Annotated in this window: 56 protein-coding genes and 1 pseudogene (1 of these 57 only partly in view); 43 read left to right on the top strand and 14 right to left on the bottom strand. The window is 70.0% G+C overall.

What is annotated here, in order from left to right:
• The 6 genes from QM595_RS06450 to QM595_RS06425 form a co-directional block, all read left to right on the top strand.
• Nucleotides 1-451, top strand: the 3' end of a protein-coding gene (locus QM595_RS06450) for an ammonium transporter (protein ID WP_415170707.1). 803 nt of this gene lie to the left of the window's left edge; only the last 451 of its 1254 coding nucleotides appear in the window; its start codon lies off the left edge, out of view; it ends in the stop codon at nucleotides 449-451.
• Nucleotides 448-786, top strand: a complete 339-nt coding sequence (locus QM595_RS06445) for a P-II family nitrogen regulator (protein ID WP_415170706.1) — start codon at nucleotides 448-450, stop codon at nucleotides 784-786. Before QM595_RS06450 ends, QM595_RS06445 begins: the two co-directional genes overlap by 4 nt.
• Nucleotides 787-797: 11 nt before the next feature.
• Nucleotides 798-1136, top strand: a complete 339-nt coding sequence (locus tag QM595_RS06440) for a P-II family nitrogen regulator (RefSeq protein WP_415170705.1) — start codon at nucleotides 798-800, stop codon at nucleotides 1134-1136.
• A gap of 16 nt (nucleotides 1137-1152) precedes the next feature.
• Nucleotides 1153-3378: a [protein-PII] uridylyltransferase gene (locus tag QM595_RS06435; protein WP_415170704.1), complete on the top strand. Its 2226-nt coding sequence runs from the start codon at nucleotides 1153-1155 to the stop codon at nucleotides 3376-3378.
• 9 nt (nucleotides 3379-3387) lie between these two features.
• On the top strand, nucleotides 3388-4956 hold the full coding sequence (ffh, locus tag QM595_RS06430) for a signal recognition particle protein (RefSeq protein ID WP_415170703.1): 1569 nt from the start codon (nucleotides 3388-3390) through the stop codon (nucleotides 4954-4956).
• A gap of 71 nt (nucleotides 4957-5027) precedes the next feature.
• On the top strand, nucleotides 5028-5411 hold the full coding sequence (locus QM595_RS06425) for a hypothetical protein (RefSeq protein ID WP_415170702.1): 384 nt from the start codon (nucleotides 5028-5030) through the stop codon (nucleotides 5409-5411).
• Between the two features lie 42 nt (nucleotides 5412-5453).
• Here QM595_RS06425 and QM595_RS06420 read toward each other — a convergent pair whose 3' ends face one another.
• The gene (locus QM595_RS06420) at nucleotides 5454-6446 is read right to left on the bottom strand and encodes an LLM class F420-dependent oxidoreductase (protein WP_415170701.1); all 993 of its coding nucleotides are present in this window, start codon (nucleotides 6444-6446) and stop codon (nucleotides 5454-5456) included.
• A gap of 211 nt (nucleotides 6447-6657) precedes the next feature.
• Between QM595_RS06420 and QM595_RS06415 the strand changes: the two genes are divergently transcribed.
• From QM595_RS06415 to QM595_RS06385, 7 genes and pseudogenes are all read left to right on the top strand, one after another.
• Nucleotides 6658-7728, top strand: coding sequence for an amidohydrolase family protein (locus tag QM595_RS06415; protein WP_415170700.1), 1071 nt, complete (start codon nucleotides 6658-6660; stop codon nucleotides 7726-7728).
• A gap of 236 nt (nucleotides 7729-7964) precedes the next feature.
• Nucleotides 7965-8441, top strand: coding sequence for a 30S ribosomal protein S16 (gene rpsP / locus QM595_RS06410; protein ID WP_415170699.1), 477 nt, complete (start codon nucleotides 7965-7967; stop codon nucleotides 8439-8441).
• A 2-nt stretch (nucleotides 8442-8443) separates the two neighbouring features.
• Entirely contained in the window at nucleotides 8444-8695 is a 252-nt protein-coding gene (locus QM595_RS06405) for an RNA-binding protein (protein WP_415170718.1), read from the top strand.
• 154 nt (nucleotides 8696-8849) lie between these two features.
• The gene (rimM, locus tag QM595_RS06400; RefSeq protein WP_415170698.1) at nucleotides 8850-9386 is read left to right on the top strand and encodes a ribosome maturation factor RimM; all 537 of its coding nucleotides are present in this window, start codon (nucleotides 8850-8852) and stop codon (nucleotides 9384-9386) included.
• Nucleotides 9383-10054 (top strand): annotated as a pseudogene (gene trmD / locus QM595_RS06395) (tRNA (guanosine(37)-N1)-methyltransferase TrmD); the annotation flags it as partial. The gene rimM and the pseudogene trmD, both read left to right, overlap by 4 nt.
• A 69-nt stretch (nucleotides 10055-10123) precedes the next feature.
• Nucleotides 10124-10564, top strand: a complete 441-nt coding sequence (locus QM595_RS06390; RefSeq protein WP_415170717.1) for a GNAT family N-acetyltransferase — start codon at nucleotides 10124-10126, stop codon at nucleotides 10562-10564.
• Between the two features lie 133 nt (nucleotides 10565-10697).
• Nucleotides 10698-11954, top strand: coding sequence for an ammonium transporter (locus tag QM595_RS06385; protein WP_415170697.1), 1257 nt, complete (start codon nucleotides 10698-10700; stop codon nucleotides 11952-11954).
• An 85-nt stretch (nucleotides 11955-12039) separates the two neighbouring features.
• Here QM595_RS06385 and QM595_RS06380 read toward each other — a convergent pair whose 3' ends face one another.
• Nucleotides 12040-13245, bottom strand: coding sequence for a Fic family protein (locus QM595_RS06380; RefSeq protein WP_415170696.1), 1206 nt, complete (start codon nucleotides 13243-13245; stop codon nucleotides 12040-12042).
• Nucleotides 13246-13483: 238 nt separating this feature from the next.
• Between QM595_RS06380 and rplS the strand changes: the two genes are divergently transcribed.
• The 4 genes from rplS to QM595_RS06360 are packed head-to-tail and all read left to right on the top strand — an operon-like array spanning nucleotide 13484 to nucleotide 15723.
• The gene (gene rplS / locus QM595_RS06375; protein WP_415170695.1) at nucleotides 13484-13834 is read left to right on the top strand and encodes a 50S ribosomal protein L19; all 351 of its coding nucleotides are present in this window, start codon (nucleotides 13484-13486) and stop codon (nucleotides 13832-13834) included.
• 43 nt (nucleotides 13835-13877) lie between these two features.
• Entirely contained in the window at nucleotides 13878-14678 is an 801-nt protein-coding gene (lepB, locus tag QM595_RS06370; RefSeq protein ID WP_415170694.1) for a signal peptidase I, read from the top strand.
• Nucleotides 14675-15421, top strand: coding sequence for a ribonuclease HII (locus tag QM595_RS06365; protein ID WP_415170693.1), 747 nt, complete (start codon nucleotides 14675-14677; stop codon nucleotides 15419-15421). Before lepB ends, QM595_RS06365 begins: the two co-directional genes overlap by 4 nt.
• Complete coding sequence (locus QM595_RS06360; protein ID WP_415170692.1) at nucleotides 15418-15723, top strand: DUF2469 domain-containing protein; 306 nt, start codon at nucleotides 15418-15420, stop codon at nucleotides 15721-15723. Before QM595_RS06365 ends, QM595_RS06360 begins: the two co-directional genes overlap by 4 nt.
• Before the next feature lie 17 nt (nucleotides 15724-15740).
• On the opposite strand, the gene QM595_RS06355 is transcribed toward QM595_RS06360, so the two are convergent.
• Genes QM595_RS06355 through QM595_RS06345 form a run of 3 tightly spaced genes read right to left on the bottom strand, consistent with a single transcriptional unit; the run spans nucleotide 15741 to nucleotide 18852 of the window.
• Nucleotides 15741-17564 carry a hypothetical protein gene (locus QM595_RS06355; protein WP_415170691.1) on the bottom strand — a complete coding sequence of 608 codons (1824 nt, stop codon included), beginning with the start codon at nucleotides 17562-17564 and terminating at the stop codon, nucleotides 15741-15743.
• The gene (locus tag QM595_RS06350) at nucleotides 17561-18169 is read right to left on the bottom strand and encodes a TadE/TadG family type IV pilus assembly protein (protein ID WP_415170690.1); all 609 of its coding nucleotides are present in this window, start codon (nucleotides 18167-18169) and stop codon (nucleotides 17561-17563) included. Before QM595_RS06350 ends, QM595_RS06355 begins: the two co-directional genes overlap by 4 nt.
• A 41-nt stretch (nucleotides 18170-18210) precedes the next feature.
• Entirely contained in the window at nucleotides 18211-18852 is a 642-nt protein-coding gene (locus QM595_RS06345) for a TadE family protein (protein WP_415170689.1), read from the bottom strand.
• Nucleotides 18853-19109: 257 nt separating this feature from the next.
• Between QM595_RS06345 and QM595_RS06340 the strand changes: the two genes are divergently transcribed.
• From QM595_RS06340 to QM595_RS06325, 4 genes are all read left to right on the top strand, one after another.
• Nucleotides 19110-19478 carry a YraN family protein gene (locus QM595_RS06340; RefSeq protein WP_415170688.1) on the top strand — a complete coding sequence of 123 codons (369 nt, stop codon included), beginning with the start codon at nucleotides 19110-19112 and terminating at the stop codon, nucleotides 19476-19478.
• On the top strand, nucleotides 19478-21061 hold the full coding sequence (locus QM595_RS06335) for a YifB family Mg chelatase-like AAA ATPase (RefSeq protein ID WP_415170687.1): 1584 nt from the start codon (nucleotides 19478-19480) through the stop codon (nucleotides 21059-21061). The genes QM595_RS06340 and QM595_RS06335 overlap by 1 nt, the downstream gene beginning before the upstream one ends.
• A 61-nt stretch (nucleotides 21062-21122) precedes the next feature.
• The gene (dprA, locus tag QM595_RS06330; RefSeq protein WP_415170686.1) at nucleotides 21123-22256 is read left to right on the top strand and encodes a DNA-processing protein DprA; all 1134 of its coding nucleotides are present in this window, start codon (nucleotides 21123-21125) and stop codon (nucleotides 22254-22256) included.
• Nucleotides 22257-22316: 60 nt separating this feature from the next.
• Entirely contained in the window at nucleotides 22317-23228 is a 912-nt protein-coding gene (locus tag QM595_RS06325) for a tyrosine recombinase XerC (protein ID WP_415170716.1), read from the top strand.
• Between the two features lie 124 nt (nucleotides 23229-23352).
• Here the strand turns inward: QM595_RS06325 and QM595_RS06320 are convergent, their stop codons facing one another.
• Complete coding sequence (locus tag QM595_RS06320) at nucleotides 23353-24018, bottom strand: M23 family metallopeptidase (protein WP_415170685.1); 666 nt, start codon at nucleotides 24016-24018, stop codon at nucleotides 23353-23355.
• A 364-nt stretch (nucleotides 24019-24382) separates the two neighbouring features.
• Here QM595_RS06320 and rpsB point away from each other — a divergent pair, with 364 nt between their 5' ends.
• The 6 genes from rpsB to QM595_RS06290 all read left to right on the top strand — a co-directional run bounded on the left by rpsB (nucleotide 24383) and on the right by QM595_RS06290 (nucleotide 29025).
• Nucleotides 24383-25354, top strand: a complete 972-nt coding sequence (gene rpsB / locus QM595_RS06315; protein ID WP_415170684.1) for a 30S ribosomal protein S2 — start codon at nucleotides 24383-24385, stop codon at nucleotides 25352-25354.
• A gap of 33 nt (nucleotides 25355-25387) precedes the next feature.
• Nucleotides 25388-26197 carry a translation elongation factor Ts gene (gene tsf / locus QM595_RS06310; RefSeq protein ID WP_415170683.1) on the top strand — a complete coding sequence of 270 codons (810 nt, stop codon included), beginning with the start codon at nucleotides 25388-25390 and terminating at the stop codon, nucleotides 26195-26197.
• Nucleotides 26198-26393: 196 nt separating this feature from the next.
• Entirely contained in the window at nucleotides 26394-27107 is a 714-nt protein-coding gene (pyrH, locus tag QM595_RS06305; RefSeq protein WP_415170682.1) for a UMP kinase, read from the top strand.
• Between the two features lie 32 nt (nucleotides 27108-27139).
• Complete coding sequence (gene frr, locus QM595_RS06300) at nucleotides 27140-27694, top strand: ribosome recycling factor (protein WP_415170715.1); 555 nt, start codon at nucleotides 27140-27142, stop codon at nucleotides 27692-27694.
• A gap of 14 nt (nucleotides 27695-27708) precedes the next feature.
• A complete protein-coding gene (locus tag QM595_RS06295; protein WP_415170681.1) occupies nucleotides 27709-28581 on the top strand; it encodes a phosphatidate cytidylyltransferase in 873 nt (290 codons plus the stop codon).
• Nucleotides 28582-28668: 87 nt separating this feature from the next.
• Complete coding sequence (locus QM595_RS06290) at nucleotides 28669-29025, top strand: hypothetical protein (protein ID WP_415170680.1); 357 nt, start codon at nucleotides 28669-28671, stop codon at nucleotides 29023-29025.
• A gap of 158 nt (nucleotides 29026-29183) precedes the next feature.
• On the opposite strand, the gene QM595_RS06285 is transcribed toward QM595_RS06290, so the two are convergent.
• Nucleotides 29184-29879 (bottom strand): hypothetical protein, encoded by a 696-nt coding sequence (locus QM595_RS06285; protein WP_415170679.1) that lies wholly within the window; start codon nucleotides 29877-29879, stop codon nucleotides 29184-29186.
• Between the two features lie 218 nt (nucleotides 29880-30097).
• On the opposite strand from QM595_RS06285, the gene QM595_RS06280 reads away from it, so the two are divergent.
• From QM595_RS06280 to QM595_RS06260, 5 genes are all read left to right on the top strand, one after another.
• Complete coding sequence (locus QM595_RS06280) at nucleotides 30098-31267, top strand: HupE/UreJ family protein (RefSeq protein WP_415170678.1); 1170 nt, start codon at nucleotides 30098-30100, stop codon at nucleotides 31265-31267.
• A gap of 117 nt (nucleotides 31268-31384) precedes the next feature.
• The gene (locus QM595_RS06275; protein ID WP_415170677.1) at nucleotides 31385-33232 is read left to right on the top strand and encodes a fibronectin type III domain-containing protein; all 1848 of its coding nucleotides are present in this window, start codon (nucleotides 31385-31387) and stop codon (nucleotides 33230-33232) included.
• 88 nt (nucleotides 33233-33320) lie between these two features.
• A complete protein-coding gene (gene rlmN / locus QM595_RS06270; RefSeq protein WP_415170676.1) occupies nucleotides 33321-34466 on the top strand; it encodes a 23S rRNA (adenine(2503)-C(2))-methyltransferase RlmN in 1146 nt (381 codons plus the stop codon).
• Between the two features lie 68 nt (nucleotides 34467-34534).
• Nucleotides 34535-34990, top strand: coding sequence for a hypothetical protein (locus QM595_RS06265; RefSeq protein WP_415170675.1), 456 nt, complete (start codon nucleotides 34535-34537; stop codon nucleotides 34988-34990).
• Nucleotides 34991-35081: 91 nt separating this feature from the next.
• On the top strand, nucleotides 35082-35621 hold the full coding sequence (locus QM595_RS06260; RefSeq protein WP_415170674.1) for a hypothetical protein: 540 nt from the start codon (nucleotides 35082-35084) through the stop codon (nucleotides 35619-35621).
• Nucleotides 35622-35719: 98 nt separating this feature from the next.
• Here QM595_RS06260 and QM595_RS06255 read toward each other — a convergent pair whose 3' ends face one another.
• From QM595_RS06255 to QM595_RS06240, 4 genes are all read right to left on the bottom strand, one after another.
• Nucleotides 35720-36802 (bottom strand): hypothetical protein, encoded by a 1083-nt coding sequence (locus QM595_RS06255; RefSeq protein ID WP_415170673.1) that lies wholly within the window; start codon nucleotides 36800-36802, stop codon nucleotides 35720-35722.
• A gap of 112 nt (nucleotides 36803-36914) precedes the next feature.
• The gene (locus tag QM595_RS06250; protein ID WP_415170672.1) at nucleotides 36915-37994 is read right to left on the bottom strand and encodes an LOG family protein; all 1080 of its coding nucleotides are present in this window, start codon (nucleotides 37992-37994) and stop codon (nucleotides 36915-36917) included.
• A 33-nt stretch (nucleotides 37995-38027) separates the two neighbouring features.
• On the bottom strand, nucleotides 38028-39350 hold the full coding sequence (locus QM595_RS06245) for an NAD(P)/FAD-dependent oxidoreductase (RefSeq protein WP_415170671.1): 1323 nt from the start codon (nucleotides 39348-39350) through the stop codon (nucleotides 38028-38030).
• Between the two features lie 44 nt (nucleotides 39351-39394).
• A complete protein-coding gene (locus QM595_RS06240) occupies nucleotides 39395-39868 on the bottom strand; it encodes an Lrp/AsnC family transcriptional regulator (protein WP_415170670.1) in 474 nt (157 codons plus the stop codon).
• Nucleotides 39869-40064: 196 nt separating this feature from the next.
• Between QM595_RS06240 and QM595_RS06235 the strand changes: the two genes are divergently transcribed.
• The 6 genes from QM595_RS06235 (at nucleotide 40065) to QM595_RS06210 (ending at nucleotide 46167) form a co-directional block, all read left to right on the top strand.
• Nucleotides 40065-41255 carry a spermidine/putrescine ABC transporter substrate-binding protein gene (locus tag QM595_RS06235; protein ID WP_415170669.1) on the top strand — a complete coding sequence of 397 codons (1191 nt, stop codon included), beginning with the start codon at nucleotides 40065-40067 and terminating at the stop codon, nucleotides 41253-41255.
• Nucleotides 41239-42390 (top strand): ABC transporter ATP-binding protein, encoded by a 1152-nt coding sequence (locus QM595_RS06230; RefSeq protein ID WP_415170668.1) that lies wholly within the window; start codon nucleotides 41239-41241, stop codon nucleotides 42388-42390. Before QM595_RS06235 ends, QM595_RS06230 begins: the two co-directional genes overlap by 17 nt.
• Complete coding sequence (locus tag QM595_RS06225) at nucleotides 42390-43244, top strand: ABC transporter permease (RefSeq protein WP_415170667.1); 855 nt, start codon at nucleotides 42390-42392, stop codon at nucleotides 43242-43244. The genes QM595_RS06230 and QM595_RS06225 overlap by 1 nt, the downstream gene beginning before the upstream one ends.
• Nucleotides 43244-44050 carry an ABC transporter permease gene (locus tag QM595_RS06220; RefSeq protein WP_415170666.1) on the top strand — a complete coding sequence of 269 codons (807 nt, stop codon included), beginning with the start codon at nucleotides 43244-43246 and terminating at the stop codon, nucleotides 44048-44050. Before QM595_RS06225 ends, QM595_RS06220 begins: the two co-directional genes overlap by 1 nt.
• Nucleotides 44050-45471, top strand: coding sequence for an NAD(P)/FAD-dependent oxidoreductase (locus QM595_RS06215; RefSeq protein ID WP_415170665.1), 1422 nt, complete (start codon nucleotides 44050-44052; stop codon nucleotides 45469-45471). The genes QM595_RS06220 and QM595_RS06215 overlap by 1 nt, the downstream gene beginning before the upstream one ends.
• Before the next feature lie 132 nt (nucleotides 45472-45603).
• Complete coding sequence (locus QM595_RS06210) at nucleotides 45604-46167, top strand: GNAT family N-acetyltransferase (protein WP_415170664.1); 564 nt, start codon at nucleotides 45604-45606, stop codon at nucleotides 46165-46167.
• On the opposite strand, the gene QM595_RS06205 is transcribed toward QM595_RS06210, so the two are convergent.
• Together QM595_RS06205 and QM595_RS06200 are read right to left on the bottom strand one after the other, a co-directional pair.
• Entirely contained in the window at nucleotides 46160-47128 is a 969-nt protein-coding gene (locus QM595_RS06205; protein ID WP_415170663.1) for a hypothetical protein, read from the bottom strand. The genes QM595_RS06210 and QM595_RS06205 overlap by 8 nt on opposite strands.
• A 161-nt stretch (nucleotides 47129-47289) precedes the next feature.
• Nucleotides 47290-48687: an aspartate aminotransferase family protein gene (locus QM595_RS06200; protein WP_415170662.1), complete on the bottom strand. Its 1398-nt coding sequence runs from the start codon at nucleotides 48685-48687 to the stop codon at nucleotides 47290-47292.
• A gap of 155 nt (nucleotides 48688-48842) precedes the next feature.
• Here QM595_RS06200 and QM595_RS06195 point away from each other — a divergent pair, with 155 nt between their 5' ends.
• The gene (locus QM595_RS06195; RefSeq protein WP_415170661.1) at nucleotides 48843-50288 is read left to right on the top strand and encodes a gamma-aminobutyraldehyde dehydrogenase; all 1446 of its coding nucleotides are present in this window, start codon (nucleotides 48843-48845) and stop codon (nucleotides 50286-50288) included.
• A gap of 125 nt (nucleotides 50289-50413) precedes the next feature.
• Here QM595_RS06195 and gabT read toward each other — a convergent pair whose 3' ends face one another.
• A complete protein-coding gene (gene gabT, locus QM595_RS06190; protein WP_415170660.1) occupies nucleotides 50414-51745 on the bottom strand; it encodes a 4-aminobutyrate--2-oxoglutarate transaminase in 1332 nt (443 codons plus the stop codon).
• Nucleotides 51746-51841: 96 nt separating this feature from the next.
• Between gabT and QM595_RS06185 the strand changes: the two genes are divergently transcribed.
• From QM595_RS06185 to ispG, 4 genes are all read left to right on the top strand, one after another.
• A complete protein-coding gene (locus QM595_RS06185; RefSeq protein WP_415170659.1) occupies nucleotides 51842-52618 on the top strand; it encodes a hypothetical protein in 777 nt (258 codons plus the stop codon).
• A 90-nt stretch (nucleotides 52619-52708) separates the two neighbouring features.
• Complete coding sequence (gene dxr / locus QM595_RS06180; protein WP_415170658.1) at nucleotides 52709-53806, top strand: 1-deoxy-D-xylulose-5-phosphate reductoisomerase; 1098 nt, start codon at nucleotides 52709-52711, stop codon at nucleotides 53804-53806.
• Nucleotides 53803-55149 (top strand): M50 family metallopeptidase, encoded by a 1347-nt coding sequence (locus QM595_RS06175; protein WP_415170657.1) that lies wholly within the window; start codon nucleotides 53803-53805, stop codon nucleotides 55147-55149. The genes dxr and QM595_RS06175 overlap by 4 nt, the downstream gene beginning before the upstream one ends.
• 132 nt (nucleotides 55150-55281) lie before the next feature.
• Nucleotides 55282-56433 (top strand): flavodoxin-dependent (E)-4-hydroxy-3-methylbut-2-enyl-diphosphate synthase, encoded by a 1152-nt coding sequence (gene ispG / locus QM595_RS06170; protein ID WP_415170656.1) that lies wholly within the window; start codon nucleotides 55282-55284, stop codon nucleotides 56431-56433.
• Nucleotides 56434-56607: the final 174 nt, after the last annotated feature.

Here is a 56607-nt window from a genome sequence, read left to right as displayed (position 1 = left end):
CGTGGCCGGTCTGGTCGCCATCACGCCCTCCTGCGGCGCGGTGACCCTGGTCGGCGCGATCGTGATCGGTGCCGTCGCCGGAGCGCTGTGCGCACTGGCCGTGGGCCTGAAGTTCAAGTTCGCGTACGACGACTCGCTCGACGTCGTCGGGGTGCACCTGGTCGGCGGCATCACCGGCAGCCTGCTGATCGGGCTGGTGTCCAGTGCCTCCGCGCCCGGTGGCATCGACGGGCTGTTCTACGGCGGCGGGCTGGCCTCGCTCGGCAACCAGGTCATGGGTGTCCTGGTCACGGTCGTGTGGACCGGCGTCATCACCGTGATCCTCGGCCTGGCCATCAAGTACACCATCGGCTGGCGCATCGCCGACGAGGCCGAGTCCGACGGCATCGACGCCGACCAGCACGGTGAGACCGCCTACGACATCGCCGCCGGAACGGGGGTCCTCGCGTGAAGCTCGTGACCGCGGTCATCAAGCCGCACAAGTGGGAGGACGTGCGCGAGGCGCTGGAGACCTTCGGCGTCACCGGCATGACCGTCAGCGAGGTCAGCGGCTACGGCCGGCAGAAGGGCCATACCGAGGTCTATCGCGGTGCCGAGTACGACATCGCGCTGGTGCCCAAGATCCGCATCGAGATCGTCGTCGAGGACGGCGACGCCACCGATGTGGTCGGCCTGATCGTCAGCACCGCCCAGACCGGTCGGATCGGTGACGGCAAGGTGTGGCTCAGCCCGATCGAGACCGTGGTACGCGTCCGCACCGGCGACCGCGACGCGGCCGCCCTCTAAGGTTGGTGACTGTGAAGCTCGTCACGGCGGTCATCAAGCCGCACAAGTGGGAGGACGTCCGGGTCGCCCTCGAGGCGGTCGGGGTCACCGGCATGACCGTCAGTGAGGTCAGCGGCTACGGCCGGCAGAAGGGCCATACCGAGGTCTATCGCGGTGCTGAGTACGACATCGCGCTGGTGCCCAAGATCCGCATCGAGATCGTCGTCGAGGACGGCGACGTCGAGGCGATCGTCGAGGCGGTCGTCGGCAGCGCCCAGACCGGTCGGATCGGCGACGGCAAGGTCTGGGTGAGCGCCATCGAGACCGTCGTACGCGTCCGCACCGGCGACCGCGACGAAGCCGCGATCTGACCGATCCCGGGAATACGTGACCGCCGAGGAGCGCGCCGCGCGCACCGCCGCGGCGGACATGCTCTGCATCGGGTCTTATCAGGCGGCGTCCGGCCCGGCGGCCGGAGTAGCGCTGGTCGCGGTGGGGGGCTACGGCCGTGGCGAGCTTGCCGTCCACTCCGATCTCGACGTCGTCCTGGTCCACGACCCCGAGATCGAGGTCGGCGACCTTGCCGAGCGGCTGTGGTACCCGCTCTGGGACACCGGAGTCGCTCTGGACCACTCGGTGCGCTCGCTGCCCGAGATGGCGAGCGCCGCCGAGGCCGACGTCCGCGTCGCGCTCGGCCTGCTCGATGCGCGCCATCTCGCCGGCGACCACGGACTCACCCTCCAGCTCCGCAGCCAGACCCTCGCCCAGTGGCGCCAACAGGCGCGGCAGCGGCTGCCGGAGCTGCGCCGCCTGGTCGAGCAACGCCACCGCCTGCTCGGCGAGCTGGCCCACGCCAGCGTCCCCGACCTGAAGGAGGCTGCCGGCGGCCTCCGCGACGCCACCACCCTGCGGGCGCTGAGCGCTACCTGGCTGGTGGACGTGCCGCACGCAGACCTGGAGTCGGCCCGGCGAGGTTTGCTCGACTGTCGCGACGTGGTGCACGACCTCGCCGGCCGGGCCACCGACCGGGTCGGTCCAGAGATGTGGGCGCCGCTGGCGCAGCAGCTCGGCCTGCCCGACCAGGGCGCCGCCCAGGCGCTGGTACGCCGGCTGGGACGGCGCATCGCCCACCTCAGCCGGCTCACCTGGCGCCGCGTCGACGGCGTGCTGGCCCGGCCGCGCAGCTCCGGGCCCCGTCGTCCTGAGCTGACGCCGCTGGCTCCGGGTATCGCGCTCGCCGCCGGCGAGGTGGTGCTCGCCCGCGGCGCCCAGCCGGCGACGGATCCGCTGCTGCTGCTCCGCGCCGCCGCGGAGGCGGCCGAGCACGACGTACTGCTGGCGCCGCCCACGGCTGCCCGGCTGGCCGCCGAGGGAGCGGCGCTGCCGACACCCTGGCCGGCCGAGGCCAGACGGCTGTTCGTCAGGCTGCTGGCCTCCGGCGCCGGCCTGCTCGCGGTCTGGGAGACCCTCGACGAGACCGGGGCTGTGGACCGGATCCTGCCCGAGTGGCAGCGGATCCGGCTGCTGCCGCACGCCTCGCAGATCCACCGCTTCACCGTCGACCGCCACGTGATCGAGACCTGCATGGCCGCCGCCTCGCTGATCCGGACCGTCGCCCGGCCCGACGTGCTCATGGTCGCGGCGCTGCTCCACGACATCGGCAAGGGCGGACTCGTCGAGCACAGCGTGGCCGGAGCCCCGGTGGCGCGGGCGGCGGCCGAACGGATGGGCTTCGACGCCGCCGGCGTCGAGCTGATCGAGACCCTGGTCCGCTGGCACCTGCTGCTCTCGACCACCGCGACGACCCGTGATCCCGACGACCCCGCCACGGTCGAGGCCGTCACCGCCCGGATCACCAGCGCGGAGGCGCTGGCGCTGCTCACCGCGCTGACCGAGGCCGATGCCCGCGCCACCAGCCCGAAGGCGTGGTCGAGGTGGCGCTCCTCGCTGATCCTCGACCTCGCCCGTCGTGCCGGCGCGGTTCTGGCCGACGGCACCGCGCCGCAGCTGCTCACCGAGGACGTGCCCATCCCCGACGAGGTCCGCCACGGCGGCGTCCGGATCGAGGTCACCTCCGGCCCCGACGGCTCTCGGATCACCGTGGTCGCTCCCGATCGGGTGGGCCTGCTCGCCGATGTCGCCGGCACGCTTGCGATGCAGCGGATCCGGGTTCGGGCCGCACGGGTGTGGTCGCAGGAGGAGAACGACATCGTCGTGGGCGTCTCGGTATGGGAGGTCGACGACGACCAGCCCGACGCCCGGCTGTTGCGCGAGCGGTACGCCGCGGTCAGCGAGCGCCGGATCGACCCCGCCGAGCGGATCCGGCAGCGCGGCCCGTGGCTGCCCCCCAGCGTCGTCGTACGTCCCGAGGCATCCAGCCAGGCCACGGTCATCGAGGTGCGCACCCAAGACCACCCCGGCGTCGTCTACACCGTCTGCACGGCCCTCGCCCGGCTCGACGTCACCGTCCGCTCCGCCCACGTCGACACCCTCGGCCCGCAGGCGGTCGACGTCTTCTACGTCCAGGAAGCGCATGCCGGTGCGCTGCCCGACCGACGCGCGGCCGAGGCCGCCCACGCCGTCCGTGCGGCACTCTCGGGGGAGTCCACCTAGGATTGCAGGGTGTTCGCCACCCTCTCCGATCGCCTTGCCGACACCTTCAAGTCCCTGCGGGGGAAGGGCCGGCTCTCCGAGGCCGACATCGACGCCACCGCACGCGAGATCCGCATCGCGCTGCTGGAGGCCGACGTCGCGCTGCCGGTCGTCAAGGACTTCGTGGCCGCGATCAAGGAGCGCGCTCGCGGCGAGGAGGTCTCCCAAGCCCTCAACCCCGCGCAGCAGGTCGTCAAGATCGTCAACGAGGAGCTCGTCGCCATCCTCGGCGGCGAGACCCGCCGGCTGCAGTTCGCCAAGAGCGGCCCGACCATCATCATGCTGGCCGGCCTGCAGGGCGCCGGCAAGACGACGCTGGCCGCCAAACTGGCGCTCTGGCTCAAGGGCCAGGGCATGTCGCCGCTGCTGGTGGCGTGCGACCTGCAGCGGCCCAACGCCGTCAACCAGCTCCAGGTCAACGGCGGGCGGGTCGGCGTGCCGGTCTTCGCGCCACAGCCCGGCAACGGCGTCGGAAACCCGGTCGCGGTGGCGCGGGAGTCGGTGGAGGAGGCCAAGCGCAAGCTCCACGACGTGATCATCGTCGACACCGCCGGCCGGCTCGGCATCGACGCCGAGCTGATGAAGCAGGCCGCCGACATCCGCGACGCGATCTCGCCCGACGAGGTGCTGTTCGTGGTCGACGCGATGATCGGCCAGGACGCCGTCACCACGGCCAAGGCGTTCCTCGACGGCGTCGGCTACGACGGCGTCGTGCTGACCAAGCTCGACGGCGACGCCCGTGGCGGCGCGGCGCTGTCGATCGTGTCGCTGACCGGGAAGCCGATCATGTTCGCCTCCAACGGCGAGAAGATGACCGACTTCGACCTGTTCCACCCCGACCGGATGGCCGGCCGGATCCTCGACATGGGTGACATGCTCACGCTGATCGAGCAGGCCGAGAAGGCGTTCGACGCCGAGGAGGCCGCCGCGGCCGCGGCGAAGGTCGCCACCGGCGAGTTCACCCTCGACGACTTCCTGGCGCAGATGCAGCAGCTGCGCAAGCTCGGCTCGATGTCGAAGCTGATGGGGATGCTGCCCGGCATGGGCCAGTTCCGGCAGCAGCTGGACAACTTCGATGAGCGCGAGATCGACCGGATCCAGGCGATCATCCAGTCGATGACACCAGGGGAGCGGGCCAACCCCAAGCTCATCGACGGCTCCCGCCGGCTCCGGATCGCGAAGGGCGCCGGCCGCCAGGTCTCCGACGTCAACCAGCTCGTCGACCGCTTCTTCGAGGCGAAGAAGGTCATGCAGCAGATGATGAGCGGCGGCGGCGTCCCCGGGATGCCCGGCGCCCCCGGCCAGGGCTTCGGCAAGCGGGCGGGGGCTCGCCAGCAGGCCAAGCAGAAGAAGGGCAAGGGCGCCCGCAGGTCCGGCAACCCGGCAAAGGCCGCGGCGCAGGCCCAGGCCGCCGCGCAGCGGGCGGCGGAGAAGCCGGCCGCCAACCCGTTCGCCGTCCCCACCGGGGAGGAGGTCGACTACGAGTCGGCCGCCGCCCAGCTCAACCTCCCCAAGGACTTCTCCAAGTTCCTGAAGTGACCCCTCGGTGACCGGTCGCAAACTGACACGGGAACCCCGGTGACCGGTCGCAAAATGACACGAGAACCCCGGTGAGCAGTCGCAAAGTCACCCGCACCGTGCTCGTCGTCGACGCTGCCAACGTCGTCGGCGCCCGCCCGGACGGCTGGTGGAAGGACCGCGCCGGCGCCGCCCGCCGGCTGCACGAGCAGCTGCTCGTCGCCGACCTGCCGTACGACGTGATCGTGCTGGTGCTGGAGGGCGGCGCGAAGGCCGGTGTGAGACCCGGCAAGGACGCTCACGTGCGCACCGTCCACGCCCCCAAGGACGGCGACTCCAAGATCGCCGCCGAGGCGCGGGCGGCCGCCGAACAGGGCCATCGGGTCACCGTGATCACCGCCGACCGGGCGCTGGCCGCCAACGTCTCCGGGGTGGCGATGACGCTCAGCCCGAGCTGGCTGCTCGACCGACTCTGAGAACGTGCTGGGAAGCCCTGACCTGCTGCGCGACGCCCCGGGTCAGGCGAGGGCGGGGATGACCTCGCGCGCGAACAGCTCGATGCCGGAACGGTCGTAGGCGGCCTCGGGGAAGTAGGTGATCGCATAGGCCATCCCCGCCGCGCCCAGCTGCCCCAGCCGCTCCACGATCTGCTCGGGGGTGCCGGTCAAGCCGGCCTTGACCCGGCGGGCGTACTCGGCCGCGGCGCCCTCACCGAGTGTCTTGGCGATCTGCGCCTCATACCACCCCAGCCGCTCCCGCACCTCGGCCTCGGTCGACCCCACGATGATGTTGTAGTTGGCCGAGCGGGTGATCTCCTCGACGTCGCGGCCCAGGTCCTCACAGTGCCCGCGCAGCAGCTCCGACTTGTGAGTGAAGCCCTCCAGGGTGCCGTCGAAGTTGGTGTAGTCGGCGTGCTCGGCCGCGATCCGCAGCGTCACCTTCTCGCCGCCGCCGGCGATCCACAGCGGGATGCCCGACCGCGCGGTCTGCAGCGGCAGCGGCCGGACGATGGCGCCGTCGACCTGGTAGTAGCGGCCGTCGAGCGTCGCGGTGCCGGTGGTCCACGCCTGCCGGAAGATCCGCACCCCCTCGCGGAGCATCCCGAGCCGGTCGCGCGCCTCCGGGAAGCCGTAGCCGTAGGCGCGCCACTCGTGCTCGTACCACCCGGCGCCGATGCCCATCTCGACCCGCCCGCCCGAGACGTGGTCGACGGTCGCGGCCACCTTCGCGAGATAGACCGGGTTGCGATAGCTCATACAGGTGCACATCTGACCCAGCCGCACCCGGGACGTCACGGCGCCGAACGCGCTCATCAGCGTCCACGCCTCGTGGGTCGCCTCCTCCGACGGCTGCGGCGTGGTGTGGAAGTGGTCGTAGACCCAGACGCTCTCCCAGCCGGGCTCGCCGTCGGCGTACCTCACCAGGTCGCTCATGACGTCCCAATGCCGGGCGGGGTCGATGCCGACCAGATCGAAGCGCCAGCCCTGCGGGACGAAGAGACCGAACCTCATGCTCGGAGCCTAGATGATTGATGCACGGATCTCGCACGCTGCGCGACCCTCGGCATCCACGCTCGCGGCGTTGCCGACGCTCGACAGGCACCCGGCCTGCCTTCGCGCCGAGGTCTGAACGAAGTGGCCTTGGCGAGCGCGGCGCCGAGCGCCGCTCGCCGCACGATCCCCATGCATCAATCATCCAGCGAGGACCGATAGCGTCAGCGCCATGACGGTGCTCAAGTTCCACGGTCCGGTGCTGCCCTCCGGCGAGATCAAGGACCTGTACGTCGTCGACGGCCGGATCACCTACGAGGCCCAGTCGGGCGCGGAGAGCGTCGCCAGCGGCTGGATCGTGCCCGGGCTGGTCGACGCCCACTGTCACGTCGGCCTCGGCCCGACCGGCGCCGTCGACGACGCGACCGCCGAGGCCCAGGCGATCGCGGACCGCGACGGCGGGGCGCTGCTGCTGCGCGACGCCGGCTCTGCCGCCGACACCCGGTGGATGGACGAGCGCGCCGACCTGCCCCGGCTGATCCGGGCGGGGCGCCATGTCGGCCGCACCGCCCGCTACATGCGCGGCTACGCCGACGAGGTGGAGCCCGAGGGCCTGGCCGAGACCGTCGCCCGGCAGGCGCAGCGCGGCGACGGCTGGGTCAAGCTGGTCGGCGACTGGATCGACCGGGCCGCCGGCGACCTGATGCCGTCCTTCGCTCCCGAGGACTTCGCCGCCGCCGTCAAGGCCGCCCACGACCAGGGCGCCAAGGTCACCGCGCACTGCTTCGGCCATGCGGTGCTGCCGGGCCTGATCGAGGCCGGCATCGACTGCATCGAGCACGGCACCGGCCTCACTCCCGATCTCGTCGACGCGATGGTGGCGCAGGGGACCGCGCTGGTGCCCACCGTGGCCCAGCTGGAGATCTTCCCGGACCTGGCCGCCCAGGCGGGCGCCAAGTTCCCGACGTACGCCGCCACCATGACCGATCTGTTCGAGCACCGTCGCGAGACGATCATGAGCGCCTACGAGGCCGGCGTCCCGCTCTACGCCGGCTCCGACGGCGCCGGCGGCCAGCACCACGGGGTCCTCCATGTCGAGCTCAAGGCGATGCACGACCTCGGCCTGCCGGCGGAGACCGTGCTCGGCGCCGGCTCCTGGCGGGCCCGGGAGTGGCTGGGCTTCACTCCCGACCTGGCCGAGGGCAGCGAGGCCGACTTCGTCGTCTACGACGCGGATCCGCTGGCCGACATCTCGGTAGTGGCGACGCCGTCGGTGGTCGTGCTGCGCGGCGCGGTGGTCTGATACATCACCCGGGCCCGGCTGCGCACACCTCTGCGCACACCTCTTCGACGCGGCCGCCGGCCCCGCGGTTGCGCCGGATTTCGTCAGCGTCGGCGGCTCTGGCAAGATGCTCTGTCGAGTCCTGCGCGGACGGCCCCTCTCACCATCCGTCGCAGCGTCCGCCGAGGAGCCAGCGCCGGTGTTCCCCACCTGGTCGCGAAGCCTCTCACCCATTTAGGAAAAGGAACACCACAGACGTGGCCGTCAAGATCCGTTTGAAGCGCCTGGGCAAGATCCGGGTGCCGCAGTACCGCATCGTCGTCGTCGACTCGCGCAAGAAGCGCGACGGTCGGGTGCTCGAGGAGATCGGCAAGTACCACCCCAAGGAGGACCCGTCCTATATCGACGTCGTCTCCGACCGGGCGCAGTACTGGCTCGGTGTCGGCGCGCAGCCGACCGAGGCCGTCGAGGCGATCTTGAAGATCACCGGCGACTGGCAGAAGTTCAAGGGCCTCCCGGGCGCCGAGGGCACGCTGAAGACCGCCGCGCCCAAGCCCGACAAGGTCGAGATCTTCAACAAGGCGCTGGCCGAGGCCCACTCCGAGCCCCGGGCCGAGGCCGTCACCAAGAAGGCCGCCGCCAAGAAGGCGGAGCCGAAGGTCGAGGAGAAGGCCGACGAGCCCGCTGCCGAGGCCACCGCTGAGCCTGCCGACGAGGCTGAGGCGCCGGCGTGAACATGCTCGCCGAGGCACTGGAGCACCTGGTGCGCGGGGTGGTCGACCACCCCGACGACGTCACGGTCAAGGACGCCAAGGTCCGTGGCCTGCCGGTCCTCCAGGTCCGGGTTCACCCCGACGACCTCGGCAAGGTGATCGGGCGCAACGGTCGTACCGCGACGGCGTTCCGCACGGTCATCGCGGCACTGGGCGGCAAGAAGGGTCCGAAGGTCGACTTCGTCGACACCGACCGGGCCGAGCGCCGCCGCTGACGCCAAGCAGAACGACGGCCGCCACCTCGAATCAGGTGGCGGCCGTCGGCGATTCCGGGTGGTGGTCGAGCGCCGGGGCCCGTTGGTCTCCCCGGCCGACCGGGGTAACCGCGTAGGGTCGTCGGCCCTCGGCATGGCAAGGGAGAATGTCCTGGTGGAGTCCATCGAGGTTCTCATCGGCCGCATCGGCAAGCCGCACGGCGTCCGCGGCCATGTCACCGTCGACGTGCGCACCGACGAGCCGGAGCGGCGCTTCGCCGACGGCGCGGTGCTGCGCGCCGAGCCGCCCCGTGGCTCGGCCTTCCCGCACCGGCAGCTGACCGTCACGAGCAGTCGCTGGCACCAGGGCGTCCTCCACCTGCTGCTCGAGGAGCTGACCGGCCGCGACGCCGCCGAGTCGGCCCGCGGCGTGCTGCTCTACGCCGAGCTGGCCGCCGACGCGACCCCCGAGGACCCCGACGAGTTCTACGACCACCAGCTGGTCGGGCTGGCCGCCTACGACACCGACGGCGCCCGGCTCGGCGAGGTGACCGCGATCCTGCACGGCTCCGCCCAGGACCTGCTGAGCATCCGCACCACCGACGGCCGTGACGCGCTGGTGCCCTTCGTCAAGGCGCTGGTCCCCGACGTCGACCTGGCCGAGGGGAAGGTCGTCATCGCCGACCGGCCGGGACTGGTGCGACCGGCATGAGGTTGGACTACCTGACGATCTTCCCCGACTATCTCGCCCCGCTCGGTCTGAGCCTGCCCGGCAAGGCCGCCCAGGACGGCCTGATCGAGGTCCACGTCCACGACCTGCGGACCTGGACCCACGACCGCCACCGCACCGTCGACGACACGCCGTACGGCGGCGGGGCCGGGATGGTCATGAAGCCGGAGCCGTTCGGGGAGGCGTTCGACGCGCTCGCCGTCGCCGAGGACACCGTGGTCGTCTTCACCACCCCCTCCGGCGCGCCGTTCACCCGGCAGGTGGCCCACGAGCTGGCCGGCAACAGCCGGATCGTGTTCGCCTGCGGTCGCTACGAGGGCATCGACCAGCGGGTGATCGAGCACGCCCGGGAGCGGGCCGAGGTCCGCGAGCTGAGCCTGGGCGACTACGTCCTCAACGGCGGCGAGGTGGCCGCGCTGGCGATCACCGAGGCCGTGGTCCGGCTGCTGCCCGGCTTCATGGGCAACGCCGAGTCGCTCGTCGAGGAGTCGCATGAGGATGGCCTGCTGGAATACCCCGTCTACACCAAGCCGGCGACCTGGCGCGGGTACGACGTCCCAGCGGTGCTGCTCTCCGGCGACCACGGCAGGATCGCTGGCTGGCGCCACCAGCAGCGACTGACCCGCACCGCCGAGCGGCGCCCCGACCTGCTGCCCGCCGCGGCCGCCGCCACCGACTGGACCATCACCACCGCCACCCCCGGCGACACCGGCGAGCTGATGACGCTGATGCGGGCCTGCTGGGTGCAGGAGGCGATCACCAACGAGGCGCTGGACATCCCCGCGCTCCACGAGACCTACGACGAGGTACGACGGGCGATCGGGGAGTGGGACACCTACCTGGTGCGCGAGGCCGGCCGGCTGGTCGGCGCGGTGCGTGGCCGGGCCGGCACAGCGCCGGACGGCTCGACGGGCACCTGGTGGGAGATCGGCCGGCTCTGCGTCGCTCCCGACCTGCAGAGCCGCGGCCTGGGCCGGGTGCTGCTCGACCACATCCAGGCCGTCGCCCCGGCCGGCGTGACGACGTACTGGCTCTTCACCGGCGCCCGCTCGGAGCGCAACCAGCGCTTCTACCGGAAGGCCGGCTTCCGGCGCCGCGGCGACATCGCCTCCCCAACCGGCACCGTGACGCTCGCCAAGCCGGCTCGGAGCGGGATGTAACAGGCCCTGGGCATCCTGTTACAACGACGAAACATCTCCTGCTCACAACCGAAATGCCACGCCGGAAGTCTGCGGGCAATGCGGTGATCTCGGACGCCGCGCGGCCCAATCCCGAGACTCAGTGAGGAACTGAATGTCTGTCGAACTGTCGTGGCAACTTCTGTGTGCCGCCCTGGTGCTGTTCATGACGCCAGGGCTCGCCTTCTTCTACGGCGGCCTGGTCAAGTCCAAGTCCGTCGTCTCGATGATGATGCTGAGCTTCGGCTCGATCGCGGTCGTCGCCATCCTCTACGTCCTCTACGGCGGCACCGGCATCGCCGGCAACGGCACCAGCGGGGGCAGCAAGCTCTTCGGCAACCCGTTCGAGGACTTCGCGATGACCGACCTGGTCAAGAGCGCCGGCAGCGGTGACGCGAGCAACCTCTTCGGCGCTCACGCCTTCCTCGTCGCCTTCTGCATCATCACCGTGGCGCTGGTCTCCGGCGCCGTCGCCGACCGCGCCCGCTTCTGGCCCTGGATGCTCTTCGCGGCGCTGTTCGCGACCTTCGTCGTCTTCCCGACCTTCCGCTGGATCTGGGGCATCGACGCCGACGGCAACTTCTACGGCTGGCTCGCCAACGACGTCTGGGGTCTGGGGCAGGGCGCCCTCGACTGGGCCGGCGGAACCGTGATCCACCAGTCGGCAGGTGCCGCCGCCCTGGCTCTCGCGCTCGTTCTGGGCAAGCGCAAGGTCGGCTTCTCCAAGGAGGAGTCGGCTGCCCACAATGTGCCGCTGGTGCTCATCGGTGCCGCGATCCTGTGGTTCGGCTGGTACGGCTTCAACACCGGCGTCTTCGGCGCCGACGAGGGCCAGACCTCGCTGATCTTCCTCAACACGCTCGTCGCCCCGGCTGCCGCGCTGCTCGGCTGGATCGTCGTGGAGAAGTTCAAGGAAGGCAAGTCCACCGCGGTCGGCGCTGCCTCCGGCGTCGTCACCGGCCTGGTCGCGATCACCCCGGCCTGTGCCTTCGTGACCCCGCTCTGGGCGCTCATCCTGGGCCTGGTCTCCGGCGCCATCTGCGCCTTCTCCATCGAGCTCAAGTTCAAGCTCGGCTTCGACGACTCGCTCGACGTCGTCGGCATCCACCTGGTCGCCGGCTTCGTCGGCTGCGTGTGGATCGGGCTGTTCGGCTCCGAGACGCTGACCGGCGGCAGCCTCTTCTTCGGTGGTGCCGGCAAGCTTCTCGCCGCGCAGATCCTGTCCTCGCTGACGGTCATCGTGTTCTCGTTCGTGGTCAGCTACATCTTCGCCACCGTGATCGAGAAGACGATCGGCTTCCGCGCCAAGGAGGAGGACGAGATCGCCGGCATCGACCTGGTGTTGCACGAGCCGGGCTACGACACCGTCTGATCCGACGGATCGCTCTCACAGGGCCCGCCCCGGTTCGCCGGGGCGGGCCCTTCCGTATGGTCTAGATGATCCGGGCATCGATCATCTAGGCCATCCGCCGGCTGGCCGCTTGGATGCGGCTGCTGAGGTCCTCGATCTCGGCGAGCAGCGCCGGCGCCAGCCAGACCGGCGCCCGCCGCGACCTCGGCGCCGGTCTCATCACCCGGGCAGCCACCAAGACGTCGATCGCCGACGCCGCGGCGGCGGACTCGACGCCGACCCGCTCGGCCACCAGCTCGACGTTGACGATCGGCTCCTCGGCGAGCAGGTCCAGCAGCCGGTAGACCGGCGTACCCGGCAGGGGGCCACCGGCGGCTTTCTGCCAGCCGGCGCGGATCGCGACGATGTGCTCCGCGGTACGCCACGACTCGGCGGTGGCGATGCTGGTCGAGGTCGCCAGCATGGCCACGATCGTCCGCGCCCGGCCGCGGCGGTAGTCGCTCAGCGCGGCGAAGTAGCGGTCGCGGTCGGAGATCAGCGCCGAGGCGATCGGCACCGTCAGATGGCGGGCGGCGCGCCGGCGCCGCAGCACGGCATGGATCAGCGCCCGGCCGATCCGGCCATTGCCGTCGACGAAGGGGTGGATCGACTCGAACTGCGCGTGCACGATCGCCGCCTGCGGCAGGATCGGGAGGTCGTCGCGGTTGGCGAAGGCGAACAGGTCGTCCAGGTAGCCCGGCACCGTCTCCGGCGGTGGGGGCACGTGCAGTGCGCCGATGGGGGAGTAGTCGCTGCCGCCCACCCAGTTCTGCACGGTGCGGAACCGGCCCGCCCGGTGCGCCTCGTCGGGGTTGCGACGGAACAGCTCCCGGTGGGCCGCCAGGACGGCCTCGGGCCGGATCCGGCGGGTGGCCTCGGCATCGCCGATCATCCGGGCCAGCGCGGTGGTGGCCGAGGCCATCGAGACCGCCGAGGCGTTGGCGCCGACGCCGAGCAGCGCGCGGCCGTAGTCGGCCAGGCTGGCCTCGACGTTCTCGATCTTCGAGGAGTCCACCGACTCGGTGCGCAACTGCAGGTGATTGAGCGCGGCCATGGTCCGGCCGTGCACCAGATCGAGATGGCGCAGGTCGCCGGCGCTGGCGGCCGTCATCGCGGCGAGCGGCCGCTCCATCGGGTAGTCGAGATCGGCGAGGTACGGCGGCAGCGAGACGGTGACCTCGCGCAGCAGCCGGTCCGCCCGCGGCCCACGGGGGATGCGCTGCCGGTAGGGTCGCGCCTCGTAGCGGTGAGGCACCCAGTCGGTCTCGGTCACGACGAGATCCTCTCAGGCGGGCGCTCGGATTTCCGGCGTACTCCTCGACTGTGGCAGACTCATCCCTTGGTCCAGTCGGCCGAAGGCACGCCCCGAAGATCACACCCGGAGGTGCCGCGTCGGGCTCCTGCCACAGGGGGAACCGTACGCCGCCGGCCAGATGCCTGGATCACAACAGCTGAACAGACTGCATCCCCTTGAGAGCACGGCTGACCTGTGGCAACCGTGAGGAGAGATCATGAGCAACCTGCTGGCCGAGATCGGCAACGGCATCAAGCGCGACGACGTCCCTGACTTCCGCGCCGGCGACACCGTCAAGGTCCACGTCAAGGTCGTCGAGGGCAACCGCTCCCGCGTCCAGGTCTTCCAGGGCGTCGTCATCCGGGTCCACGGCTCCGGCATCGGCCGCACCTTCACCGTCCGCAAGGTCTCCTTCGGCGTCGGCGTCGAGCGCACCTTCCCGCTGCACTCCCCGATCTTCGAGCAGATCGAGGTCGTCAGCCGCGGTGACGTCCGCCGCGCCAAGCTCTACTACCTGCGCAACCTGCGCGGCAAGGCTGCCAAGATCAAGGAGCGCCGCGAGGCGTGAGAGCGGCGCGGGACGCACTCGCTCTTCCCTCTAGACTCACCGCGTGACTTCTCAAGACCGCGACCTCCCCCTTGTCGACAGCGAAGGGGAGGGGTCGCGGTCTTCGTCTTCCTCGAAGAAGAAGGGCAAGAAGCAGCTGCCGGTCTGGCAGGAGACCGTCCTGCTGCTGGCCGGGGCCCTGGTGCTCGCGATCGTCATCAAGGCGTTCCTGCTGCAGGCGTTCTACATCCCGTCGGAGTCGATGGAGCCGGGCCTGGTCAAGAACGACCGGATCCTGGTCCAGAAGCCGTCGTACTGGTTCGGGGAGCCGCAACGCGGCGACGTCGTGGTGTTCAAGGACCCGGGCGGCTGGCTGTCGGCGGCGGAGTCGGCCGAGCCGTCCAACCCGATCACCCAGGCGATGACCAAGATCGGCCTGTACCCCTCCGGTGGGCACCTGGTCAAGCGCGTCATCGGCGTTCCGGGAGACGTCATCGAGTGTTGCGACGCGCAGGGCCGGATCCTGGTCAACGGCGTCGCCGTCGACGAGACCGACTACGCCCGTCCGGCCGCCACCGGCTGCGGACCGGGCGCCTCGGGCAGCTGCTTCGGGCCGATGCCCGGTGTCGCCCACTGGACCGCCGGCCCGGTGCCCGACGGGATGCTCTTCGTGATGGGCGACAACCGCGCCCACTCCGCCGACTCCTCCTTCCACATGTGCACCGAGGCCGAGACCGACTGCTCCGAGGTGCCCTGGGTGCCCGAGGACCTGGTCGTCGGCAAGGTCATGGCGCTGGTGTGGCCGTTCGGCAAGGCGCGCTTCGAGGATCGCCCGGACGCCTGGGAGGCGGTTCCGAACTCGTGACCGCGGCGCCGACGCTCCGCTTCGAGCGCGCCTTGCTGCGCGGGGGAGCGACCCGGCTCGCCGCGGTCGACGAGGTGGGTCGCGGCGCGCTGTCCGGTCCCGTCACGATCGGCATGGTGGTGGTCACCGCCGAGACCCGTACGGCGCCCCAGGGGGTCCGCGACAGCAAGCTGCTCACCCCGCAGGCGCGGGAGCGGCTGGTGCCCCGGATCAGGCGCTGGGCGGTGTGCTGGTCGGTCGGTCACGCCTCGCCCACCGAGATCGACGCCTTCGGCATCATCCCGGCGCTGCGGCTGGCCGGCCACCGGGCGCTGGCCGGACTCTCGGCGCCACCCGATCTGGTCCTGCTGGACGGCAACCACGACTACCTCACGCCTCCCGAGCAGGACGGCCCCCCGGCTGAGCGACACAGCGGCGATCCTGACCTGCTGGCCGACGTACCTCCCGTGCTGACCCGGGTCAAGGCCGACCTGACCTGCGCCGCCGTCGCCGCCGCGAGCATCCTGGCCAAGACCACCCGCGACGCGCTGATGACGAGTCTCCACGACCAGCATCCCGAGTACGGCTGGGCCGAGAACAAGGGCTACTCCGCGCCGGCTCACATCGAGGCGCTCGCCAGGTACGGCGCCACGGCCCACCACCGGCGCTCCTGGAGCCTGCCGGGCCTGTCCGGGCTGTCCGGCGTGCCCGATGATGTCGCTGGCGCCGGCGGGTGGCCCGAGACCGTAGAGTCTGCGTCATGAGTGCGGAGGATCTCGAGAAGTACGAAACCGAGATGGAGCTGACGCTCTACCGGGAGTACCGCGACGTCGTCGGCATCTTCAAGTACGTCGTCGAGACCGACCGCCGCTTCTATCTCTGCAACCAGGTCGACGTGAAGGCCCGCACCGAGGGCGGCGACGTCTTCTTCGAGGTCTCCATGAGCGACTGCTGGGTCTGGGACATGTACCGCCCGGCCCGGTTCGCCAAGAACGTGAAGGTGCTGACCTTCAAGGACGTCAACGTCGAGGAGCTCAGCCCCGCCGAGATCGAGCCGCCCAAGTAGGTCGCGACGGACCCGGCCTACTCGATCAGGCGCACCGGGTCGCCGCTGATGCTGGCGGTCCAGGTGGTGGTGTCGTTGGGAACCGAGCCGGAGAAGTCGAGCTCGACCCGCCACCAGCAGCCGCCGGGCTCGGTTGAGGTGCAGGTGTAGGTCGGCGGGATCGGTATCCTGATCTCGACGTAGGACCCGTCCCAGCCGCTGGTGTTCTTGACATTCGTGATCGAGCAGGTCGAGGCGCTCGTGGGCGACGCGGAGGGCACCCCGACGAACGTGCAGTCCGATGCCGTGCTCAGCCCGCTGTCGAGCGGCGGCAGGATCTGGATGGTGCCCGCGGAGCTCGCGTCGCCGAGGTCGTAGAACCCGACCACCAGCGACTTGGTGGCCGCTGCGGGGATCACCCGGGCGAGGTTGAAGATGGCGCCGCCGGTGCCGTTGTAGTTGACGTAGAGTGACATCCGCTGCCGCCCGGCGATGGAGATCGTGCCGGCGGCGGTGCTCTTGAGGCGGATGGCGAACCGGTTGTTGCCGCTTCCCTGGACGCTGGTGTCGTCGGTGGTCTGCTGCCAGACCGCGTCGTTGCCGGAGTAGATGCCGGTGGCGGTGTCCACGGACCCGCCCAGGGCCACGTTGGTGCGGATCTGCAGGTAGTAGTCGCCCGCCGTGGTCGGGCGGAAGGTGCACAGGTCCACCCATTGCCGGAACGAACTGGCGAGCTTGGCGTCGTAGCTGGAGGCACCCTCCTTGAGAGGCCCCGTTGCGACCTGGGCGTCCTTCTTCCAGCTCGGGAACTGCTTGACGCAGTGGGCGCCGGAGGTGTCGCTGGCGACGCTCGACTGCTTGGGGTCGTAGCTCGCCGTGGGCAGCCGCAGCGCGAAGGAGGTGATGATGTCCTGTGCGGCGATGTCGGAGTTCTCGTTGTCGCCGGTGCAGAAGCTGCTGGTGCTGCCCGAGGCGTAGCGGGTGAGCCCGTCGGCGCGGACGAAGGGGTTCATGTTGTCGGCCAGCGCGACTCCGGTGGTGGTCGCAGGTCCGGTGCACTTGTCCCCGACGTGGGCGAATACCGGGTCGAAGAGCTGAATGGTGATGTCGGTGCCCACGGCGTCGGCGGTCACCGGGATGACGTAGAAGTAGCCCTGGGGGTCGAAGTCGGCGTTGGCGCTGGTGCCGGAGGTGGTGCATGCGCCGGTGACCGCCGCGTAGCCACCTTGGCAGCGGGTCATCACCTGGTCGCCGTTGCTCTTGTTCGTGTTCGGCCCAGCGATCGCCGCCCAGAACTGCGGTGTCCGAGAGCAGGAGGCGCCGCCGGCCGGTGCCACGATGACCGAGGAGTCGTCCACCAGCCCGGTGCTGGTCGTGCCGGCGGGCTCGTTGCCGAAGGCATTGCAGGGACTGCCCATCGGCGTGACCCCGGTGAAGTCCGAGGTGGCGGAGCGGGTGATCGCGGCGTGGCTCACGCCGAACGAGCTGCCGAAGGTGTTCCCGATCTTGCTCGTCAAGGTGACCTTGAGCTGGCTGGTCAGCGTGCCCGGCTCGATCGTGGCCGAAAGGTCTGTGCCCGTTGCCGTGCACTCGTTGCTGGCACAGGTGGGAGCGTCGAGATCGTAGCCGTTCATGTTGAGCACCGTGACGGCTGCTGCGGCGGCATCTGTCAGGTGATCGGGCATGAACGGCACCCCGGCAAGAGCTGCCGCGTCGACCGCCTTCTGCACGCGCTCGCCCTCGACCGACCATTGCGCGGTGTCGACGGAGATGGCGCACAAGGCCATCAGTGAGGCGGAGATGAAGACCGCCACCATAATCGTGACGTACCCGCGCTCGTCGCGCCGTGACTTGAGATTCATGGATGCTGTCCCGCTGCTGTCCCGCCGGTGCCGCAGATCGACTCGGCCAGCGGCTCGAAGGTGAAGACCGCATGGTCGCTGATCGGGACTTTGGAGCCCACCAGGCCCGTGAAGAACTGGTGGTCGGCCTCCATATAGACGCCAACGCGGTCCGGGTCCCCGGCGCAGGCGTAGATGGAGGTCGAGGCCCAACTTCCCTTCACATAGCCGAAGACTTCTGCGGTGTCCGACCACATGTACTCGACACAGTTGCTGCTACAACTCCAGTCGGTGTTTCCGTCATCGCCGGGGTAGCCCAAGTCGTTGGCCTTGTAGATCCACAGCTTGGTGATCGATTCCTTCGGCAACGCCGCGCCGGCACGTTGAATGGCGGCGGCCGCGGTGACGGCCAGCATTGGCGCGCTTTCCGGGGTGCAGGGGCTGGCACAAAGCCCGCTCGCGTCGGCGCCCGCCGGTCCGAGACCGGCATTCGCCGACGCCATCCGACCGCCGGCGCGCACGAGCGAGGTGAGGGCGACGTCGTCCTTCAGCAGGAAGGCCATCTCGATGATGCCGAAGATCGCCAGCAGCACGACCGGGGTCACCAAGGCGGCCTCGATGGCCACGGCTCCGCGTGAGGATCTGCCGGACCTACGTGCCCGTCGGCTCATCGAAGACCTCCTTGGCCGCAGAGGGCATCACCGGCATCGCCGAACGAGAGCACGGCGTTGTTCCGGATGCCGGTAGGCCGCAGCAGCGGGGTGGCGAAGAAGCTGTGCTCGGCGCGCAGGTAGACGCCCACCTCGTCGCCCGCCGCGGGACAGTCGGTCGAGGGCCAGTCGGTCGAGGGCCAGGAGCCGGAGACGAGGTCGAAGCGGTGTGTCGAGCTGTTCCAATCGAACCGCAAGCAGTCGGCCGCGCACGTCCAGGACCGGTTGTCGTCACCCTCTCGGGGGGCACAGCCGGCGTCGTCCTCGGCCGCAGTGCAGGGATAGCCGCCCTGGTTGGGGCGATAGACCCACAGTTCGGCGATGGTGCCCTTCGGGATGGCGCTCTTGGCCTCGGCGACTGCGTCGGCGGCGTACCGCGCGAAGCCTGGAGCCTCGTCGTCGGCGGCGTAGGCGTCGGCATGGGCCGCGGCGGCCCTGACGCCCTGCTCGGCCAGCGACTCGAGGGCGGCGTTGTCGCGCATCAGCGAGGCCATCTCGATGATGCCGAAGACGATGAGCAGGAGCAGGGGCGTGACCAAGGCGGCCTCGGTCGCGACGGCGCCCCGCGAGTGCTTGCGCGGCTCGCTCCGCGAGCTCAAGCGCGGCCGCTGTCGCATGGCCTGTGCTCCCTCCCCGGGAAGATGCGTAGGGGCCGAAAGTAGGGGACCGAGCCGCGGGTTGTCAGACCTATCTCTCAGGTCTGTCCTGTCGGGGGGTGCCATATAGGCCATTTGGACTACACAGCTCCGGGACATCCGCGAGATATCCACAGGGACTTCGGGCCGGGGTCCCGAATGTCGGCGGGCCGGCCCATGCTGCCTGAGAAGCCCATCGGCACGATAGGAGAGATCTCACGATGACAACCACAGCGGCTGCGCGGACGGCACTCGGGCGTTACGGCGAGGAGATCGCGGCCCGGCATCTGACGGGCCGGGGAATGGTGATCCTCGACCGCAACTGGCGCTGCGACGAGGGCGAGCTGGACCTCGTCCTGCGCGACGGCGACACCTTGGTGGTGTGCGAGGTGAAGACGCGCAGCAGCCCCGTTGGGGGTACGCCGCACGAAGCGATCAGCCCCGCGAAGCTGGACCGGCTCCGACGACTCGCCGAGCGATGGCGGGCCGAGCGCGGGCTCGGAGTCGCCGGCGTACGGGTCGATCTCGTCGCGGTGCTGCGGCTCGTGAAGGGACCGGCTCTGGTCGACCACGTCAAGGGGCTGGTCTGATGGCGTTCGCGCAGACCCACTCAGTGGCCCTGCAGGGCGCGGTCGGCCATCTGATCGACGTGCAGGCCGACGTCTCCCAGGGCGTCGTCGGCACTACCCTGGTGGGACGCGCCGACGCCAGTCTCAACGAGGGCCGGGACCGGGTCCGGATGGCGATCACCAACAGCGGGCTGGAGTGGCCGGCGACCAGGCGCATCACCGTGCTGCTCGCGCCGGCGGACCTGCCGAAGGCCGGCACCCACTACGACCTCGCGATCGCGGTGGCGGTGCTCGCGGCCGCCGACGCCGTCCCCGCCCGGGCGCTGGCTCGCACCGCCCTGATCGGCGAGCTCAGCCTCGACGGTGGGCTGCGCCCGGTCCTCGGGGTGCTGCCGATGGTGCTCGCCGCCTCCCGCCGCGGCGTCGACCGGGTCGTCGTGCCGGAGCCCCACGTGGCGGAGGCGTCGCTGGTCCCAGGGATCGAGGTGATCGGTCCGAGGTCGCTGGCGCAGACCGTCGCGATGCTGCGCGGCGACCTTCCGCCGGAGGCACCGCCGGTGCCCGAGCTGTCGCGTGGCTCCTATCTCCGCTGGCGCGGCGCGGCTCGTCTCGACGAGGTCGACATGGCCGACCTGGTCGGCCTCGACGAGGCGAAGTTCGCTGTCGAGGTGGCTGCCGCGGGTGGGCACCATCTTCTGCTCACCGGCGCCAAGGGGTGTGGCAAGACCAGCCTCGCCGAGCGGATCCCCGGCATCCTGCCCGACCTGGACACCGACGAGGCCATCGAGCTGACGACGCTGCACTCGCTGGCAGGCAGCCTCGACCCGACCGGGGGCCTGATCCGCCGACCGCCGTACTCCGCACCGCACCACGACGCCAGCAAGGCCAGCCTGGTCGGCGGAGGCAGCGGCCGGGTCCGTCCCGGCCAGGTGTCGATGGCACACGGCGGCGTGCTCTTCCTCGACGAGTTCGCGCTGTTCCGCACCGATGTCATCGATGCGCTGCGCGAGCCTCTGGAGAACGGCGACATCACCATCGCCCGTGGAGAGGAAGTGGTGACGCTGCCGGCGCGGGCGATGGTGGTGTTGGCCTCCAACCCGTGCCCGTGCGGCAACGCCGGCGCCAGGGTCGGCCGACCGTGTGAGTGCCGGCCCATGGAGATCAGGGAGTACAACCGTCGGGTTCGGGGCCCGATCTCGGACCGCATCGACATCACCCGGGTGCTGCAGCCACCCTCGCCACAGCACTACGACGACTTCACCGGACGTGACGCCACCGCACGGATCCGCGCCAAGGTGACTGCCGCCCGGGCCGTCCAGGCGGAGAGGTACGCCGGACGCGATTGGCGTCTCAACGGCCAGGCGCCCGGCGCCGAGCTGCGCGACCGCTGGCCGCTCACGCTCGACGGCGCGCACCAGGTCAACCTCGCGGTCCTGGCCGGTCAGCTGAGTCGGCGCGGCGCCGTCCGGGTGCATCGGCTGGCTTGGACTGTCGCCGATCTGCTCGGCGTCGAGCGTCCCGGCGTGCCCGAGGTGATGACCGCTCTCGACCTCAGACTGGGGCGCTCTCTCCCGGAGTCGCTGATGCGACGGTGGGCGGCATGAGTGAGCTTGCGAGCGAATCGTGGGCGTCGTGCCGGCCCCGAGCGCAGCGAGGGGGCAGTGCATGAGTGACGACGCCGAGCGGCTGGCCCGCCTCACCCTCAACCTGGTCTTCGAGCCGGGCGACCCGCGCGCATGGACGCTGGTCGACGAGCTGGGAGCCGAGGAGCTGCTGGCCCGGCTGCGCGCTGACCGAGAGGCCGCCGAGGTGGTCACCGCCGCGGGCCCGCGGCTGGCCACGGTCCGACCTGAGCGAGTGCTGGCAGGAGCGGCCAAGCTCGGCATCCGATTCGTCGTCCCGGGGGATGGTGAGTGGCCGGCCGGGCTGGACGACCTGCGCGGTGCCGGCTCCCTGGCCGAGCGCAGCGGCCCGCCGTTCGGCCTCTGGGTCCGGGGCGCGCCTCTCGACCGGTTGGATCGCGTGGTGGCGGTGGTGGGCAGCCGGGCCGCGACGCAGTACGGCGTCGACACCGCCGCCGGTATCGCTGCCGAGGTCGCCCGGGTCGGCTGGGTGGTCGTCTCCGGAGGCGCCTACGGGATCGACCAGGCGGCCCATCGCGGTGCGCTCGCGGTCCGCGGGCTGACGATCGCGGTGCTCGCCAATGGGCTCGACCGCTGCTACCCACCCGGCAGCAACGCGCTGATGGACGCCATCGCCGAGGACGGCGCCGTCGTCTCCGAGCTGGCTCCCGGGTGTGCCCCTTCCCGGATCCGCTTCCTGGCCCGCAACCGTCTCATCGCGGCGCTCGCCCGCGGGACGGTGGTCGTCGAGGCGGCGTCGCGGTCCGGCGCACTCAACACCGCCAACTGGACCGGTCGGCTGCACCGGCCCGTGCTCGGTGTGCCTGGCCCGGTGACCAGCGCCCGCTCCGAGGGCGTCCACGAACTGGTCCGCAGCGGCGCGGCGGGCCTGGTCACCTCCGGGGAGGAGGTGCTGGAGGCGGTCGCCCGGCCGGGGGAGCACCTGATCACCCCGAAGCGGGCGCCGCAACGACGCCGCGACCGGCTCACCATCCGTCAACAACAGGTCCTCGATGCGGTCCCGATCGGGGTCCCGGCGCCGACCGGCGATATCGCTCGCACCGCGGGGCTCGGCATCGTCGAGACCCGGCGTGGTCTGGACCAGCTGGAGCAGGCGGGGCTGGTGGTCTACCTCGACACCGGCTGGCGGCTGACGCCCCTCGCCCGCGCCGGATGACGCCCCCGGCCGGTAGACCGCTCTACACTCAAGCCTGTGACAGATGTGACTCCTGAGGCGATGCCGGAGTCCTTCGCGCGGCTGCTCGGCGACTACGAGCGCCATCTGCGCTCCGAGCGCGACCTCACCGATCACAGCGTGCGCGCCTACCTCGGCGACATTGCCGGGCTGCTCGACCATGCCGGCCGGCTCGGCCTCACCGAGATCACCGACCTCGACCTGCGGACGCTGCGCAGTTGGCTCGCCAAGCAGCAGACCATGGGGCGCGCACGCACCACCCTCGCCCGGCGTGCCACGGCGGCGCGGGTCTTCACCGCCTGGCTTGCTCGCACCGGCCGCACCGCGACCGACATGGGCGCGGGCCTCGGCTCACCCAGGGCGCACCGCACCCTCCCGCCGGTGCTACGGGTCGACGAGGCCGACACCCTCATCCAGGCGGCCGCCGAGCTCGCCGACGACGGGTCGCCGATCGGCCTGCGCGATGTCGCGATGCTGGAGCTGCTGTACGCGACGGGCATCCGGGTCGGCGAGTTGGTCGGTCTCGACATCGACGACGTCGATCGTGACCGTCGCGTCGTCAGGGTGCTCGGCAAGGGCCGCAAGGAGCGAACCGTGCCCTACGGCGGACCGGCGGAGCGGGCGCTCGACGCCTGGCTGGTCCGCGGCCGGCCAGGACTGACCGGGGCAGCGAGCGGGCCGGCGCTCTTCCTCGGCGCCCGTGGCGGCCGCATCGACCAGCGTGCGGTCCGCACCCTGGTGCACCGGCGCATCGCCGACGTGCCCGGCGCTCCGGACATCGGCCCGCACGGCCTGCGCCACACCGCCGCCACCCATCTCCTCGAGGGCGGCGCCGACCTCCGCTCTGTCCAGGAGCTGCTCGGCCACGCCTCGCTGGCGACGACCCAGCTCTACACGCACGTCAGCAGCGACCGACTTCGACGCGCCTACCGTCAGGCCCACCCCCGCGCCTGACGACTCTCGGGAATGCCGGGGCCACGACTGAGGGCTCCCGTGCCCCGACACGCCGTAGTCGCGGCGTGTCGCCCGGAATGACCCTCGGGGAATGGCCCTCGAAGCGAGGCCTCCGCGAGACGTCTCACCGCTCGAGGATGAGGCGCAGCTTCTGCAACGGCGCCAGCCAGCGGGCGTACGACGGGCGGAGAGGGGCCCGAGTGTCGGCGGGCACGCCGGAGAGCCCACCGGTGCTCGGCGCTGCCGGCTCGTCGCGCCACAGCGGCAGCAGCCGGACCGGCCGGGGCCCGAAGAGAGTGAGCGGGTCCAGATAGACGTCATCGGCGTTGCGGATGAGCCCGAGATGCAGGCAGGCGGCCGGCAGACAGTGAGATCCGGCGAGATCGAGGCTGCCGAGCCGCTGGCCGGCGGCGACGGGATCGCCGACCGCCACCGTCGCCGACACCGGCTCGTAGGTGGTCCGAGTGGCGCCGTGGTCGACGACGACCACGCCACGTCCGGCCAGCGGGCCGGCGAAGCTCACCGTGCCCGGCAGCGCCGCCAGCACCGGCTGGCCGACCCGGCCGAGCAGGTCCACGCCGCGATGCCCCGCCAGCCACGGCCGATCGGGCGGGTCGAACCCCCGGACCACGCTCGGCGTGGGGGAGAGCGGCCACACGCCCTCCTGAGCCGGCTCCCCGGCAGCCCCGGACACCGGGCCGGGAGCCAGCACGAGCCCGGTGAGCAGGATGACGAGCAGACGGCCGGGGAGCCGGCTCAGGAGGGCGGTGACGAGAGTTATGAGACCCATGACCAATCACCTCCCCCGTGCAGGGGCGCGCCAACCTGACGACGTACCGCCTGTGGAGAAGTCGCGCGCGAGGTGCGCCTGTGGACAGAATTCGGCCCGGCGACCCGCACTTCTGCCGACTACGCGCTCTGAGACCTGCACTTCTGCCGACTCGGCGATTGGTGTGGGGAGGTGTGGATGACTACGCTGGGGGAAGCAACCCGACCCCGGGTTGACTACGCGCGCCCACCGACCGCGACGTCTCTCCTCCGGAGAGCCGACCGCCCGCGGGCGCAGCCCCCAGTCCCACAGCGTTGGGTCGGGCTGCGTGTGAGCGCCAGGGCACGAACAGTGCAGGCAACTGGAAAAACAGGAGAACAACATCATGGCAGTCGTGACCATGCGCCAGCTCCTCGAGAGCGGCGTCCACTTCGGGCACCAGACCCGTCGCTGGAACCCGAAGATGAAGCGCTTCATCCTCACCGAGCGCAACGGCACCTACGTCATCGACCTGCAGCAGTCGCTGCAGTACATCGACCGTAGCTACGCCTTCATCAAGGAGACCGTCGCCAAGGGCGGCGTCATCCTCTTCGTCGGCACCAAGAAGCAGGCCCAGGAGGCCATCGCCGAGCAGGCGACCCGCGTCGGTATGCCCTACGTCAACCAGCGCTGGCTGGGCGGAATGCTTACCAACTTCTCCACCGTGCACCAGCGGATCAACCGCCTCAAGGAGCTCGAGGAGATCAACTTCGACGACGTCGCCGGCTCCGGCCGCACCAAGAAGGAGCTCCTCCAGCTCAAGCGCGAGAAGGACAAGCTGGAGAAGACCCTCGGCGGTCTGCGCGACCTCGGTCGCACCCCGGCCGCTGTCTGGATCGTCGACACCAAGAAGGAGCACCTCGCCGTCGAGGAGGCCCGCAAGCTCAAGATCCCGGTCATCGGCATCCTGGACACCAACTGCGACCCCGACGAGGTCGACTTCCCGATCCCGGGCAACGACGACGCGATCCGCGCCGTCGGCCTGCTGACCCGCGTGGTCGCCGACGCCGTCGCCGACGGCCTGATCGCCCGCTCCGGCGCCAAGTCGGGCGAGGGCGCCGAGGCCGGTGGCGCCGAGGCCGAGCCGCTGGCGGAGTGGGAGCGCGAGCTGCTCGAGACCAGCAGCGCCGAGGCCCCGGTGACCGAGACCCCGGCGACCGAGGCTCCGGTGACCGAGGCTCCGGCGGAGGCCACCGCGCCGAGCGCCGAGGCGAGCACGGACACGAGCGCCGAAGCGAGCACGGAGGCCGCCGCCGAGGACAGCACCGAGGCCGCCGCCGAGGAGGCCCCGGCGGTCGAGGCCCCGGCCCAGGCCTGAGTTCCCGCCCACCGACGCACCGAAGGAAGACACATGGCTTACACCGCTGCCGACGTCAAGAAGCTCCGTGAGCTGACGCAGGCCGGCATGATGGACTGCAAGAAGGCGCTCGACGAGACCGACGGCGACTTCGACAAGGCCGTCGAGCTGCTCCGCGTCAAGGGCGCCGCCAAGGCCGCCGCCCGCGCTGCCGAGCGTGAGGCCTCCGCGGGCCTCGTGGCCGCCTCGGGCAACGCCCTGATCAGCCTCAAGGCCGAGACCGACTTCGTCGCCAAGAACCAGGCGTTCATCGACGCCGCCAACGCGATCGCCAAGGCCGCCGACGAGCACAAGGTCGGCGACGTCGAGGCCCTCAAGGCCGTCTCCCTCGGCACCACCACGGTCGGTGAGACCGTCGAGGAGCTCGCCCGCACCATCGGCGAGAAGATCGAGCTCGGCCAGGTCGCCTACTTCGACGGCACCACCACCGTCTACCTCCACAAGAAGGCCTCCGACCTGCCGCCGACCCTGGGGGTCCTCGTCGAGTACGACGGCGAGGAGGCTGCCGCCAAGCAGGCCGCCCAGCAGGCCGCCGCCCTCAAGGCGCAGTTCCTCACCTCCGACGAGGTCCCCGCGGACGTCGTCGCCAAGGAGAAGGACGTGCTCACCAAGAAGACGCTGGAGGAGGGCAAGCCCGAGGCTGCCGTCGCCAAGATCGTCGAGGGCCGCATCGGCGCCTTCTTCAAGGAGATCGTGCTGCTCGACCAGGAGTCGGTCTTCGAGCCGAAGAAGTCGGTCAAGCAGGTGCTCGACGCCGCCAACACGACGGTTAAGCGGTTCGCCCGCTTCGAGGTCGGAGCCTGACGCGCTCGGCACGCACCCTGGCTGCGTTGTCGGCCCTCGACGGCCCGCTTCGCTCCAAGGCCGCCTTCGGGTCTCCGTCTTGCCAGGGCACGCACCGAACACGTCAGAAACCCGATAGGTTCTGACTCATGATGAAGGCCGGTTCGACGAGATTCGTCGGACCGGCCTTCACACATCACGACAGGGAGGCAACGGCGTGACGGCGTACCAGCGAGTGCTGCTCAAGCTCTCCGGTGAGGTCTTCGGCGGCGGCGAGGTCGGCCTCGACCTCGACGTGATCAACCGGATCGCCGGCGAGGTCGCCGAGGTGGCCAAGTCCGGGGTACAGGTCGCCATCGTGGTCGGCGGCGGCAACTTCTTCCGAGGCGCCGAGCTGCAGCAGCGCGGCATGGAGCGCGCCCGCGCCGACTACATGGGGATGCTCGGCACGGTGATGAACTGCCTGGCGCTGCAGGACCTGATCGAGAAGCACGGCGTCGAGACCCGGGTGCAGACTGCCATCACGATGGGCCAGGTCGCCGAGCCCTACATCCCCCGGCGGGCGATCCGCCACATGGAGAAGGGTCGCGTTGTCATCTTCGGCGCCGGTGCCGGGATGCCGTTCTTCTCCACCGACACCGTGGCCGCGCAGCGGGCCCTGGAGACCCGCTGCCAGGTCATCCTGATGGGAAAGCAAGGCGTCGACGGGGTCTACGACTCCGATCCCAAGACCAACCCGGACGCGGTCATGTTCGACACGCTGAGCTACGACGACTACCTCACCCGCGACCTCAAGGTCGCCGACGCGACCGGCATCAGCATGGCGCGCGACAACAAGATGGACATGGTCTTCTTCAACCTCTCCACCCCCGGCAACATCGGTCGCGTCGTGCAGGGTGAGAAGATTGGCACGCTCGTCAGCGCCAGCTGACGACGTAGGAACGACACAGGAGCATTGCGGTGATCAACGACATCCTCAACGAGGCCGACGACAAGATGGGCAAGTCCGTCGAGGCGACCCGTGAGGAGTTCGCGACCATCCGAGCCGGCCGGGTGACGCCGTCGGTCTTCAACAAGCTGCTCGTCGACTACTACGGCTCGCCGACGCCGATCCAGCAGCTGGCGACCTTCACCAGCCCCGAGCCTCGGGTCATCACCATCGCGCCGTTCGACATCTCCTCCATGCCCAACATCGAGAAGGCCATCCGCGACTCCGACCTCGGCGTCAACCCGTCCAACGACGGCAAGGTGCTCCGCGCGGTGTTCCCGGAGCTGACCGAGGAGCGGCGCAAGGACTACATCAAGCAGGCCCGCGAGAAGGCCGAGGGCGGCCGCGTCGCGGTGCGCCAGGTGCGGCAGAAGGCCAAGCAGAGCCTGGAGCGACTCGAGAAGGACGGCGAGGTCGGCAAGGACGACGTCACCGGCGCCGAGAAGCGACTCGATGCCCTCACCAAGAAGCACACCGACGTCATCGACGACCTTCTCAAGCACAAGGAAGCCGAGCTGCTCGAGGTCTGACCTCGCCTCTCCCCATGACCGACAACCAAGCGGCCGCCGCGCCGAAGCAGGACCACGGCCGGGCCGGCCGCGATCTCAAGGCGGCGATCATCTCGGCGGTCGTCATCCTCGCGGCCGTGGCCCTCTCGCTGCTGCTGTGGAAGACGGCGTTCATGCTGATCGTCGCCGTCGCCGTCGTACTCGCGGTGTGGGAGCTGCACAAGGGCCTGCTCGCCAAGGGCATCGACGTGCCCGAGCAGCCGCTGATGGCCGGCGGCGTCGTGATGGTGCTGGTCGCCTACCTCTGGGGCACCGACGCCCTGGTGACCGCCACCGCCGTCACCGCCCTGGTGACCATGCTCTGGCTGCTGCGCCGCGGCGTCGACGGCTACGTCAAGAACGCCACCGCCTCGGTCTTCACCCTCGTCTACCTGCCGTTCCTCGGCTCCTTCGTCGCGCTCATGCTCGCCGAGGGCGGCGACTGGAGGCAGACCGGCATCGACGACGGCGTCAAGGGCATCATCACCTTCGTCCTGGTCACCATCGCCTCCGACATCGGCGGCTACCACGCCGGCGTGCTGTTCGGGAAGCACAAGATGGCCCCGGTCATCTCGCCGAAGAAGACCTGGGAGGGCTTCGCCGGCTCGGTGCTCTTCACCATCGTCGCCGGCGTGCTCCTGGTCGTCCTGCTGCTCGACGGCGACTGGTGGGTCGGGGTCGCCCTCGGCGCGATCGCGGTGGTCATGGCCACGCTCGGCGACCTGTGCGAGTCGGTCATCAAGCGTGACCTCGGTGTCAAGGACATGAGCCAGATCATCCCCGGCCACGGCGGCATCATGGACCGGCTCGACTCGCTGCTCGCTACCATCGCCCCGATCTGGCTGCTGCTCCACTACGCGGTCTTCTAGTCGCTTCGCGCTGTCCAGCGCGCTTTCGGCGCCGCCGAGGCGTAGAGTCGGTCACCGACAGCGTTCCTCAACGACGAGGAGTACGACGTGAAGCCGGCCCTCTCCCATACCGCCGTGGTCAGTCCCGGTGCCGACCACGGCCCCGATTGGTGGCACCGCGAGCACCCGGTCTTCACCCCGCTGACCGGCTTCTTCTCCGGCCTGGCCTTCGTGCTGCTGGTGCCGGCCCTCTTCGCCGGCCTGCTTGAGGCGACGCTGCCGCGCCACACCGTGCAGGACCTGTTCCCGCTGGTGCTGCTGGCGCTGGTCGTGCCGATCGCGCTGGTCGCCCGGCACCACAGCCGCCGCTTCGGCCTCTACTTCGCGCTCGGCATGGCGGCCACCGCCGTCGTGGTCCTCGGCGTCGGCTGGGTCGTGCTCCAGATCATGGTCGCCATCTCCTAGTAGGCTGTCGCGGCTAATTCGCTGCTATCGCGGCGCCCGGGCACGCACCTCGCGGCGTTGCCGACGCTCGACAGGCCACCAGCCTGCCTTCGCGCCGGCACCTTGCGAGGCACGCACCCGGACACCGCGCTACCACGCGCTTTAGCCGCGACAGCCTACTAGTCCACCCACACCACGATCCCGGTGATGCTGTGGAGCACCGCCGCCACGCCGGCCCGCACGGCACGGCCGATCCGCTCGGGAGTGAAGGACGTCGGATCGTAGGAGTCCGGCTTCCCCAGGCCCTCGCCTCGAAATGCCGCGCCGGTCCAGTCCGCGGCGGTGACGTTCTCGGTGGGCTCCGCGATCTCGGCCCCCACGATGAGGAACTCGGTCTCCAGGTTGCTGGCCGTCACCAGCGCCATCGGATCGACCAGTCCGTCGCCGACGCTGATGACGAGGTCGGGCTCGGCGTCGATCGCGCCCTGGATCTGTACGACGTACCCGTCGTGCTCGGTGACCACGAACTCGGTCACCTCGGCCTCGACCGACTCCGCCCAGGAGGTGACCCCGGCGCGGAGTGCCGTCGTTTCGGCGCTGGTGGTCGACGAGACCCCGTCGACCACCAGCGCGACCCGGTAGCCCGGCTTGGGGCGCATGTCCTCCCAGGAGCCCGGCGAGGGCGTCAGAGTGGCCTCCGGCGTCGGCGGGTCGCTCGGGTTCCAGAAGCCCGGCTTGAGTGAGCCCTCCGCCTGCGGCACCGGGACGAAGCCGGGGTGCGGGTCGTCGTCGCCGAGCAGACCACAGCCGGCCGAGACGAGCGCGGTGAGGGCCACCGCTGGAAGGGCCGAGAGGACGCGGCGGCGGAAGGACACGAGGTAGTTGTACCCGACCGGTCGACCGCGATCACGGCACGGCCGGGTGCCTACGTGGCCGGTTCGGCTGGTGTTGGGCGGGTGTTCGTCCTTCGTTCAGACCATCACGAAACTCTGCGCCCGACCACCCCACACAGGAGATGCGATGTTCTCGCTCGACTGGTGCCGGAAGGCCGGCGCCGCCCTGCTCGCCGCTGCGGCTCTCACCCCCCCTCCTCATGACCTGCCAGCCGGCTCAGGCACACGGCTTCACCACCGTCACCTATGTCGACGTCACGGCCCCGCGGGCCGACCACGTCAGGGCCGAGCTCGGCCTCGAGTACGACCTGATGCTGGTCTCGGTGGCTGACACCCAGGGCGACGACCCGTTCTACCAGCAGGGCCAGCCCGCCTGGGAGGACGCCGACTATCCGGGCATGGAGCAGGCGATCGCCGACCATCGGGACTCGCTGCTGGCCTATGTCACCCAGCGGTTCAGCGTGACGTACGGCGGGCACGACTGCACCGCGACGCTCGAGCCGGACCTCTCGGTCGCGCTCAACCAGGACCAGGGCGTCCCCTACGCGACGATCACGCTCGACTACGCCTGCCCGCACGACGAGGACGCCGAGGTGCTGCGCCAGGGCCATGTCATCGGCTCCTCACTGTTCCCCGACTCCGAGGGCTACGTCCGGGACGCGAAGACCATCGTCACCTACGAGCTGGACGACCGCACCGGCAGCGCAGCCCTGGACGCGAGCAACGAGTCCTTCTCGACCAAGCAGTCCTGGGAGCGGCGGTTCTGGGAGTTCTACCGGCTCGGTGTCGAGCACCTGCTCACCGGTCTCGACCACCTGCTCTTCCTGACCGCGCTCATCGTCGGCTCCCGCCGGCTGCGCGAGGTGGTGCTGGCCGCCTCGATGTTCACCCTGGCGCACTCCACCACGCTGGTGCTGGCCGCCTTCGGCCTCGTCCACGTCTCCTCCGGGATCGTCGAGCCGCTGATCGCGCTCTCCATCGCGGCGACGGCGGCCTGGTACCTCTGGCTGCTGTGGCGACGACGCGACCGCGTGCTCGACCTGGACACGACCAGCACCAGCCACTTCGCGCTCGACCGGGCGGGCTGGTCGCGGCTGGCGGTGGTGTTCTGCTTCGGGCTGGTGCACGGACTGGGCTTCGCCGGGGCGCTGGGCATCGACTACGCCTGGTCGTGGTCGCTGCTGTGGTCGCTGGTCGTCTTCAACGTCGGCATCGAGACCGTGCAGCTGGCCTTGATCGCGGTGGTGTTCCCGATCCTGGTGCTGCTGCGTCGTACCGCGCCCGGGCTCGCCAGATGGCTGACCGGCCTGGTCGCCGTCGGGGTGTCGATCGCGGGACTGGTCTGGTTCTTCCAGCGCATCCTCGGCTGAGAAAGTGTTGAGAATCGAGCGGCCGTAGCGTCGCGTGCGGTTTGCCGAGGGTTCACCGACCTCGGGGAGGTTCGGGGAGACCAGTTCTTCCATGGTGCACTCGGTGAAGGGACCTTCATGAAGTTGAACAAGTTGCCGGCGATGCGCCGGGCCATCGCCCTCGGCGCCGGCGCTGCGACCGTGGCCGCCGGTCTGACCGTCTTCGGGCTGACGCAGGCCAACGCTGCTGGCGATGAGCCGATCGACGTCATCCTCGGCGTCGGCGCCACGCAGACCGACAAGGTCATCTCGTGGTATTTCCCGTCGGGCGCTGCCCAGCAGCTCCAGATCTCGAAGGGGGCGACCTTCGAGGAGACCACCGCGAAGAAGATCGCGGCGACCACGACAGCCAACACCATCGCCGACACTTCCGACGTCGACTCCCGCAAGAACGACGACGGGTCGACCGCCTCGCCGACCAAGCAAGAGGGCTACTACAACTCGCACGTCGAGTTGCACAACCTCGAGGTCGGCGCGACCTACACCTACCGGGTGGGCGCCACCGACGGCACCGCCTGGTCCGACACCTACACCTTCTCCACCGGCACCGCGAGCCCGGACTTCAAGTTCGCCTTCTTCGGCGACCCGCAGATCGGCTCCTCGGGCTACTCCCACAACGACGGCCAGGGCTGGGCGCAGACGCTGAAGTACCTCGCCGATCACGACGGCGATACCGAGTTGCTCGTCTCGGGCGGTGACCAGGTCGAGTCGGCCAACAACGAGTGGGACTGGCGCAACTGGGCCGACCCGGACGCCGATCCGGCCAGCGAACTGGCCGAGGCCGCCACCATCAGCCCGGTGCTCAAGGAGTACACCTGGGCGCCGACCATCGGCAACCACGAGGGTAGCTGGACCGTCAACGGATCGGGTGCCGCGGCCGGTCGTGCCTACCACCAGCACTTCTTCCCGCCGAACCTCGACAGCGACTCGGCGTTCTTCAACGGTGACCCGACGCTGCGTCCCGGCGGCGACTACTGGTTCAAGTACAAGGAGGTGCTGTTCATCGACCTGAACTCCAACGCCTACGACAACGGCTCGGACGCCGCCCACGTCGCCTACGTCTCCGACGTCATCAAGAACTACGGCGCGGGCACCAAGTGGCAGGTGCTGGTCTACCACCACGCGATCTACTCGCCCGCCGACCACGCCAACGACGCCGACAACAAGCAGCGCGCCGCCGACTTCACCACGGAGTTCTCCAACCTCGGCGTCGATCTGGTGCTGCAGGGCCACGACCACGCCTACTCCCGCAGCTATGAGTTGAAGAACGGCCAGAAGGCGAACTCGGCCGAGCAGCCCGGCGCCACCACCGTCGAGCCCGGCCCTGGCGGGGTCATCTACGTGACCGCCAACTCCGCCTCGGGCTCGAAGTTCTACGACCTGACCGTTCCGGACACCGCGGAGCGCTCGGACTATCCGGCCGACACCCAGTTCCCCGACGCCAAGAACGACGCCAACCAGGCCCGCCACTACGCCAACTCGGTGGAGAGCCAGCAGTACGTGCCGTCGTACATCAAGGTCGAGGTCAAGGGCACCGACCTGGTCGTCACCGACCTGTCGACCGGCACCTGCGCCGACCTGACCAACTCCGCGGTCCGCTACAACAAGTCGGGCCAGCGGACGAAGGCCGATGGCACCACCTACGGCGACACCGAGCTGTGTGCTCTGGGCGACCAGCGGCCGGCGTACGCCTCCGAGAAGGACCACCTGCAGACGCCAGGTGCCGTCATCGACAACTTCACCCTGATCGGGCCGAAGGCGCCGGTCGTCACCCCGCCGGCCGTCGACAAGGCCGCCCAGATCAAGGCGCAGATCAAGAAGATCAAGGCCAAGATCAAGAAGGCCAAGAAGAAGCACCACACCGCGAAGGTGAAGAAGCTCCGGAAGAAGGTCAAGAAGCTGAAGAAGCAGCTCGAGAAGCTCTGACGCAGCACCTGGCAGGGCCCCGGAGTCTTTCGACTCCGGGGCCCTCGCCGGTTAGGGCGCCGGCCCGGCGGATGGGAGAATCGACGCAATGGAGCCGCTTCCCCTCGTCCTGACCCCGCCGCGCGGCCGCGCCAAGCCGCCGCGGCACCTCGCCGACCTCACCCTCGCCGAGCGACAGGACGCCGCCAAGGAGCTGGGCCTTCCTGCCTTCCGGGCCAAGCAGCTCTCGACCCACTACTTCGAGCGCCTCGTCGACGACCCGGAGCAGATGACCGACCTGCCGGCCGCGCAGCGAGCCGAGCTGGTCGCGGGCTTCCTGCCCCGGCTGATCGACCCGATCCGCACCCTCGAGGCCGACCGCGGCACCACCCGCAAGACGCTGTGGCGGCTCTTCGACGCAGCGCTGGTCGAGTCGGTGCTCATGCGCTACCCCGACCGGGTCACCATGTGCGTCTCCTCCCAGGCCGGCTGCGGGATGGCCTGCCCGTTCTGCGCCACCGGCCAGGGCGGCCTGCAGCGCAACATGAGCACCGCCGAGATCGTCGAGCAGGTCGTCGCCGGCGCCCGCTCGCTCGCCCGCGGCGAGGTGCCCGGCGGCCCGGGTCGCGTCTCCAATGTGGTCTTCATGGGCATGGGAGAGCCGCTGGCCAACTACAAGGCCGTCGTGGGCGCGGTACGACGCCTCACCAGCCCGGCCCCGGAAGGGCTCGGGATGTCGGCGCGCGGGATCACCGTCTCCACCGTCGGCCTGGTGCCGCGGATCCGGCAGCTCGCCGAGGAGGGCATCCCGGTCACGCTGGCGCTGAGCTTGCATGCCCCCGACGACGAGCTGCGCAACGAGCTGGTGCCGATCAACACGCGCTTTTCGGTGGCCGAGACCGTCGAGGCGGCCTGGGATTACGCCCGCACCACCAAGCGCCGCGTCTCCATCGAATACGCCATGATGCGCGACATCAACGACCAGGCCTGGCGCGCCGACCTGCTCGCCGACGTCCTCAACGGCTACGGCGCTGTCCCGGATGGCGCCGGCGGCCGCCGGCGGCAGGGCTGGGTGCACGTCAACCTGATCCCGCTCAACGCCGTCCCGGGGAGCCGTTTCACCCGCTCCCGCGAGGCAGACATGGACGAGTTCATGCGCCGCCTCAACGCCCGCGGCATCTCCACCACCATGCGCGACACCCGCGGCTCCGACATCGACGCCGCCTGTGGCCAGTTGGCTGCGAACGCGGACTGACTGTCGGTGGCAGGCGTCTACGTGTTGTCACTGGCGTGAGAAGGTACACCTGCGCATACACTGGACACGTGTCCATGCGTGATGAAGCTGGGGCGGCCGCAGAGCGGTTTCGCCACGAGAAGGCCGAGCGCGAGAAGGCCGAGTATGAGCGTCGTCAGCAAGAGCTAGACAACGGCATGTGCTCACACTCTGAGTGGATCAAGTTTGTTGAGCGTTTCGCTCAAGAGTTCGTCGGTGCCGCGCGGGAAGCCGGACTACACCCGATTCACAAACCGGCCGGGCTTCGCATCAAGGGTTGGAGGGTGGATGTGCCAACGCTTCGTTCCCAGGACGATGTCGGCAACCATTACTGGCTGACAGAGACCATTGCGGTTCCGCTCCGCGGCAAGCCCTCCCGATACGCGCACGGTGGCCTGGTACCCCTCAAGCGTCCGCTTGAAATTGGACGAGGGCGGGCTTTCGCGGGTCCCGACGATGTGCGAGATGCGTTTGTGTCGGCGCTTGGACGGTACTTAGCCGCATAGGCCATCTACGCGTTCGAATGCAACTCGGTCCTCCCAGGACCGAGTTCGCGACGATTTGCCGGGGCGCTAGAGAGGGCGGGGGTCGCCGCGTGTGGCTGTTCAGGTCAAGCAGTACGACCCCACCGGCAAGCCGATCTCACGAGAGGCGGTCTCGTTGTTCCAGAACGACGCCAAGAAGCGCGGAGCCGAGCGTGCTCGTGAGCTTCGAGCGGCAGTCAATACTCTGGTCATGCCCGGGCAGCGCTCGCTTCACATGAAGGCGGAAGGTGGGGCGCGTCGGAAGGTCATTGCCGACGCAGTCGTGGCACTGGCAGTCGACGTCTGGGTTTTGGACGCATCCGGTGGCAGCGGTAAGGAGCATGAGCGGCGGGCACGAGCGCTCACCTCGCTGCTGGAGCAGGTCGACGTCGTCCAAGCGCACCTGGTCTTCGATCGAGATGCCAGCATGGAACCCTTCGACAGGCGCCTGCTGTCGGCCGTTCCACCGCATCGGCGTCCTACCTACGTGCATCACCAGCGGCACGAGGAGCCGCTGCTTGCGCTGCCGGACGTGATCGCATGGAGCTGGGCGCGAGGAGGGGAGTGGCGGCGTCGCCTCGATCCGCTGGCCATCCGCATTGTCGAGGTATGAAAACGCGAAACCCGAGTGTGCGTCCGTCCGGACGACCCTCGCTACCTGATCCCGTTCAACGCCCTCCCGGGGAGACGTTTCACCCGCTCCCGCGATCGTCAGCAGGCCCGGTAGTGCTTCACGACGGTGCGCTTCTTCCCCGACTTGTAGGTGTAGACGAACGTGAGCTTGGTGGCCTTCGTCTTGCGCAGCTTGACCCGCACCACCTTCTTGGGATGGCGCACCGTCTTCAGCTTCTTGCCGTTCGCGTAGATGCGCACGCTCGCCAGCTTCTTCGGCTTCTTCGGAGAGAACGTGTAGGACTTCGTCCCGCAGCCCAGCGTGGTGGGATAGACGGCGGTGTCGGCCGCCTTTCCCGTGGTCGGCGAGCTCTGTTGGCCCGGCGCGGGGTCGAGGGCCAGGGAGTAGGTCACCGTGGCGCCCCCGTTCAGCTGGTTGCGCTCGCTGCCCGAGTAGACCACCGGGTTGCCGCCGTACCCATAGCTGGCCAACGCCTCCACGGAGCTGGACCCACGGAAGGTGACCGCCTCGCCGGCGGCGAGGCGGATCGTGGTGCCGTAGGTCACCGAGGGGCCGGCGGATGTGATGGTCTTCGCGTAGTCGTAGACGTCCTTCTTCGAGGATGCGCTGCCGTCTGCCGCGTAGGTGTCCACGTCGAGGTAGGCCCACTGGTACGCCGCCTCGGTCGTCACCGTGATGGTGAAGCTGGCGCTGCGCTCGGCGACGAGCACCTTGTAGTAGTCGGCTTCCGTGCCGCCGTACCCCTGGCACTTCTGAGACGGGTCGGTGACCTGCACGGTGGCATTCCCGCGGAAGGCGATGCTGCCGCCTCTGCTTCCGTCCCAGTCCAGAGAACTGGTGGTCTGCAGCGTGCCGTCGGAGGTGAACGAGGCACCCACGACACCAGTGCTGACACCTACGAGCTGCTTGGAGCCGTCACTGCTGCTGCCGAGGGAGGCCACGTCGGTGCCCTTCGTGGACCAGGAGTGGTTCACCCGGTTGGCGCTGGTGCAGGTCACGCTGTCATAGCTCCCGGTGCCACTCGCGAGGGCGTACTCCGCATAGTTCTGAGCATCCGACACCCCCGCGGCCCGCGCTGCCGGTGCAGGAGCGAGGAGGACCATGCCTGCGCCCACGACGGCGCACGCGGTCGTCGCGCGGATCTTCTCGACGAATGACATCCGGACTCCCGCATCGAATCGGCTCAAGAGAGAGCAGGAGGGTACCAAGCGGACCGCAGAGTGATCGGCGGTGGCGGTCCGCCTGCTGGTGGCGCTGGGGATCGTTCTCTGGTCACGACCTGGCCGCGATCGCCGCTGCCGCCTCGTCGACGGAGTCCACCAGATGGAGGTGCCCGGCCATCGCCCGGCCTTGCGCCAGCGACTGCAGCAGCGGCCAGACCGGGCGCTCCTCGGTCCAGTAGCGACGGCCGACGAGCACCATCGGCGCGACCGAGGACGCGTCGGCGTAGTAGTTCTCGCAGGCGTCCTGGAAGACCTCCTGCACCGTCCCGGCAGCACCCGGCAGGAAGACGATGCCGCCGTCGCAGACCTGGAGCAGCAGCGCCTCGCGCAGCGAGTTGCGGAAGAGCTTGGCGATCGCGCCGGCGAGGACGTTGGGCGGCTCGTGGCCGTAGTGCCAGGTGGGGATGCCGAGCGACGCCTCGCCGGGCCAGGTGGCGCGCACCTCGAAGGCGGCATCGGCCCAGGCACCGACCGAGGGCCGGTAGGAGGGCACGGCGGCCAGCATGGCGAGCGCCTTGGTCAGCGTGTCGTCCGGCTGGCGCGCCAGGTAGCCGCCGAGGTTGGCCGCCTCCATCGCGCCCGGGCCGCCGCCGGTCGCCACGGTGATGCCCGCGATGGCGCCGAGCCGGGCACCCAGCAGGGCGGCCTCGGCGTACCCCTCGCTGCCGCGCCGCAGCGCGTGCCCGCCCATCACGCCGACGATGCGGCGACCCTGCCGCCAGCTCTCCAGCGCCTCGTCCACGGCGTGGTCGTGCAGCGCCCGCGCCAGGGTGTCGTCCGGCGTGCCGACCTGCTGCGACCAGGCGTAGGCGCGAGCGTCGAGGCTCGCAGCATAGCGGCAGCGACCCGGAGGAGCGCCGGCGTCGTAGAGCTCCTCCGGCGTGTAGAGCGTCGTTCGGTAGACGTCGACCGGGACGCCCTTGATGGTCGGCAGCACCAGCGCGCCCTCGGCCTCGACCCGGTCCGCGTCGCCATTCGCGAACCGGCAGCCGAGGAAGGTCGCGCCGGCGACGTCGGCCCGGTGCAGCTGTTCGCCACGTTCGGTGAGGTTGAGCGCCCGCAGCCGCCAGCCGCTCCACGACCTGACCCCGCACTCGACCCGGCGATCGAGCTCGGCCAACGACTCCACCAGGACCACTCGACCTCTGCGCCGCTTCACGGCTCAGTGCCCGCCCAGCAGCGGCGCCATCAGCCGCGCCGCGATCGAGCGGCGGCCGGTGATCGTCTCCTCGGCATCGGCCAGGCTCATCGCCCGCAGCCCGGCGTTGATGCCGAGCCAGCGCAGCGGCTCCGGCTCCCAGAGCGGGGAGCGGTGACCGACCCAGGGGAGGGCGGTGAGCTCGGAGGGGCGGCCCAGGATCAGGTCACGCAGCGTCCGGCCGGCCAGGTTGGTGGTGGTGACCCCGTCGCCGACGTACCCGCCTGCCCAGGCCAGCCCGGTGGTCGGGTCGAGCCCGACCGAGGCGCACCAGTCGCGCGGGATGCCCAGCGCACCGCCCCAGGAGTGGGTGACCCGGGTGCCTCGCAGCACCGGGAACATCTCCAGCAGGGTGGCGTAGAGCGAGGCGAAGACCCGCTCGTCGCGATCGAAGCCGGGCCTGATCGAGGAGCCGAGGTGGTACGGCGCGCCCCGGCCGCCGAAGACGAGCCGATCGTCGGCGGTGCGCTGGCCGTAGACGATCAGGTTGCGATGGTCGGAGAAGGTCTCCCGCTCCGCCAGTCCGATCTCCGCCCACACCGAGGCGGGCAGCGGGGCGGTGGCGATGATCAGGGAGTAGACCGGCACCAGGGCCCGCTCCAGGCCGGGCAGCGAGGAGGTGTAGCCCTCGGTCGCCCGGACCACGATGTCGGCCGTGATCGTCCCGGCCGGCGTCGTGACCGCATGCGGCGCGATCGCCAGTGCGGGGGTCTGCTCGTAGATGGCCACGCCGCGGCCCTCGACGACCGAGGCGAGGCCGCGCACCAGCTTGGCCGGGTGCAGCGCCGCGCAGTCCGCGGTGTACGTCGCCCCCAGCGTGCCGGCCGCGTCGAGCCGCGCCCGGGCCTCGGCCTCGGAGAGCAGCGTCAGGTCCTCGCGCCCCCAGGACCGCGCCTCCGCGACCTCGGCGCGGGCCCGCGCCAGCTGCGGCCCGGTCCGGGCCAGCACCACGGTGCCGCCCTTGGCGATGTCGGCGTCGATGCCCTCCGTGGCGGCCACCGCGATCACCTCGTCGACCGAGGCCCGCATCGCCTGATGCTGGGCGAGCGCCGCCTCCCGGGAGCTGAGCCGGGCGAGCGTGGCAAGCGAGGCGGGGAAGAGGGCCGAGGCCCAGCCGCCATTGCGTCCCGAGGCGCCGAAGCCGGCGATCTCCCTCTCGACCACCGCGATCCGCAGGTCGGGGCGGGCGGCCGCGAGATAGTAGGCGGTCCACAGGCCGGTGAGGCCGGCGCCCACGATCGCGACGTCGACCGCGAGGGACGAGGCCAGCGCCGGTCGCGGCGTCAACGGCCCCGCCGTGGCGTGCCACAGCGAGAGGCCGTCGTACCGGCTCAGCGGACACCCCAGGAGTAGGTCTGCTTGCGCAGCCGCAGATACATGAAGGTCTCGGTGGCGACCACCCCGGGAATGGTGCGGATCTGGTCGGAGATCAGCTCGAGCAGGTGCTCGTCGCTCTCGCAGACCACCTCGGCGAGCAGGTCGTAGGAGCCGGCGGTGATGACGACGTAGTCCACCTCGTCCAGCTCGGCCAGCGCGTCGGCCACCGGCTCGAGCCGGCCGGTGACCCGGACGCCGACCATGGCCTGGCGGGCGAAGCCGAGCTGGAGCGGGTCGGTGACGGCGACGACCTGGATCACCCCCGAGTCGGCGAGCCGCTGCACCCGCTGCCGCACCGCAGCCTCCGAGAGGCCCACCACCTTGCCGATCGCGGCGTAGGAGCGCCGGCCGTCCTGCTGCAGCTGCTCGATGATGGCCAAGCTGGCCTCGTCGAGGGCGGCCGGGGACCTGTCTCGCGGACGTGCCATGCGCGCCAGTGTCACCGGTGGCGGTGCGGCACGTCAAAGGGTCGGCTTGTGGATTCCGGCTGTCCAGGCTGCTGAGAACGACGCAGGTCGTTGCTTTCATGTTTCACGCCGACGGATTCCCTTGTCCTAGCCCACAACGGCGTGACACGATCCGGGAACCCCGCCGGATGGCCGGGGTCGCGGAAAGGGGTGCACGTTGGCGAACCCGTCCCCGCCCGGTGGGGGCTCCCGAGGAGTCAGCCGCCGGACCCTGCTGAAGGGCGGTGGTGCCGCCGCCTTCGGTCTGGCGAGCATCGGCGTGCTGCCGCTGTTCGGCACCCCCGACCGCAAGCAGGATCCGCTCTCCTGCCAGGCGACCGACGAGTCCGAGCGCGACCTGCGGCTGGTCGTCTCCAACTGGCCGGAGTACATCGACGAGGACGACGACGGCTACGTCTCCACCCTGACCGAGTTCGCCCAGACCACCGGCATCGACGTCACCTACGTGGCCGACGTCAACGACAACGTGGAGTTCTTCGCCAAGGTCGTCAACCAGCTCGGCGCCTGCCAGACCACCAAGCGCGACATGTTCGTCCTCACCGACTGGATGGCAGCGCGGATGATCCAGATGGGCTGGATCCAGAAGCTCGACAAGTCGAAGGTGCCCAACCTCGACGCCAACCTGATCTCCTCGCTGCGCGGCGTCGGGTGGGACCCCGATCGCGACTACTCGGCTCCCTGGCAGAGCGGCTTCACCGGCATCGCCTACAACAAGTCGCTGGTCGGCGAGGTCCGCACCATGGACGAGCTGCTGACCCGCGACGACCTGCGCGGCAAGGTCACCATGCTCACCGAGATGCGCGACACCATGGGGCTGATGCTGCTCAGCGCCGGCAAGGACCCCGCCGACTTCACCTCCGACGACTGGGCGAGCGCGATGGACAAGCTGCGCGCCGCCCGCAGCCGCGGCCAGATCCGGGCCTTCACCGGCAACGAATACGTCAACGACCTGGCCGCGGGCAATATCGCCGCCTGCGTCGCCTGGTCCGGTGACGTGGCCGCGGCCGGTGACGACAACCTGGTCTTCCTCCCACCGGAGGAGGGGATGATGGTCTGGGCGGACAACATGATCGTCCCCAACCTGGCCACCCATCAGGCCAACGCCGAGAAGTGGATCGACTACTACTACGAGCCGGAGATCGCGGCCCGGCTGGCCGCCTATGTGTGGTACGTCTGCCCGGTGCAAGGCGCCCGCGAGGCGATGGAGGAGATCGACCCCGAGCTGGTCGACAACCCGCTGATCTTCCCCACCGAGGACTACCTCGCCTCGACCCATTCCTTCATGGCCCTCGAGGAGTACCAGATGCGCGAGTACGAAGGAGAGTTCGCCGATGTCTCAGGTGGCTAACGGCACGGGGCGCGACCTCCGCATCGCGGCCCTGCGCAAGGAATACCCCAACGGCTTCGTCGCGGTGAAGAGCCTGGACCTGGTGGTGCCGCAAGGCTCCTTCTTCGCCCTGCTCGGCCCGTCCGGCTGCGGCAAGACCACCACGTTGCGGATGGTCGCTGGCCTGGAGGTGCCGACGTCCGGCACCATCGCGCTCGGCGACACCGAGATCACCTTCGAGAAGCCCTACCGGCGCCCGGTCAACACCGTCTTCCAGAACTACGCCCTCTTCCCGCACCTGAGCATCGCCGAGAACGTCGCCTTCGGCCTGCGTCGCCGCGGCGTCAAGGACACCGACGTCCAGGTCAGGGAGATCCTCGAGCTGACCGAGCTGACCACCCAGGCGGCCAAGAAGCCGATGCAGCTCTCCGGTGGCCAGCAGCAGCGGGTCGCGCTCGCCCGGGCGATCATCAACCGGCCCGAGGTGCTGTTGCTCGACGAGCCGCTCGGCGCCCTCGACCTCAAGCTGCGCCGGCAGATGCAACTCGAGCTCAAGCGGATCCAGACCGAGGTCGGGCTGACCTTCGTCCACGTCACCCACGACCAGGAGGAGGCCATGACGATGGCCGACACCGTCGCGGTGATGAACGGCGGCCTCATCGAGCAGATGGGCAGCCCGACCGAGCTCTACGAGAACCCCGCGACCACCTTCGTGGCCAACTTCCTCGGCCAGTCCAATCTGATCGGCGGCGCCATCGTCGGCAAGGAAGCCCTTCCTGGAGGGCAGAGCGTGGTGAAGGTCGACATGCAGGGCACGATCGTGTCCATCCCCGAGGCCCGAGCCCACGCCACCTCCGGTCGGGGCTGGGTCGGCGTACGGCCTGAGAAGGTGCTCATCGCCCCCGAGGGCGAGCCCATCGACGCCCCGGGCAACCACATGACCGGCGCGGTGGTCATCGACTCCAGCTTCATCGGCGTCTCGACGCAGTACGTCGTCAAGATGCCCTGGGGGCAGGACCTGCTGGCCTTCGAGCAGAACACCGGCCGGCGCGGCATCATCCCGCCCGGCACCAGGGTGGACGTCTCCTGGCGTCCCGAGTTCGCCTTCCTCCTCGACGCCAGCCAGGACGTCGAGGCCGGCCTCGAGGAGGAGTGATGGAGGTCAGGGGGCGCCGACTCACCGGGTACTGGCTGATCCTCCCGGCGGCGATCTGGCTCGGCCTCTTCTTCGTCGTCCCGTTCTACTCCCTGCTGGCCACCTCGCTCTTCGACCCCGACGGATCGGTCCTGACCGGCTACGACGTCACCTGGCACTTCGCCAACTTCGGCCACGCGCTCGCCGACTACTGGGGGCCGCTGCTGCGCTCGCTGTGGTACGCCGCACTGGCCACCCTCTTCTGCCTGGTGCTGGGCTATGTGCTGGCCTACGCCATCGCCTTCAAGGCAGGTCGCTGGAAGAACCTCATGCTGGTGCTGGTCGTGGCGCCGTTCTTCACCAGCTTCCTGATCCGCACGCTGTCCTGGAAGCTGATCCTCGGCGACGAGGGCTGGGTCGTCCACGCGCTGCAGTTCGTCCACGTCCTCGGCGAGGACGGCCGGCTGCTCGCCACCCCGGTCGCGGTCATCGCCGGCATCACCTACAACTTCCTGCCGTTCATGGTGCTGCCGCTCTACACCAGCCTGGAGAAGATCGACGGTCGGCTGATCGAGGCGGCCAGCGACCTCTACGCCTCCCCGGTCAAGGGCTTCTTCAAGGTCACCTGGCCACTGTCGATGCCGGGCGTCGTGGGCGGCACGCTGCTCACCTTCATCCCGGCCGCCGGTGACTACATCAACGCCGAGCTGCTCGGCAGTCCCAACCAGCGGATGGTCGGCAATGTCATCCAGAGCCTGTTCACCACCACCGGCGACTACGCCGCCGCCGGGGCGCTGTCGGTGATCCTGATGATCATCATCGTGGCCATGGTGATCGGCTATATCCGTAGGGCCGGCACGGAGGAGCTGATCTGATGTCCTTCCTGCGCAGGAACCTGGTCCTCATCCTCGGGCTGCTGGTGCTCGTCTACATGTACATCCCGAACATCGTGGTCGCGGTGATGTCGTTCAACGACAGCTCCAAGGCCCGCAACCTCTACCGGTTCCAGTCCTTCACCCTCGACAACTGGCTGCACCCCTGCTCACCCGACGGCATGTGCAAGTCCGTGGTCACCAGCATCGAGATCGGCCTGCTGGCGACGGTGGTCGCCACGCTGCTGGGCACGCTGGCGGCGTTCGCGCTGGTGCGGCACAGCTTCGCCGGCCGGGGGCCGATGAACCTGGTGCTGTTCCTGCCGATGGCCTCCCCGGAGATCGTGATGGGCTCCTCGCTGCTCGCGCTCTTCGTCGCCACCGGCTTCGGCGGCCACCTGGGCTTCTGGACCATCCTCATCGCCCACGTGATGTTCTGCCTCTCCTTCGTGGTGGTCACCGTCAAGTCGCGGTTGGCCGGTCTCGACGGCAATCTCGAGCAGGCGGCCATGGACCTCTACGCCACCGAGTGGCAGACCTTCTGGAAAGTGACCTTCCCGCTGGTCTTCCCCGGCATCCTCTCGGCGGCGCTGCTCTCCTTCAGCCTCTCCTTCGACGACTTCATCATCACCAACCTCAACGCCGGCCAGACCGTCACCTTCCCGATGTTCGTCTGGGGTGCGGCCCAGCGTGGCGTGCCGATGCAGGTCAACGTGGTCGGCACGCTGATGTTCCTCATCGCCATCGTCGTGGTCGTGGCCGGCGAGCTCGGCTCCCGCCGACGCCAGAAGCTGCTGGCGATGCGCTGATGCATCCCTCGCTCGTCGAGGCCCGGACGACGTCGTACTGGCTCGACGCGGCGGTGCAGTCCGATCGACCCGACCCGCTGCCGCCGCTGGTCGGCCCCGGAGAGGCGGACCTGGTCGTGGTCGGCGGCGGCTACACCGGGCTGTGGACCGCGCTGCGCGCGAAGGAGCGGGACCCTGGCCGGTCGGTGATGGTGCTGGAGGCGTGCCAGTGCGGCGAGCAGGCATCGGGCCGCAACGGCGGCTTCGCCTCGGCCTCGCTGACCCACGGCTTCGGCAACGGCCTGGAGCGCTGGCCAGGCGAGCTGGACGTCCTGGACCGGCTGGGCGCCGAGAACCTCTCGGCGATCGGCGCGACGGTGGCGCGCTACGACATCGACTGCGACTGGCGGATGGCGGGCGAGCTCAACGTCGCCACCCAGCCGCACCAGCTGGCCGAGCTGGCCGACCTCTCGGAGCGGCTGCGCGAGCACGGCGTCGAGCACGCGCTGCTCGAGCGTGAGCAGGCCCAGAGCCGAGTGCACTCGCCCACCTACCTCGGCGCGCTGGAACTGCCCGGCGAGACCGCCCTGGTGGAGCCGGCCCGGCTCGCCTGGGGGCTGCGGCGGGCCTGTCTCGACCTCGGCGTCGCCATCCACGAGGGCACGACGGTGACCTCGCTGCAGCGCGGCGCGCTGTCCCATCGCGGCGGAGCCGCAGCCGGCCTGAGGCTGGTGACGGAGTCCGGCTGGGTCCGCGCCCGGCAGGTCGCGCTCGGCACCAACGCCTTCCCGCCGCTGCTGCGCCGGCTCTCGCTGATGACGGTGCCGGTCTACGACTACGTGCTGATGACCGAGCCGCTGTCGCCGGAGCAGCTGGAGTCGATCGGCTGGGAGGGTCGCGAGGGCATCGGTGATGCGGCCAACCTGTTCCACTACTACCGGCTCACCCGCGACAACAGGATCCTGTGGGGCGGCTACGACGCCGTCTACTTCTACGGCTCCAAGATCGCCGCCGAGTTGGAGACCGCCGGCCGCACCCACGACCTGCTGGCTGCGCAGTTCTTCGACACCTTCCCGCAGCTGGCCGGGCTCCGGTTCACGCATCGCTGGGCGGGCGTGATCGACACCTGCACCCGGTTCGCGCCCTTCTTCGGCACCGCGTACGACGGCCAGGTGGCCTACGCGCTGGGCTACACCGGCCTGGGGGTGGCCGCCACCCGGTTCGGCGCCGACGTCATGCTCGACCTGCTCTCCGGGGAGGAGACGCACCGGACGTCCCTGGAGCTGGTGCGGACCAGGCCGCTGCCGTTCCCGCCCGAGCCCGCCCGCTTCGTCGGCATCGGCCTCACCCGCCGCTCTTTGGAGCGCGCCGACGCCCGGGGCGGCAGGCGTAACCTCTGGCTCCGCACCCTGGACCGCCTCGGCCTGGGCTTTGACTCGTGAGCAGCCCCAAACTGACACCCAAACCAGCGTGAGCAGCCCCAAACTGACACCCAGACCAGCGTGAGCGGGCGCAAACTGACATCGCGGAGATCGCGGACCGTCACCGTCCTCCCTGGCTCCTAGCCTGTGACCGTGGCAATCGACGTGGCGACAGCGGTGGGCAGGTTCGACGACTTCCGGACGGTGGTGGGTCCCAAGACGGGCATTCGTGGCTGTTGGTGCACCGCCTACCGCTGCGGCGCCAGCCTCGACATGGCGGAGCGGGTCGACTACATGCGGCGCAAGTGCTCGACCGATCCGGGCCCCGGCGTGCTGGCCTACGTCGACGGGCAGCCGGCGGGGTGGTGCTCGGTGGCTCCCCGGTCGTCGTACCGCCGACTGATGCGGTCGCGGACCATCCCGGTGGTCGGCGAGGGGGATCCATGGTCCGTGGTGTGCTTCGTGGTGCGCGCCGGCTTCCGGCGGCGCGGGCTGATGCACGACCTGCTCGAGGGCGCCGTCGAGCACGCCTCGGTACACGGTGCCGCTGTCATCGAGGGCTACGCCGCCGACGCGGGCGAGGATCGGGTCGACCCGATCTCCGGCTACATCGGCACGGTGGCGCTCTTCGAGGCTCATGGCTTCCAGCGAGCGGCGGAGACCGGGAGCCGGCTCGGTGGGAAGCCGCGATGGGTGATGCGCCGCGAGCTCAGATGACGAAGACGCGCGCGCCGAAGGTCGCCCTGGCCTCGTGCGCGGCACGGCGCAACCGCAGGTCCGCGTCCTGGCCGCGCCCGAAGACGTGCTCGCGGCGGAACACCTCGATCCACCAGTCCCGCTGCGTCCTCAGCCAGCCTCGTCGGGTCTGGTCGTGCTCGACGTCGTCATCGTCGCTGTGCCAGCGCTCGCCGTCGTACTCCGCAGCGAAGAGCCACTCCGGCAGCCCCATGTCCAGGCGGGCAACCTCGACGCCATCGATCTCGATAGGAATCTGGAGCTGCGGGCGAGGCAGGCCGGCGTCGTACCACCGCAGTCGCAGCGCTGACTCGCCGAACGACTCCGACCGCGGATCGGCAAGCGGCGCCAAGGCGCGGAGCAGCACCACCCCTCGCTCGCCCTTGAAGCGCGGCACTTGGAGCAGCAGCTCGTCGAGAGTGAAGGCACCGGTCGCCAACATGCTGTCCAATCCCCACAGCCGCATGTCCCTGGTGGGCTGGAGCCGTCCCAGGTCGAGTGCGGTGCGCAGTTCGGTGGTCAGGACCAGCCCGTTGAACTCGCGCAGGTCGGCGTCGACGACCGCGCGCTCCCCACTCACCGACAGCCGGCCACGCAGGGCCCGCCGACCGCTGGCGCGGAAGCAGCTGACCGGTGGCACGCTGAGATGCTCGTTGGGGGCCAGCGCTCGGGAGCCGACGTAGACCCAGGCAGCGGTCCGGTCACAGACGAAGGCGTCCTGGGGGAGCGCCAGCGACACGGCGCGACACCGGAGCTCGATCGAGTCGGGCACGTCACTGGCGACATAGACACGATGCAGCAGTCGCCGCAGCACCCCGGACCGGGTCAGTCGGGTCAACTGCTGGAGGGAGACTCCGGACTCTCGGGCCTGGTCGGCGGTGAACGGGTCACGAGTCGGCAGCGAAACGTCCAGATCGGCGAGGCGGGGCGCGATGACGGTCATGACCATCCGATTGCCCAGGCAGTCGCAGGATCACACCACCAAGATCACCGGCTGTGGATAACCCGTGTCAGTTTGGGACCGGTCACCGGGTTTAGGGCGTCAGTTTGCGCCTGCTCACCGCGTTGAGCAGGTCAGTTTGCGTCTGCTCACCATGCTGGGGGTCAGAGGAGGGTGTAGGCCTTCTCGAGTACGACGCGCAGGATCTGCTCCATCTCGTCGAACTCGGCCTGACCGACGATCAGCGGCGGGGAGAGCTGGATGACCGGGTCGCCGCGGTCGTCGGCGCGGCAGTAGAGCCCCTCGTCGTAGAGCGCCTTGGAGACGTAGCCGTAGAGGATGCGCTCGCACTCCTCGTCGCTGAACGACTCCTTGGTCGCCTTGTCCTTGACGAGCTCGATGCCATAGAAGTAGCCGGAGCCGCGTACGTCGCCCACGATGGGCAGGTCCTTGAGCCGCGACAGGGTCGCCAGGAAGGCCGCCTCGTTGTCGCTGACGTGCTCCAGCAGCCGCTCCCGCTCGAAGATGTCGAGGTTGGCCAGCGCGACCGCTGCCGAGACCGGGTGACCGCCGAAGGTGTAGCCGTGGGCGAACATCGCGCCATCGGCCAGGAACGGCTCCATCAGCCGGTCGGAGGTCAGCATCGCGCCGAGCGGGGCGTAGCCGGAGGTGAGCCCCTTGGCGGAGGTGACGATGTCGGGCTCGTAGCCGAACTTCTGACCGCCGAACATGGTGCCCAGCCGGCCGTAGGCGCAGATGACCTCGTCGGAGACCAGCAGCACGTCGTAGGCATCGCAGATCTCGCGGACCCGCTGCCAGTAGCCGGGCGGCGGCGGGAAGCAGCCGCCGGCGTTCTGGACCGGCTCCAGGAAGACCGCCGCGACGGTGTCCGGGCCCTCGTTGAGGATCGCCACCTCGATCTGGTCGGCGGCCCAGCGGCCGAAGGCCTCCAACGACGCAGCGTCGGAGACGTCGATCAGGCCGCCGGTGATGGCGTCGGCACGATAGGAGTTCGTGTTGGGCACCCGGAAGGTCGAGGGCACCAGCGGCTCGAACTGCTGCTTGAGGAACGGGATGCCGGTGATCGACAGCGCGCCCTGGGTGGTGCCGTGGTAGGCGATGTGGCGGCTGATCACCTTGTGCTTCATCGGCTTGCCGGTGAGCTTGAAGAAGTTCTTGGCGAGCTTCCAGGCCGACTCGACGGCCTCACCGCCACCGCTGGTGAAGAAGACCCGGTTGAGATTGCCCGGGGCCGCGTCGGCGAGCCGCTGGGCGAGCTCGATCGCGGTCGGGTGGGCATAGGACCACAGCGGATGGAAGGCCAGCTCCTTAGCCTGCGTCGCGGCGGCCTCGGCCAGCTCGGCGCGACCGTGGCCGACCTGGTTGACGAACAGCCCGGCGAGCCCGTCGAGGTACCTTCTGCCCTTCGCGTCCCAGATGTAGGCACCCTCGCCCTTCACGATCACCGGCACGTCGGCATCCGTGTACGACGAGTGACGGGTGAAGTGCATCCAGAGGTGGTCCTTGGCGGCCTGCTGCATGGCGTCGTAGTCGAGGCTCATGTTCCCATGGTCGCTGTCCAGCTGCGCAAACGCAAGAATCCGTCGCTTCAAAGCGTCATTTTCTACGGATTTCGTTGTCACAGCGGTGTTAAGACCGATGAAAACTGCCGCGAACGGGCTTCCTGATCACTCATCGCCGCACTAGGCTCGCGGACATGGCTGACCAGACCTTCAAGAACGTCATCAACGGTGAGCTCGTCGAGGCGAGGAGCGGCGCGACGTACGACGTCGTGGACCCCGCCACCGGCGAGGTCTACGCGCAGGCTCCGATGTCGGCGGCTGAGGACGTCGACGCGGCCTACGCCGCCGCCGCGAACGCCTTCGAGACCTGGGGCGAGACCACGCCGCGCGAGCGCTCGGAGGCGCTGCTCAAGCTCGCCGACGCGTTCGAGGCGCGGGCCGAGGAGTTCGCCCGGATCGAGGTCAAGGACACCGGCAAGCCGTTCGCGCTCACGCTGAGCGAGGAGCTGCCGCCGACCATCGACCACTTCCGCTTCTTCGCCGGGGCCGCCCGGGTGCTGGAAGGCCGCAGCGCCGGGGAGTACCTGGAGGACCACACCTCCTGGATCCGCCGCGAGCCGATCGGCGTGGTCGGCCAGGTGACTCCGTGGAACTACCCGCTCGCGATGATGTCGTGGAAGATCGCGCCCGCGCTCGCGGCCGGCAACACCGTCGTACTCAAGCCGAGCGACACCACCCCGGCCTCCAGCCTCGCCTTCGCCGAGATGGCCCAGGAGTTCCTGCCGCCGGGCGTCCTCAACGTCCTCTCCGGCGACCGCGACACCGGCCGTGCGCTGGTCGCCCACAAGACCCCGCAGATGGTCGCCATCACCGGCTCGGTCCGGGCCGGCATGGAGGTGGCCGGCACCGCCGCGCTCGACGTCAAGCGGGTCCACCTCGAGCTCGGCGGCAAGGCGCCGGTCATCGTCTTCGACGACGCCGACATCGAGAAGGCCGTCGAGGGCATCTCGGTGGGTGGCTACTTCAACGCCGGCCAGGACTGCACCGCCGCCACCCGCGTGCTGGTGCAGGCCGGCATCCACGACGAGTTCGTCGCCGCCCTCGCCGAGGCCGCCCGCGCCACCAAGACCGGCCTGCCCGACGACGAGGACATCCTCTACGGCGCCCTCAACAACCCCGACCAGCTCGCCCGGGTCAAGGGCCTGGTCGAGCGGTTGCCCGACCACGCCACGGTCGCGGCCGGCGGCGGCGTCGCCAGCGTCCCCGGCGGCGAGGGCGGCTACTTCTACCAGCCGACCGTGCTCGCCGGCCTCCAGCAGGACGACGAGCAGATCCAGAGCGAGATCTTCGGGCCGGTCATCACCGTGCAGCGGTTCGCCGACGAGGCCGAGGCGCTCGGCTGGGCCAACGGTGTGGAGTACGGCCTGGGCTCCAGCGTCTGGACCAAGGACCACGCCACCGCGATGCGGGTGAGCAAGCGGCTCGACTTCGGGGTGGTGTGGATCAACACCCACATCCCCTACGTCTCCGAGATGCCGCACGGCGGCTTCAAGCACTCCGGCTACGGCAAGGACCTCTCCCTCTACGGCTTGGAGGACTACACCCGGATCAAGCACGTCATGAGCTATATCGGCGAATGAGGCTCCGGGAGCTCCCGGCCTGACCGGCCGCGTCAGTTTGCGTCCGGTCACCGCCGACTTGGTGTCAGTTTGAGCCTGCTCGGCGGGTTTGGGGTGTCAGTTTGCGTCTGGTCACGGGGTGGCGGTCAGGCGGTGGCGGTGAACGCCTCGGCCACCACGTCCATCCCCTCCTGGAGCAGCTCGTCGCTGATCGAGAGCGGCGGCAGGAACCGGAAGACGTTGCCCCAGGTGCCGCAGGTGAGCACCACGACGCCCTGGGCGTGGCAGTAGGCGGCGACGCGGGCGGTCCGCTCCGCGTCGGGCTCCAGCGTGCCCGGCGTGGTCAGCTCGATCGCCATCATGGCGCCGCGGCCGCGCACCTCGGCGATGACCGGGTGGGCGATCTTGAGGGCGTCGAGCCGGGTCCGCATCAGTGCTCCGATCTCACGGGCGCGGCCGGCCAGGTCGTGGCTCTCCATCTCCTCGATGGCGCCGAGCGCCGCCGCGCAGGCCACCGGATTGCCGCCGTAGGTGCCGCCCAGCCCACCGCCGTGGACGGCGTCCATGATCTCGGCGCGCCCGGTGACGGCGGCCAGTGGCAGGCCGCCGGCGATGCCCTTGGCGGTGGTGATCAGGTCGGGTACGACGCCCTCCTCCTCGGAGGCGAACCACGCCCCGGTCCGGCAGAAACCCGCCTGGATCTCGTCGGCGACGAAGACCACGCCGTTCTCGCGGCACCATGAGGCCAGGGCCGGCAGGAAGCCGGCCGCCGGCACCACGAAGCCGCCCTCGCCCTGGATCGGCTCAATGACGACGCAGGCCAGGTTGGCGGCGCCGACCTGCTTCTCGATCACGTCGACGGCACGGGCGGCCGCCGCCGCTCCGGAGAGCCCGTCGCGCAGCGGATAGGACATCGGTGCCCGGTAGACCTCGCCGGCGAACGGCCCGAAGCCGTTCTTGTACGGCATGTTCTTGGCCGTCATCGCCATCGTCAGGTTGGTGCGACCGTGATAGGCGTGGTCGAAGACGACCACCGCATCGCGACCGGTGGCGACCCGGGCGATCTTCACGGCGTTCTCGACCGCCTCGGCACCGGAGTTGAACAGGGCCGACTTCTTGGCATGGTGCCCCGGCGTCAGCCGCGCCAGCGCGGCGCAGACGTCCACATAGCCGTCGTAGGGGGTGATCATGAAGCAGGTGTGGGTGAAGGCCGCCAGCTGCTCGCTCGCCCTCGCGACGACCGCCGGCGCGGCGTTGCCCACGGTGGTCACGGCGATGCCCGAGCCGAGGTCGATGAGACTGTTGCCGTCGACGTCCACCAGCACGCCCCCGCCGGCGGCGGCGACGAAGACGGGGAGGGTGGTGCCGACGCCGTCGGCGACCAGCGCCTTCTTGCGGTCGAGCCGCTCCAAGGAGGCCGGTCCGGGGATCGCGGTGACGAGCTTGCGGTGCTGGGGGAGAGAGGGGCCGCCGGTCATGCCCGCCACATTAACCGCAGCCGGTGGTTTGGCGGGCCGCTGAGCGGGGGAAGGTAGGGGGTGACCGTCAGTCTGTCGAACTAGGAAGTGTTGACCATGAAGTTGCTCTCCCGGGTCGTCCTCGCGGCCGCTGTCTCTCTCGGGCTGGCCTCGGCCACGCTCGTTCTCGGCTCCCAGGCGTCGGCCGCTGGTGTGTCCACCGTGTCCCAGGCGGACAAGAGCGGCGATCTCCTCGCCAAGAAGAAGGGCAAGAAGGGCGGCATCAAGCTCTCTGCCTCTGCCGACGGCTACCACGCCGGTGGCACCAAGGTCGTCACCGTGACCGCCAAGGTCAAGGGCGTCAAGAAGGGCAAGGTCAAGTTCTCCATCGGCACCGTCAAGGGCAAGGCCAAGATCAAGAAGGGCAAGGCCACCTGGGACGTGCCGCTCGGCCTCCCCGCTGGCACCTACGAGATCAAGGCCAAGTCCGGGAAGAAGAAGGGTTCGCTGGCCTTCAGCGTCTGGGCCTCCAAGCTCGACATCACCCCGACCACCTTCACGGTCCAGAAGGACCTCTACCCGCAGGTCAAGCTCACCGGATCGGTCGAGTGGAAGGGCGCCCCGGCCCAGCCCGGGAGCTACGTCGACTTCTACCAGGACATGAATCCCGACGGTGGCTACGACTCCCCGTTGCGCGTCTCGTCGTTCGCCAGCATCGACGACGGCGGCACCTTCAGCTACGACGCTCGTGGGTTCGAGACCTACTTCGAGACCAAGGGCCTGCCGTCGGGCACCTACACCTTCGGTGCCTTCTACACCGGTGACTCGGGCTTCGACGACTACATCTACTCCGTCCCGTTGACGGTCACCTGGAACGCCACGGCCGCGGAGTGACCAGCAGCACGTAGCGCGTGCACGGTGGCCCGTCGACCTCGCAGGTCGGCGGGCCACCTGCGTTCCGCGACCGGCTGCGACAATGTCGGGGTGCAGCGTCGCGATGTCGTCATCCTCGGCTCCACCGGCTCGATCGGCACCCAGGCGCTGGATCTGGTCCGGGCCAACCCCGACAGGTTCCGGGTCGTCGGGCTGACCGCGGGGGGCGCCAACAAGGAGCTGTTCGAGCAGCAGGTCGCCGAGCTCCGGCCGGGGTTCTCCGGGCTGGGGGAGCAGGCCTGCGTCGAGGCCGCGGCGATGGCCTGCGACGTGGTGCTCAACGGCATCACCGGAGCCGTCGGGCTACGACCGACGCTGGCCGCGCTCGAGGCCGGCAACACCCTCGCACTGGCCAACAAGGAGTCGCTCATCATGGGCGGCCCGCTGGTGCTCTCGAGGGCCGCGCCGGACCAGATCGTGCCGGTCGACTCCGAGCACTCGGCGATCGCGCAATGCCTGCGCAGCGGCTCTCCCGCCGAGGTACGGCGGCTCGTGCTCACCGCGAGCGGCGGACCGTTCCGCGGCCGCAGCCGGGCCTCGCTCGCCGCGGTGACGCCGGCCGAGGCGCTCAACCACCCGACCTGGGCGATGGGCCCGGTCATCACCATCAACTCCGCCACCCTGGTCAACAAGGGGCTGGAGGTGATCGAGGCGCACCTGCTCTTCGGCGTGCCCTTCGACGCCATCGAGGTCGTCGTCCACCCCACCAGCGTGGTCCACTCGATGGTGGAGTTCGTCGACGGCTCCACCATCCTGCAGGCCTCGCCGCCCACGATGCTGATCCCGATCGCGCTGGGCCTGGACTGGCCCGACCGGGTGCCCGATGCGGCACCGCCCGTCGACTGGTCGCTGGTCAACACCTGGGAGTTCCACCCGCTCGACGACGAGGCGTTCCCGGCGGTGGCGCTGGCCCGGGCGGCCGGCCGCCGCGGTGGCACCGCCCCGGCGGTCTACAACGCGGCCAACGAGGTGGCCGTCGACGCCTTCCGGCGCGAGGCGCTGCCCTTCACCGGCATCGTCGACACCGTCGCTGCCGTGCTCGATCAGGCGACCGACGTACCCTCGACGGAGGCGCTCACCGTCGACGACGTCCTCGCCGCCGACGCCTGGGCCAGAGAGACCGCACAACGACTGATAGAGGCTTCATGACCACCCTGCTCTACCTCGTCGGCGTGGTGCTCTTCGTCCTCGCCATCCTCGCCTCGATCGGCCTGCACGAGCTGGGCCACCTGATCCCGGCGAAGGCGTTCGGCGGGAAGGTGACGCAGTACTTCATCGGCTTCGGGCCAACGGTCTGGTCCAGGCAGCGCGGCGAGACCGAGGTCGGCCTCAAGGCGATCCCGCTGGGTGGCTACGTCAAGATCGTCGGGATGCTGCCGCCCGGCGCCGACCGCCTCGGTGAGCGGCAGGCCGACGGCTCCCTGAAGGTGCGCAAGTCCAACACCGGGCTGTTCACCCAGCTCATCTCCGACGCGCGGGCCGCGGAGTGGGAGACGATCCGGCCCGAGGACGAGGACCGGCTGTTCTACAAGCTGAGCTGGTGGAAGAAGGTCGTCGTCATGGCCGGCGGCCCGAGCGTGAACCTGCTCATCGCCTTCGTGCTGTTCGCCATCCTGTTCGGCAGCTACGGTCTGCGCGAGCTCGTCGCCGACAAGGGCCGGCCGGTGCTCGACGAGGTCACCACCTGCGTCATCCCCTACGTCGAGCACCGCACCGAGTGCCTGCCGAGTGACCCCGCATCGCCCGCCAAGATCGCCGGGCTGCTCCCCGGTGACGAGATCACCTCGTTCAACGGCGTCGCGATCTCCGGCTGGGAGCAGCTGCGCCAGCTGGTGCGCGCCAACCAGGACGGCACCGCCACCATCGGCTACCTCCGCGACGGCGTGGAGCACACCGCCACCACCAACACCACCGTCGAGGCGCGGCCGACCTCCGAGACCGACGAGACGCTGGTCCAGGTCGGCTTCCTGGGCGTCAGCCCCACCTCCCATGTCCAGGTCATCCGCGGCGGCCCGCTCTTCACGCTGGGTCAGATGGGCGGCATGGTCGCCGACAGTGTGGAGGCACTGGTGAAGCTGCCGGTGCGGGTCTGGGGAGTCGCGGAGGCCATCGCCGGGGTCAAGGAGCGCGACCCCAACGGCCCGGTGTCGATCGTCGGCGGCGGCCGGATCGCCGGCGAGACGGCCTCGGAGGACTTCCCCCTCGGCGACAAGGCGGCCGCCCTGGTCAGCCTGGTGGCCGGCTTCAACCTGTTCATCGGGCTGTTCAACTTCGTGCCGCTGCTGCCGCTCGACGGCGGCCACATCGCCGGCGCGCTGTGGGAGGCGGTACGACGGCTGCTGGCCCGGCTGGGCCGCCTGCCCGATCCCGGTTATGTCGACGTCGCCAAGCTGCTGCCGGTGGCCTATGTCGTCGGGTCGGCGCTGCTGGTCATGGGCGTCGTGCTGATCGTCGGCGACCTGGTCGTCCCGGTCCACCTGTCGACCGACTAGCCGACCAGCCTGCTCCGATCACTGGTACGGTGTGGTGCGGGCCACCTGGAGCGCCCGGCGCCGGCGTTGCCGCCGATCCAGGCGGCGCCGAGGAAGAGGCCGTCGTCGCCGGGGAGAAGTACCCTGCTTGATATGACAGCAGTCTCCCTCGGGATGCCGGCGGCGCCACCGCCGGTGCTCGCGCCCCGCCGCCGGACGCGGCAGATCCGGGTGGGCAAGGTCGGCGTCGGCAGCGAGTCACCGATCTCGGTGCAGTCGATGACCACCACGCTCACCTCCGACGTCAACGCCACCCTGCAGCAGATCGCCCAGCTCACTGCGGCCGGCTGCGACATCGTCCGGGTCGCCTGCCCCTCCCAGGACGACGCCGACGCGCTGCCCGAGATCGCCAGGCACTCCCAGATCCCGGTGATCGCCGACATCCACTTCCAGCCGAAGTACGTCTTCGCCGCCATCGAGGCCGGCTGTGCCGCGGTCCGCGTCAACCCGGGCAACATCCGCAAGTTCGACGACCAGGTCAAGGAGATCGCGGCTGCGGCCAAGGACCACGGCACCTCGATCCGGATCGGGGTCAACGCCGGCTCGCTGGACAGGCGGCTGCTGGAGAAGTACGGCAAGGCCACCCCCGAGGCGCTGGTCGAGAGCGCGGTGTGGGAGGCGTCGCTGTTCGAGGAGCACGACTTCCACGACTTCAAGATCTCCGTCAAGCACAACGACCCAGTGGTCATGGTGCGTGCCTACGAGCTGCTCGCCGAGAGCGGCGACTGGCCGCTCCACCTCGGCGTCACCGAGGCCGGCCCGGCCTTCCAGGGCACCATCAAGTCGGCCACCGCATTCGGGGCGCTGCTCTCCAAGGGCATCGGCGACACCATCCGGGTCTCGCTCTCGGCGCCGCCGGTGGAGGAGGTCAAGGTCGGCCTGCAGATCCTGGAGTCGCTCAACCTGCGGCCCCGCCGGCTCGAGATCGTCTCCTGCCCGTCCTGCGGCCGGGCCCAGGTCGACGTCTACACCCTCGCCGAGCAGGTCACCGCAGGTCTGGACGGCCTGGAGGTGCCGCTCCGGGTGGCCGTGATGGGCTGCGTCGTCAACGGCCCCGGCGAGGCCCGCGAGGCCGATCTCGGCGTCGCCTCCGGTAACGGCAAGGGCCAGATCTTCGTCAAGGGCGAGGTCATCAAGACCGTCCCCGAGCCGCAGATCGTGGAGACCCTGATCGACGAGGCCATGAAGATCGCCGAGGGCATGGAGGCCGTCGACGGGGCCGCCCCCCAGGTCACCGTCTCCTAGCCGAGTCGGCAGAAGTGCTGGTGTGAGAGGGCCCGAGTCGGCAGAAGTGCTGGTGTGAGAAGGCCCGAGTCGGCACAAGTGCTGCGGGCGCGGCCAGCACTTGTGCCGACTCGGGCCTTCTCACACCAGCACTTCTGCCGACTCGGGCCCTCTCACACCAGCACTTCTGCCGAC

Origin of the sequence: Nocardioides sp. (assembly GCF_047607185.1) — a bacterium.
In the GTDB taxonomy this organism is placed as follows: Bacteria; Actinomycetota; Actinomycetes; order Propionibacteriales; family Nocardioidaceae; genus Nocardioides.
The sequence above is the reverse complement of the archived record's forward strand: the minus strand, read 5'-3'. Positions and strand labels throughout refer to the sequence as shown.

Bases quoted from the DNA above. Each gene is read 5' to 3' on its own strand.
- QM595_RS06420 (WP_415170701.1), bottom strand. From the start codon at position 6,446: ATGAGGTTCGGTCTCTTCGTCCCGCAGGGCTGGCGCTTCGATCTGGTC.
- QM595_RS06415 (WP_415170700.1), top strand. From the start codon at position 6,658: ATGACGGTGCTCAAGTTCCACGGTCCGGTGCTGCCCTCCGGCGAGATC.
- QM595_RS06405 (WP_415170718.1), top strand. From the start codon at position 8,444: ATGCTCGCCGAGGCACTGGAGCACCTGGTGCGCGGGGTGGTCGACCAC.
- QM595_RS06390 (WP_415170717.1), top strand. From the start codon at position 10,124: ATGACGCTGATGCGGGCCTGCTGGGTGCAGGAGGCGATCACCAACGAG.
- QM595_RS06385 (WP_415170697.1), top strand. From the start codon at position 10,698: ATGTCTGTCGAACTGTCGTGGCAACTTCTGTGTGCCGCCCTGGTGCTG.
- rplS (WP_415170695.1), top strand. From the start codon at position 13,484: ATGAGCAACCTGCTGGCCGAGATCGGCAACGGCATCAAGCGCGACGAC.
- QM595_RS06360 (WP_415170692.1), top strand. From the start codon at position 15,418: ATGAGTGCGGAGGATCTCGAGAAGTACGAAACCGAGATGGAGCTGACG.
- QM595_RS06355 (WP_415170691.1), bottom strand. From the start codon at position 17,564: ATGAATCTCAAGTCACGGCGCGACGAGCGCGGGTACGTCACGATTATG.
- QM595_RS06340 (WP_415170688.1), top strand. From the start codon at position 19,110: ATGACAACCACAGCGGCTGCGCGGACGGCACTCGGGCGTTACGGCGAG.
- QM595_RS06335 (WP_415170687.1), top strand. From the start codon at position 19,478: ATGGCGTTCGCGCAGACCCACTCAGTGGCCCTGCAGGGCGCGGTCGGC.
- dprA (WP_415170686.1), top strand. From the start codon at position 21,123: ATGAGTGACGACGCCGAGCGGCTGGCCCGCCTCACCCTCAACCTGGTC.
- QM595_RS06325 (WP_415170716.1), top strand. From the start codon at position 22,317: ATGCCGGAGTCCTTCGCGCGGCTGCTCGGCGACTACGAGCGCCATCTG.
- QM595_RS06320 (WP_415170685.1), bottom strand. From the start codon at position 24,018: ATGGGTCTCATAACTCTCGTCACCGCCCTCCTGAGCCGGCTCCCCGGC.
- rpsB (WP_415170684.1), top strand. From the start codon at position 24,383: ATGGCAGTCGTGACCATGCGCCAGCTCCTCGAGAGCGGCGTCCACTTC.
- tsf (WP_415170683.1), top strand. From the start codon at position 25,388: ATGGCTTACACCGCTGCCGACGTCAAGAAGCTCCGTGAGCTGACGCAG.
- QM595_RS06295 (WP_415170681.1), top strand. From the start codon at position 27,709: ATGACCGACAACCAAGCGGCCGCCGCGCCGAAGCAGGACCACGGCCGG.
- QM595_RS06280 (WP_415170678.1), top strand. From the start codon at position 30,098: ATGACCTGCCAGCCGGCTCAGGCACACGGCTTCACCACCGTCACCTAT.
- QM595_RS06275 (WP_415170677.1), top strand. From the start codon at position 31,385: ATGAAGTTGAACAAGTTGCCGGCGATGCGCCGGGCCATCGCCCTCGGC.
- rlmN (WP_415170676.1), top strand. From the start codon at position 33,321: ATGGAGCCGCTTCCCCTCGTCCTGACCCCGCCGCGCGGCCGCGCCAAG.
- QM595_RS06255 (WP_415170673.1), bottom strand. From the start codon at position 36,802: ATGTCATTCGTCGAGAAGATCCGCGCGACGACCGCGTGCGCCGTCGTG.
- QM595_RS06240 (WP_415170670.1), bottom strand. From the start codon at position 39,868: ATGGCACGTCCGCGAGACAGGTCCCCGGCCGCCCTCGACGAGGCCAGC.
- QM595_RS06230 (WP_415170668.1), top strand. From the start codon at position 41,239: ATGTCTCAGGTGGCTAACGGCACGGGGCGCGACCTCCGCATCGCGGCC.
- QM595_RS06225 (WP_415170667.1), top strand. From the start codon at position 42,390: ATGGAGGTCAGGGGGCGCCGACTCACCGGGTACTGGCTGATCCTCCCG.
- QM595_RS06220 (WP_415170666.1), top strand. From the start codon at position 43,244: ATGTCCTTCCTGCGCAGGAACCTGGTCCTCATCCTCGGGCTGCTGGTG.
- QM595_RS06215 (WP_415170665.1), top strand. From the start codon at position 44,050: ATGCATCCCTCGCTCGTCGAGGCCCGGACGACGTCGTACTGGCTCGAC.
- QM595_RS06205 (WP_415170663.1), bottom strand. From the start codon at position 47,128: ATGACCGTCATCGCGCCCCGCCTCGCCGATCTGGACGTTTCGCTGCCG.
- QM595_RS06200 (WP_415170662.1), bottom strand. From the start codon at position 48,687: ATGAGCCTCGACTACGACGCCATGCAGCAGGCCGCCAAGGACCACCTC.
- QM595_RS06195 (WP_415170661.1), top strand. From the start codon at position 48,843: ATGGCTGACCAGACCTTCAAGAACGTCATCAACGGTGAGCTCGTCGAG.
- gabT (WP_415170660.1), bottom strand. From the start codon at position 51,745: ATGACCGGCGGCCCCTCTCTCCCCCAGCACCGCAAGCTCGTCACCGCG.
- QM595_RS06185 (WP_415170659.1), top strand. From the start codon at position 51,842: ATGAAGTTGCTCTCCCGGGTCGTCCTCGCGGCCGCTGTCTCTCTCGGG.
- QM595_RS06175 (WP_415170657.1), top strand. From the start codon at position 53,803: ATGACCACCCTGCTCTACCTCGTCGGCGTGGTGCTCTTCGTCCTCGCC.
- ispG (WP_415170656.1), top strand. From the start codon at position 55,282: ATGACAGCAGTCTCCCTCGGGATGCCGGCGGCGCCACCGCCGGTGCTC.